This is a genomic window from Carnobacterium divergens DSM 20623, assembly GCF_000744255.1.
Classification (GTDB): domain Bacteria; phylum Bacillota; class Bacilli; order Lactobacillales; family Carnobacteriaceae; genus Carnobacterium; species Carnobacterium divergens.
Window position 1 is genome coordinate 1,499,217 of sequence record NZ_JQLO01000001.1, and the last position, 57,671, is coordinate 1,556,887.

Sequence of the window (57,671 nt, forward strand, 5' to 3'; positions counted from 1 at the left end):
GTAATGGCGGAGAAGCAATGCGAACATGAACTTCCTTTGCTCCAGCTTCCTTTAAAAGTTGCACAATACGGCGACTTGTCGTTCCACGAACGATTGAATCATCTACCATCACCACTTTTTTACCAGCTACAACACCTCGAACAGCCGACAGCTTCATACGAACTCCCTGTTCTCTTAATTCTTGTGTTGGTTGAATAAAAGTTCTAGCAATATATTGATTTTTAATTAAACCCATTTCATATGGAATGCCACTTTTCTCAGCGTATCCGCTAGCAGCAGATAGGGAAGAATTCGGTACACCAATCACAATATCTGCATCAATTGGCGCTTCTTCTGCCAATCTACGTCCCATATTTTTTCGAGCCGTATGCACATTCACACCGGCAATATCAGAATCTGGTCTCGCAAAATAAATATATTCCATTGAACAAATTGCCATTGTGGTGTCATCTGTGTACGTTTCAATGGTGTACCCTTCGTCATTAATAATGACAATCTCACCAGGCATCACCTGTCTGACAAAGTTTGCTCCAACAACGTCTAGTGCGCAGGTTTCACTTGCTAACACATAGGCTCCGTTTTTCATTTGTCCGATTGAAAGAGGTCTAAACCCGTTTGGATCAAGTGCTCCAATCATCGCATCACTTGTCATTAATATATAAGCAAATCCCCCTTTAACGGTTTTAAGGCTTTCTTTTAATTTATCAATAAATTGGGCTTCCTTACTTCGACGAATCAAGTGCATTAAAACTTCTGTATCCGAATTGGAATGAAAAATTGCACCTGCCTGTTCTAGTTCTAACCGTAAACTTTTGGCATTAATTAAATTGCCGTTATGAGCTAAAGCAATCTCTTCGTCATAAAATTTAAACAAAAAAGGCTGGATATTATTGATCCCTCCACTACCAGCTGTCCCATAGCGAACATGGCCGATTGCTGAATCGCCTTTTAAACGCTCTAGCTCTCTCTCATCTTTAAAGACTTCTGAAATCAAGCCGACGTTTCGATGGCCTTTTAATGCGCCTTGATGATTTGCCACGATGCCAGCACCTTCTTGCCCTCGATGCTGTAAACTGTGTAATCCAAAATAGTTTAAGCGTGCAGCCTCTGGATGACCCCAAACACCAAAAACACCACACTCTTCGTTTAAACTTTTTACTTCAGTAAGCACGGAATCGCCTTCTCCCATAGTTGTCTTAGTTCATTTGTTGCTACTTGATAAGTTCCTTGTTGGGTCTTCATTGTCACGATTGGTTCAGCTGTGACTTCTCCGATTAAAACAGCCTCTTCTCCCATCAGTTTTGAAAAAGCTGCTGCATTTTCTTGCTTAACGGAAAGCACAAATCGTGATTGCGTTTCTGAGAATAGCCACATATCTGGCAAGTCAACCGCCACATCGATTCCTACTTCATTTTCAAACGCACACTCGCTTAACGCAACTGCTAGACCACCCTCACTCGTATCATGAGCACTTTCAACTAAACCTGCTTGAATGGCTGCCAGTACTTTAGCTTGGCGATTTTGCTCGACTGCTAAATCGAAGTCCATTAACTTTCCTTCAATTTTTCCTAATTCCATTTTTTGTAATTCAGAACCATTAAAATCCGCTTTGGTATTTCCAATGACATAAATATAGTCGCCTGCTTGTTTAAAGCCTTGTGTTGTTATGTGCGCTAATTTTTCTACTAAACCAACCATTCCAATCACTGGAGTTGGATAAACGGCTTGGCCATTAAATTCATTATACATGGATACATTTCCTGATATTACAGGAGTATCTAAAACTTCACATGCTTTTGAAATTCCGTCAGCTGACGTCCATAATTCCCAGAAAATCTCTGGTTTATCGGGGTTTCCGTAATTCAAGCAATCTGTAATTGCTAGAGGCTTCCCTCCACTACACACTATATTTCGAGCTGCTTCGGCAACCGCAATTTGTCCACCTACTTCAGGATTTAAATACAAGTAACGTGCATTGCAATCCGTTGTCATTGCAATGGCTTTATCCGTTCCCCGAACGCGTAAAATGGCTGCGTCACTTCCTGGTCCCACCACTGTATTGGTACGAACCATTGAATCATATTTTTCAAAAACAGATTTTTTAGAAGCAATTGTGGGTTGTTGTAGCAGCTTTTTTAGTGTATCGATAAACGAATTAGCTTCTGGTTGATAATCTTCCATCTCCTTAAAAGCTTGGATTCTAGCTGGTTCAGTGTAAGGTTTATAATAAGTTGGAGCATCTTCTGCTAAAGCATCTACAGGTAAATCAGCCACTAGGCTTCCTTTATGATACAGTCGATACATGCCATCGTCTGTCACTTCTCCAATTGTTACAGCATCTAATTCATATTTTTTAAATAGCTCAACTACTTGGTTTTCTTCCCCTTTTTTCACACAAATCAGCATACGCTCTTGTGATTCAGAAAGCATCATTTCATAAGGCGTCATCTGTGTCTCTCTTTGTGGTACGTCATCTAAATTAAGAATCAAGCCACTCCCCGCTTTAGAAGCCATTTCTGCACTTGACGAAACGAGCCCAGCTGCCCCCATATCTTGAATCCCAACTAAAATTTCTTGATAATCGTAAATTAACTCTAAACAGGCTTCTAATAACAGTTTTTCCATAAAAGGATCGCCTACTTGAACGGCAGAACGTTTGGTTTCTTCTTCATCATTGAATTCTTCAGAAGCAAAGGTCGCGCCATGAATGCCATCTCGCCCTGTTTTAGCTCCAACATACATGATAGAATTCCCTATTCCTTTAGCTTGTCCTTTTTGAATGTCTTTATGATCAATCAAACCTACACACATAGCATTCACAAGTGGATTTCCTGCATAGCAATCATCAAAAGCAATTTCGCCACCGACTGTTGGAATTCCAATACAATTTCCATAGCCTGCAATGCCCGCTACAACTTCTTCAAACAAATATTTTGTTCGCTCGTTAGTTAGCTCGCCAAAGCGTAGGGAATCTAAAATAGCAATGGGTCTTGCCCCCATACTGAAAATATCACGAATAATTCCACCAACACCTGTTGCTGCTCCTTCATAAGGCTCCACGGCAGAAGGATGATTGTGACTTTCCGCCTTAAACACAACCGCTTGATTGTCTCCGATATCGACAATTCCAGCACCTTCACCAGGTCCTTGTAAAACCTGTTTTCCTGTAGTTGGAAATTTACGTAAAACTGGTTTTGAATTTTTATAAGAGCAATGTTCACTCCACATCACTGAAAAAAGACCTGTTTCTGTGTAATTAGGCAAACGTTTTAAGATTTCCTCGCTAATCATTGTGTATTCTTCATCCGTTAGGCCCCATTGCTGGTAAATTTTTTGCTCTTTAATTTCTTCTGCTGTCGGCTCTGTGTATTGGATTGTTGTCATTAGTTTGTCACCTTTCTAAAGTTCTTTATCATTGATTTAAAGAAATTTAAGCCATCATCGGAACCTAGTAATTGTTCAACCGCTCTTTCTGGATGAGGCATCATGCCTAGCACATTTCCTTCTTTATTGATAATGCCTGCAATATTCGCAATACTTCCATTTGGATTTTCATTTCCGTAAGTAAACACAATTTGATGATCTTCTTGTAATTCTTTTAATGTCGCTTCATCGCAATAATAATTCCCTTCCCCATGGGCAATTGGAATCTGAATGGTTTCATTCGCTTGGTAACAAGATGTAAACGGTGTTTGATTATTAACTACCAATTCGACTGTTTTACACACAAAATGTAAAGATTCATTACGACGTAACGCACCTGGTAACAAGCCTGCTTCCAATAAAATTTGAAACCCATTGCATGTTCCAAAAACAGGTTTGCCTTCATTTGCAAAACGGATGACTTCACTCATAATCGAAGAAAAGCGTGCAATTGCGCCACACCTTAAATAATCACCATAAGAAAAACCTCCTGGTAATAAAACACCGTCAAATCCTGCTAAACTGGTTTCATCGTGGCGAACATACTCTGCTTCCTCTCCTAAACAATCTGTTATCGCCGTCAGCATATCCACATCACAGTTAGAACCTGGAAAAACAATGACTGCAAATTTCATTTAGTTTTCCTCCTGTATTTCGTAACGATAGCTTTCCATCACAACGTTGCTGAGTAATTTATCACAAATTTCTTCGATGGTTTCTTGAACTGGTCGAGTCGTTTTCTTCACTTTAATTTCAAAATATTTTCCGATTCGAATTTCTTCAATCTCTTGATAGCCTAAACGATGAACGGCCCCTTTTACGGCCTCTCCTTGTGGATCTAAAACCGATTGTTTATAAGTGACATAAACTTTTACAAAATACATATCAGCAACTCCCTTTTTATTAGTTTTTTAGATTGATTCAAGTTTTAACAAACGTTCGAATACTTCTTGATAGACGGGAACTAGATTCCCTAAGTCCCGGCGATAAACGTCTTTATCTAAATGTTCGCCTGTTTTCACATCCCATAAGCGGCAAGTATCAGGAGATATTTCATCAGCTAGTAGAATGTTTCCATCTGCTTGTTTGCCAAATTCTAGTTTAAAATCAATCAATTGGATATCGATTTTCTTAAATACTTTTTGTAAGGCTGTATTTACTTCTAATGTCATTTTTTTAATTTTTTTGATTTCTTCTGCTGTTGTTAGCTCTAATAATTGAATATGTTCCTCATTCATCATCGGATCGTCTAGCTTGTCGTCCTTTAAGTAAAATTCAATGATTGGATTAGCTAAAGGAGTTCCTTCCTTCACGCCAAATCTTTTTGAAAAACTTCCAGCAGAAATATTTCTTAGAACGACCTCTAAAGGAAACATTGTAACTGACTCAATTAATTGTTCGGTTTTTGACAGTTTTTTTATAAAGTGATTGTGAACACCTGCTTCTTTTAACAGGCTAAAAAGAAGACTTGTAATTTGGTTATTCAATTCACCCTTGCCTTGAATCAAATCCTTTTTTTTCCCATTTAATGCTGTTGCTTGGTTTAAATATTCAACCCATATCACATCTGATTCACTTGTCTTATATAATTTTTTTGCTTTCCCTTCATATAAAAGCTCCTGCTTTTCCAAAAAAAGACCTCCAATTAACATTTTCTCACAAATGAACAATCTAAGGAACGAAACTATAAATCGTTCGTCTTAAACACATATTCATTTTAACAATCTACCAATTCGATGTCAACTTAAATAACGAACATTAAAAACTTTTAATATTGGAATCGTTCGCATTGAAGCGTTTTTCTCTTTTATAAACTCCTATTACATTAAATTAGCATGGTTAAACCGATAATCGTTTAGTTCGACATACTAAAAAAAGGCTCTACAAAAAGATTGATTTTGACTTCTAGCATCAACATCATTCTTTTTATTCGCCAATATTTCAACTTTTATAATCCGTATAAAACTGAGCGCATCTCTTGTTTTCTCTTCTATTTCCCTGTATCCTAAATACAAAGAATAATTAAATTTTAAAGGAGTTGCCGATATGTCTTCAAAAATGTTACACACTTGTATCCGTGTTAAAGATTTAGATAAATCTCTTGATTTTTACACAAATGTACTGGGTTTAAAAGAAAGTCGTCGTCTTGATTTTCCAGAGCATCAATTTACACTGGTTTATCTCGCTTTTGATAACAGTGACTATGAGTTGGAGCTAACTTATAATTATGACCAAGAAACGGCTTACGACTTAGGGAATGGCTATGGTCATATTGCTATTGGCGTGGATAATATTAAAGAGCTTCATGAAAAACAAGTGGCAGCTGGTTTGAATGTCACAGATTTCAAAGGATTGCCTGGTTTGGAATTTGGCTATTATTTTATTACAGATCCAGATGGTTATAAAATCGAAGTTATTCCTAATTAAACAAAAAAAGACACTTTTGAATTTTCTTCAAAAGTGTCTTTTTTTGTTTAATCTTCAATTTCAGTTACAACTCCTGCACCGACGGTTCTACCACCTTCGCGAATGGAGAATTTCGTTCCCATTTCAACGGCGATAGGTGCAATTAAGCTTACATCAATTGTTACATTATCGCCAGGCATCACCATTTCAGTTCCTGCTGGAAGTTCAATCACTCCAGTTACATCAGTCGTGTGGAAATAGAATTGTGGGCGGTAATTATTAAAGAATGGGGTATGACGTCCTCCTTCTTCTTTAGACAAGACATATACTTCACCTTTAAATTTTGTATGAGGTGTAATACTACCCGGTTTTGCTAATACTTGACCACGTTCAATTTCTTCACGACCGATACCACGCAATAGAATTCCAACATTGTCGCCTGCTTCTCCAAAATCAAGTGTTTTACGGAACATTTCAATTCCTGTCACGGTTGTTTTCTTCGTTTCAGGGAATAATCCAATTAATTCGACTTCATCGCCAACTTTAACGGTACCGCGATCGATTCTACCACTTGCGACAGTTCCTCGACCTGTAATCGTAAAGACATCTTCAATTGGCATTAAGAATGGTTTTGCATTATCACGATCTGGTGTTGGGATATAGCTGTCAACAGTATCCATCAATTCCATAATTTTTGCTTCTGCTGCTGGATCTCCTTCTAATGCTTTTAAAGCAGAACCACGAATCACAGGGATGTCATCACCTGGGTATTTATATTCTGTTAATAATTCACGAATTTCCATTTCAACTAAATCGGTTAATTCTGGATCATCGACTAAATCTTCTTTATTGATGAAAACAATCAAATCTTCTACTCCAACTTGACGTGAAAGCAAAATATGTTCACGTGTTTGTGGCATAGGACCATCTGTTGCAGATACCACTAAAATTGCGCCATCCATTTGTGCAGCTCCAGTAATCATGTTTTTTACGTAATCTGCGTGTCCTGGTGCATCTATATGAGCATAGTGGCGTTTTTCTGTTTCATACTCTACATGAGCTGTATTAATGGTAATTCCTCTTTCGCGTTCTTCTGGGGCAGCATCAATACTAGCGTAATCTTGAGGATTTGCAAGACCTTTTTTCGCTAAAACTGATGTGATTGCCGCTGTTAATGTTGTTTTCCCGTGATCGACGTGTCCAATTGTTCCAATGTTTACATGTTCTTTTGTTCTTTCATAATGTTGTTTTGCCATAACTTACAAACCTCCTTGGTTAATGTTCTTGATTAAGAGTCTGACTATCACTGACCAACTCTTAAGATAGTTATACACCCATTCAAGAAAAATAGCAAGTATTTTCGCTTATTATTTGTAAGCTTATTTTTTCAGTTCATTTTTAGTCATCTTTAGTTGCGCAACAATCATGATACTGATAATAATCAGTAGATACCAACTTGTTATTTTCCCAAGATGTACGAAGCGCCATTGTTTTAATTGATCTGGATAAGCCCACGCACCAAAAAAACTGGCAATATTTTCTGCTACCCAGATAAAGAAGGCAATGCATAGAAAAGAAAAGCTTAGCGGCATTTTCAGGCGACTTTCACCGACTGTAAAATACACCCATGTAGGATAAAATAAATAAAATACTGCTACAATTAAAAACCAACGCAAATCAACCATAAAATGGTGGGTAAAAAAATTCAGATAAATCAGGCTGCATAATAAAATAACTACTTTAGTATTTGGCCACGTACTCATTTTCAAATCAAAAACCTTCCATGCTTTACAAATATAGCTCCCTATACTTGAATACATAAAACCACTGTACAATGGCACACCACCAATCTTCCAAAAACCAGCACCTGGATAACTCCATGATCCAAATTGAACTTTGTAAATTTCTAATACTAATCCAATAATGTGAAATAACATAATAACCTTTAATTCATCCTTGGTTTCTAATTTAAAATAAAGCAGTGTGATTTGTGTAAAGATACAAATTAGCAACAACAGATCGTATCGAGGAATCATTCCAATTGATATGTATTTCGTTAGTCCAAGTGATATAACAATAATTATCGGAAATAAACAACACTGTATTTGCTGATAAGTAAACTGTAAAATCCCTTTAACAACCTTCATATGCCCACTTCCTTCGCTTCTATTTTCGCGTTTTATTCTAAAGAAAGAACTAAGAGAAAACTAAATTTAGGATAAATTCAAAAAAAATTCACACTTTTTTTACATATTCGTACCAATTTAATCATTATTTCGTCATATTTATTGCTTATACTATCTTTATAATCAAACAACAACCAACTTTTTTATTTTTTCATTCTTTACTCCTCCAAAGTAAAGAACCAACTCCTTTTAGTCATCTGATTTAATTCAGGTGGCTTTTTTTTTAATAAAAAAAACTTCCCTAAAGAAGGGAAGTTTTTAGTTTATTTATTTAAACCAACTCGATCAAAAATTGTATCAACATTCTTTAAATGGTAATGATAGTCAAATGCATCATCTAAATCTTCCATTGATAGAATCGACATAATTTCAGCATCTTCTTCTAATAATGGACGGAATGGTACTTGATTGTCCCATGAAATAGCTGTTTTAGGTTGAACTAAATCATAGGCTCCTTCACGGCTCATTCCTTTGTCAATCAATTTCAACAATACTCGTTGACTGTAAATCAAACCAAATGTTGCATCCATATTGCGTTTCATATTTTCAGGGAAAACTGTCAATTTTTTCACAATATTGCCAAAACGGTTTAACATATAATCTAATAAAATCGTTGCATCAGGTAAAATAATCCGTTCTGCAGATGAATGTGAAATGTCACGTTCATGCCACAACGTTACGTTTTCATAAGCAGTTACCATATGTCCTCGAATCACACGAGCTAAGCCGCTCATATTTTCTGAACCAATTGGGTTACGCTTATGAGGCATTGCTGATGAACCTTTTTGACCTTTTGCAAAAAATTCTTCTACTTCGCGAGTTTCAGATTTTTGCAAACCGCGAATTTCAGTGGCAAATTTTTCGATACTTGTTGCAATTAATGCAATCGAAGACAAGTATTCTGCATGTAAATCACGAGGCAATACTTGAGTTGAGATTTCTTGCGCTCTTATCCCTAATTTATCACATACATATTCCTCAACAAAGGGAGAAATATTCGCAAAGGTTCCAACAGCGCCACTAATTTTCCCAGCTTCAACACCTTTTGCAGCATGTTCAAAGCGTTCAATATTGCGTTTCATTTCGGAATACCATAAAGCTAATTTCAAGCCAAAAGTTGTTGGTTCAGCGTGGACTCCGTGAGTTCTTCCCATCATAACAGTCATTTTATGTTCTTTCGCTTTTTCACCAATAATCGTTAAGAAGTTAGTCAAATCTTGACGAAGAACATCATTCACTTGTTTTAATTGATAACCGTAAGCTGTGTCGACAACGTCTGTACTTGTCAAACCATAATGAACCCATTTACGTTCTTCCCCAAGTGACTCTGAAACTGCACGGGTAAAGGCTACCACATCGTGTCTTGTTTCTTGCTCAATTTCTAAAATTCTCGCTACGTCGAAACGAGCATTTTTACGAATTTTTTCTACATCAGCTTTTGGAATGTCTCCTAGTTCCGCCCATGCCTCGTCTGCTAATATTTCGACTTCTAGCCAAGTATCATAACGGTTTTCATCTGTCCATAATTTACCCATTTCCGGTCTTGTATAACGTTCTATCATTGTTTAATTCGCTCCTATTCCCAAATTCCAGTATCTTCGATGGTTTCTAATGTTCGTTCAATGTCTTTTGTTAAAATCGTGATATGTCCCATTTTACGGCCTAGTTTTGCAATTCCTTTTCCGTAATAGTGGAAATGCCAATCTGGTTTTAATAAAATTTGAAATAACGATTCTTCAATTTGTTCTCCTAATACATTCACCATTACTGCTGGTGAAAGCAATTCAACTTGGGGCAATGGCCATCCACAAATTGCGCGAATGTGTGCATCAAATTGTGAAAATGTACAAGCTTCAATTGAATAATGTCCCGAATTGTGTGGACGAGGCGCTAGTTCGTTAACATAGAGTGTTCCCGTTGAAGTTAAAAATAACTCAATGCCTAAGACCCCCACTAGTTCTAACTTTTCTGCAATCACAATCGCGACGCGTTTAACTTCTTCTGCAACGTCTAAAGGAATTCTTGCTGGAGCAATCGTTTCATGTAAAATATTTTTACGATGCAAGTTTTCTACAACTGGAAATACGGTAATTTCTTCTGCTTCGTTTCGCGCCACCATAACGGAACACTCACGTTCAAAAGGAATCCATGCTTCTAGCACACAAATGCCTGTTTGTAGTAAAAATTCACATTTTGGAATGTCTTCTTCGCTATATAAAACGACTTGTCCCTTGCCATCATATCCGCCACGAATGGTTTTTAAAACACAAGGAAATCCAATACTATCAATAGCTAAACGAATATCTTCTAAATCAATAATTGTCGCATAAGGTGCAATATTGATATTATTTTCTTCTAGATACGCTTTTTCTAATAAACGATCTTGTGTAATAGATAATAAATCGCTACCTTGTGGAACTTTCACAATAGATTCAATTTTGCTTAATGCGTCTACGTCAACATTTTCAAATTCATAGGTAATAACATCACACTTTAAAGCTAACTCCATTAATGCTTCTGCATCGTTATATTTTGCTATAATTTGCCAGTCTGCTACTTGAGCGGTTGGACAGTTGGCTTCTGGATCTAAGACTCCTACTCGATAACCCATTTCTTTAGCTGATAAGGTCATCATACGCCCAAGTTGTCCTCCACCAATGATTCCGATTGTTTTTCCTGGAACGATCAGATTAGACAAGTTCATCACTACTTTCCATTGCTTTTTCTTTTATTTCTTTTCTTCTCTTATTTAGTTTATCAGTAATTGCCTCATCTGTCATTGACAACATTTGTAAAGCTAATAATCCAGCGTTTGTGGCTCCTGGTTTTCCAATCGCAACCGTTGCTACTGGAACACCGGCTGGCATTTGTACAATTGAAAGAAGGGAGTCCATTCCTTTTAAACTTTTTGATTCAATTGGGACTCCGATTACAGGTAAAGTTGTTTTTGCCGCCACCATTCCTGGTAGATGAGCCGCACCTCCTGCACCAGCAATAATTACTTTAATCCCCTTAGAACGAGCCGTTTTTGCAAATTCAAACATATAGTCGGGTGTTCGATGAGCGGAAACCACTTTCTTTTCATACGGAACCTTAAATTCATCTAAAATTTTGCACGCGTATTGCATTGTTTCCCAGTCGGAAGTACTTCCCATGATAACAGCGACTTCATTGATCAACTTATTTCCCCCTCATCCAATCTCTTCTCTTTGATTTTAACAAGGCCATGTAAAGGAGTCAATTATTATCGAATATTATATCTAATTTTTAATAAATCGTTCGCTTTTAAGCTTATTTTATGTTTTGATAATATTTTGCTAACTCGTTTATTCTATTTTCAACTATTTTTTTTAATGCTGGAGGCCTAATAGCCAAAATAGTCTCTCCATATCGTAATAAATAATTAGCAATAAAAGGCTCTTCATGCTGTTGGTAGCTTCCCTTAATTATAATTTTATCGGTTTCAATCAGCTTCATAGATGGGTAATTTTCTTTGTAAAATAGATCCTTAGCTTGTTCTTTTATCTCGACTTCAAAATCTGTTCCTAATTTCGTCTGTTGGTGAATAGATAACTGTAATAAGTCTTCTGAAAGAAACGATGGAGGGCTATTTTCTACATCAAAACTAGTTATTTTATCACCTCTAAAAACAATCATGCGCTTTGTTTTCAAATTAATTCCACTGACATACCATTGTCCAAATTTAGCCGATATTTTAAAGAATTGGACAGAATAAACTTGTTCCACTTCTCCTTTTAAATAACTAACAGTACACTCATTTCCAGTTAAAATACTTTCTAAAATTTGATCTAAAAAAGAACTCACATTAGGATGAGGGTATGATTCAAAATTTAGAACCTTCTTCATTTTATGAAGATGTTGCCATTGATCTTTCGATAAACATTTTTCAAAGTTTTCATTCAATTTTTTTACACTTAAATGAAATGGTGAGGATTGATACGCTTCTAATGTAAGCATCGCAAAATAAAGAGCATAAATTTCATCAATCGTAAATAAAATTGGCGATAAGAGTCTATTTTGCAAAATACCATATTTCCCATAGCGCCCATACTCAGTATAAATGGGCATTCCCAACTCTTCCAAAGAACGCACATCACGAAGTGCAGTACTTTTGGAAATAGTATAACGCTCCATTAGTTCTTTCAAGTTGAAGAAAGAGCGATCATTCAAGTATCGAATCATATCATTTAACCGTTCTGATTTTTTCATTCTTCTGCTCCTTTAAAAGGTGTCATGTTTTGACCTCTTTATCTACTATACTGAAATCAAGATAATCAATCAACTGAATGAAGCGATTATCAATAAAATAAAAAGGAGTTTTTTAGAATGAATCAAACGTTAGAAATCGGTATTTTTCTTTCAATGAATGGCAAAGCACAAGAGGCAATCACTTTTTACAAAAAACACTTACATGCCAAGGAACAATTTAAAATTACGTATGAGGAAATGGCGGAGCGTGACTCTTCTCTCCTAGTAACCGAAGAAAATAAACAGTTTATTTCTCACTCTGTTTTAACAATTGGCAAAACCAAAGTCATGATTGCTGAAGAAAGCATGAACTTGGAACGCCCTTTTCAAATTGGAAACAATCTTTCTTTATGTATTCAAAGTGCTGATTTGCAACAAATCCAACAATTTTATACTAATTTAGTAAGTGAACCACAAGTAAAGGTGATTGTTCCTTTGTCTAGCAATGCATTTAGTGAGGCTTATGGCGTTATTCAAGATCCTTTTGGGGTTCTTATCCAGCTAAACCATGATGAGCGTTTATAAGCCCTGCTGAACCATCTTTTTTCAACTAAAAAAGTCAGACATTGTTCCATGTCTGACTTCCTTATATAATCATTAATCTTGCATCGCTTTTCTTCTTTTTCGGACTTTTTTTGTCCAAAATCCACCGCTGATGTATTTAGGCTCATAAGAAATGACAAATGCTTTTGGTTCTAATTTATGAATTTCTTTATAGAGAAGTCTTTCGGTTTTACGAGGACTTAATATTTCTAAAATCATCCGCTCACCTTCACGTCCATAGGCATAATTCATCGTTACCCCGTAACCCAAATCTCTTAATTCTTCTGGAACATTGCTTTCCACATCTGGAATAATTACTGTGACCATAATATAACCCAAAGCTAGGTATTCCTCAATTTTAATGCCCACTGCAATTCCGACACCATAACCGATTGCATATGCTGCCAAATTCCAAGGGTTATCCAGACGACTTAAGACCATACTTAGTCCTACAACATAGATGGTAATCTCAAAAACACTAACGATTGGCGCTATTAAACGATACCCTTTCATCGTTAGCATAAACCGAATTGTATTTAGTGTGATATAACAAAAGTTAATCACAAAAATCATGCCAATCATTTTTAAATCAATTCCCATTTTAAAACCTTCTTTCCTTACAACCTCCATGATAAAGAAAAGAAACAAAAAAAACAATGAAAAGAAATCATTCTCTTCACTGTTTTCATTTTTATTTTCCAGTTTCAGCAAATTCACTGCCAACTACTCGACTGGTTTGCTTCAAACTTTTTGGGTTTAAAATTAAATTCAATACAATTGACGTGATACTTGCGACCACAATACCGTTACCAGTAAATAATTGTACCGTTGCAGGAAATTGCTTAAAGATATCAGGAACAACTGTGACCCCAAGTCCCAATCCAATTGACACAGCAACAATTAACAGATTTGCATCTACCATAAAATCAACTTTCACTAACATACGAATGCCTTGAATTGCAACCATACCAAACATAACCAACATGGCTCCACCAAGAACTGGTTCAGGAATAATAGTTGCAATCGCGCCAATCTTAGGTAATAATCCTAATAAAATCAAAAATCCAGCTGAAAAATAAATTGGTTTACGATTTTTAATACCAGACAATTGAACTAGCCCTACATTTTGAGAAAATCCGGTATAGGGGAATGTATTAAAAATTCCACCTAATAAAACAGCTAAACCTTCAGCTCGATAGCCGCGTTTCAAGTCATCTTCGCTAATATCTTTTTCAGTAATTTCACCAAGTGCAAAATAAACACCTGTTGATTCTACCATGCTCACCAGCGAAATAAGAATCATCGTCACGATAGAAGACCATTCAAATGTTGGGGTGCCAAAGTAAAATGGTGTTGGCATATGAAACCAAGAGGCATGTAAAACAGGAGATAGACTTACTAGCCCCATCATTGCAGCTACAATCGTTCCTACCAGTAAACCAATTAAAACGGCGATTGATCGCATAAATCCAACTCCATAAACTTGTATACCCAAAATAACAGCTACTGTTAAAAAGGATAGAATTAAAAATTGACTGTCTCCAAAATTTGGAGCTGTTTTTAATCCGCCACCCATTTTTTCAATCGCAACAGGAATCAAGGTTAAACCAATTACAGTAATTACCGTTCCGGTTACAACCGGTGGAAAAAATCGTTTTATTTTTGAAAAAATACCAGAAATTAACAAAATAAAAATTCCTGCAACAATGATTGAGCCATACATTGCGCTAATTCCTTGGTTAGAACCAATCAAGATTAGTGGGGATACTGCTTGAATTGCACAACCCAATACAACCGGCAGTCCAATTCCAAAAAATTTATTAACTGTTAATTGTAGAAGCGTCGCGACACCACACATAAAAATATCAATGGAAACTAAATACGTCATTTGCGTTTCATTAAAACCTAACGCTCCACCTATTAAAAGAGGTACAATAACCGCTCCAGCATACATAGCTAAAACATGTTGTAATCCTAAAGCTGCTGCTTTTCCATTAGATAACACGATTACGCTTCCTCCTCTTTCACAAAGGTTACTTTGCCATCCACAAATGCTTCAATTCGAGCAAGTGATGCAATATCAACACCACTTTCTTCAACAATTTGACGACCCTTTTGGAAAGACTTTTCAATGACGATTCCCATACCGCTTACCTTCGCACCTGCTTGTTTACAAATATCAATCAAGCCAATTGCAGCTTGTCCATTTGCTAGAAAATCATCAATCAATAACACATTATCAGAAGCATCTAAAAAGTTTTTTGACACTGCAATTTCGTTTGTAACGTTTTTTGTAAAAGAATAAACACTCGCACTGTATAAATTATCTGTTAATGTTAAACTTTTATGTTTTCTTGCAAAAATAACAGGAACTTCCATTTTAAGTCCTGCAAATACTGCTGGAGCGATACCAGAAGACTCGATAGTAATTATTTTGTTGATTCCTCGGCCTTTAAAAATACGTGCAAATTCATTGCCAATTTCTTGCATCAATACTGGATCAATTTGATGATTTAAAAAATTGTCTACTTTCAATACATCTTCCCCAAGGACAACGCCATCTGTTAAAATACGGTCTTCTAATAATTTCATGTTTGATAAACTCCTTTTTTTGTTAAATCGCCTAAATTTAGTGCTTAAATTAAAAAAAATAAAAACTGTGTCTTTCCTTTGCTTTTTTTTACCAAAGCAAAGAAAAAACACAGTCAAACTGTTCATTCATTTCTTTACTTATAGTCCAGTAATTTACGGTTCTGGGTAGATACTCGCCAACCTTATTTTGGCTATTATATAAGTTTTTATTGAAGGATGTTCCTCAAAAGACCAACAATCCAATTTTATTTTAATGATTTAAACCAGTAAATATAGGATTTCTATTTCTATTAAATTAACACACAAACCCTAAAAGAGCAACACTAATTTGATGAAAACCAGCTGAAAACGTTCTCTTTGGAGAATGATTAAAAACAAGACATTAAAAAAATGTCTTGTTTTAATATTCGCCTTTATCAAAGATACTTCGTCCCTTCTCGAACAGCTAGTGAACTTAAATTAGGAGTTTCTAAAATAAACTTTCTTACCCAAGCTGGGTTGCTTTTACTATAATCTCTAAGTGACCAGCCGATTGCTTTTTGAATAAAAAATTCATTCGTATCTATCTCTTGAACAATTGCTGCTTGCAGATAATTTGTTTGTGTTTTTTCCTTGTATCCTAGCTGCAAATTGATTGCCACTCGTCTATTCCAAAAATTTTCACTTGTTGTAAAATGCTGAAATACTAAATCAAATTTTTCAGGATTTACTAAACACCATCTTGAAATAACTGCTCTTAATGAATCGACAGAATCCCACCATGCCTTTTCCGTCACTAAGTAAAATAATGGAGCAAACTCTTCATAGCTGAGTCGCTTAATGTTTTGTTGCAATAAATCGATTGCAATATACTGGTATTCACGACTTTCTAGCGCATAGTAGCGTTTAACTTCTGATAAAACTTCTTGAATTGGCCAAGTTTTACTTTCTTTTAACATCTCTTTAGATTGGATTTTTCTAAGAGGTGCACTTATCCCTGCAAATGGGAACTGATTTTTCATGTATTTCGCCATCGCTTCTTGCTTGGCTGAATTTTGAGTCAATACAACTTTTATCATGCTTGCTCTCCTTTTGAATAGGGAAAAGCAGCTACCTTAGAAAAGATAACTGCTTTTGTTATTTTTTAATACATACCTTCAAGAACAGGACGCATTCTTGAAATAACATCTCGACTCGTTCCGCCTTCTAACATCGCTACTAATAAATAATTGTTATTGTCAGCGTCAAAGGCTAGTAAGAACGCATTTTCGTCTCCTTTAGTGTCTTGCTTTTCTTTTAATTCAGCGGTTCCGGTTTTAGCGGCAATTTGATGCCCTGGAATAGCTAACGTATGAGCTGTTCCTTGTGGGGAATTTACTGTCTCAATTAACGCATCTTTTACAATTGTTGCTGATTTATCCGTAATCGCTTGTTTTGATTCAGCTGTTTTTTGATCGGATAGTAATTTTGGATACCTAATTTGACCGTTGTCTGCAAAAGGCGTGTAAGATACTGCTTGTTGGATTGGGCTCATTAGCAATTGACCTTGTCCGTATGCTGTATCTGCCAATAAGATATCGCTATTAAGGCCTTTTTTATTGGCTACTTGTGCTGGATCCATCGCAATTGGCAAGTCTAACGTTTCACCAAAAATAAATTTGTTTAACCCTTTTTCAAAGGTTTCTTTTCCCATTGCTAAACCTTCTTGGGCAAAATAAATATTATCAGAATAAACAAGGGCTTGTGTCATGTTAACAGTTGGCACGTCGCTTACTCGTGTGACAAAATAATCTCCCCAAGAGGAATCTTTTTGCCATTTTAGGCCACTAATATCATGGGTTTTATCTGGTGTAGTGATTCCTGCATCTAACCCAATTCCTGCAGTAATTGTTTTGAACGTCGAACCTGGCGCATAATTGCTAGCGTATCTAGCTAAGAATGGTAAATTTTTGTCATTTGCATATTGGTCGTATTCTGCTGACGAAATGCCACTTGTCATTAAATTTGCGTCATAAGATGGACTACTTACTAAAGCCATCAATGAACCATCCGTTGGATTCATCATTACTGCTGAGCCTTTTTGACCTTGAATTTGATCGTAGGCTTGCTTTTGAATCTTGCTATCGATTGTCAAGGTGATTGTTTTCCCTTCGACTTTATCCACTTCTTGAAGAACTGCTTTTAAATTTTGGTCTTTATCGTTGATAACGATGCGTCCACCATTTTTACCACGTAATTCTTTATCTTTAGCTGCTTCCAAGCCAGATTTCCCAATAATATCTCCAGCATTTAAGGATTTATTTTTTTCAATGTCTTCTGCTGAAACTTCTCCGACATAACCAATTAAATGGGCAGCTGCTTCGTTAAGAGGATAATTTCTCATTTCTCTTAATGTATATTGGACACCTGGAATAACCGGCGTATCTCCTGCTTTCATCACTTTAATTGGAACTAATAGCTCAGGTTTTACCCAGCTTGCACCTAATTTTTTTTCAATCGTTTCAACTGGTACACTAAGCTTTTCACTAATAGTCTTAATTGCTTCGGTTTTCGCATCGCCTTCGCCTAAATCATTTGGGACGATACCCGCTTCTGGGATTTTTTTAAGATTGGCTAAAGGCTCTCCATTTTTATCGAGAATTTCTCCACGAGTAGCGGTTGTTGTGGTCACACTGATTTTATCCGTTGCTTCCATTTTAGAAAAAATCAAATGGGCATCCCAGTCTACTAAATAATCATCTCCAGCTTTGGTTAACTTCGCTTCATGTTTTTCTGGTTTCAATTCACCTAAACTGGTAGTAACATTCATTGTGTAGCTCATTTTATATTCTTTATTTTTTGTAACAGGTTCAACTTTTAACTCTTTGATTTCAATATTGCTAGCTCCAATACCATCAAAAATAGTTGTGTATTTATCCATCAAACTTTCTTTTGTATAATCCACTGCTTTTAAAGATTGAGGAGATACTAGTTGGCTGACTTTTTTAAAATTTTGTTTTTTTAAAGCGGTTGTAAATTCTTTAGCGGCATCATTAGCTGCATTTTCATCTTTGTGACTATTGCTCCAAAAATAATAACTTGTTCCTCCAATAATAGCAACTACCAAAACAACTGCACCAATAATCAATCCTAGTTTAGTTGGCTTTTTTTCTTGACTACGAGACTCTCCCAAAACCATCAACTTCCTTTCAATTTAAAGCACTCTCTATTTTATTATATGCCAACAAAATAGGGAATGATAGTAAAAAATTTGTTAAGAAATAAAAAAATCAGAGTAGAATTTGTACTTCTTCCTCTAATTTTTCATATTTTTAATTTAATTTAACTGCTGTACCGCTACAAGTTACCATCAACATTCCATTATCAGCACCTAATACTTCGTAATCCATCTTCACTCCAATAACAGCATCGGCTCCCATTGTTTTAGCTCGTTCTTCCATTTCTTTCAACGCTTCAGTACGAGCATTTAGTAACTCGTTCTCATATCCTTGTGAGCGTCCACCAAAAATATTGCGAAGGCCTGCTCCCATATCTTTTAGCATATTGATACCTGAAATCACCTCACCAAATACGATGCCTTCATAGCTTTTGATTGTTTTATTTTCTACTGAATTAGTTGTTGTAATAATCATCTTCTCTTCCTCCTTTTGATTTATTCTTGAAACTGGGCTTCCTCTTTATCACGATAGTTTTCCATTTTTTTACTAAATAAAACACCATTTGATGGTGGCGTATAGGTGATAGCATTTGCACCGGCTTCAATTGTTTCAATAATAGATTCTTCGGTAGGTCCACCAGTGGCGATTATGGCAATATCGGGGAAATCTTTGCGTATTTTTTTCACCATTTTTGCTGTATGCGCACCACCACTGACATTTAAAATACTGATTCCAGCATTCATTTTTTCTTGAATATCTGTAAATTCTGAAACGATGGTTCCAATAATTGGAATATCGATATTATCACTGATCTCTTTAATCGTACTTGTAGGTGTTGGCGCGTTCACTACGACGCCTAATGAGCCTTGTGCTTCAGCAAATAAACTGATATTCGCTGATCGTTTCCCATGAGTAAGTCCACCACCTACTCCTGAAAAAACAGGAATATTGGCTGCTAAGGTAATGCTTTGAATAATCGCTGGGTGAGGTGTAAAAGGATAAACAGCTATCACTGCATCTGCATCATTGTTGCAAATAATCGCTATATCTGTTGTAAAAATAATAGATCGAATCAGTTTTCCAAAAATACGAATCCCACTTGCCTGACTAATAGACTTCGGAACAGTAATAATATCTTTTCGTAAATCCGTTGTAATTGTCGGAATCGTTTGTTCTTGTTTACCTTTCATTGTATCACTCCTTCGTAGCTCTATTTTACTTGTTTTACAAAAAAGAAGCTATTGAAAAACCATAAAAAAATAAATTTTTATGGTCCTTTTTGGTCATACTGATCAAGTTTGTATTGTTGAATCAATTCAATTAATTTAGCTGGGTAGTCTGGGTCTGTTGCATAACCCGATGCTTGTAAAGCATGTGCAGCCTCTTGATAATTTTTAGCAGCTCTAACAGTCGCATATTGATCTGCATTCCAAGTTGTTCCATTAACAAAGAGTTTTGCGTGATCTTCCATTGACTCTTTCCAGTCTTCATACTTTCTGAAGCGTGCGTTGATTTCAATCCATTGGCCATTTTCAAATTCTTTCGTGGTCATCAAAACGGTATTGCTTGCATCGGTTCCTTTGATACCATAAAAATTATTATTCAAGGTTGACAATTCACTTGTGCCCCAATCTGACTCTAATATTGCCTGGGAAATACTGATACTTGGCAATACTTGATATTGTTGGTAGAGAACTTGTGCATGACTAGCGATTTTTTGAATAAACTGTTCTTCTTGACTAATTTCAACTGTTGCTTCTTCTTTTGGTGAAACTTTAGAAAGAAGAGAAAGGGTGCCGAAAAAAATAAGCGACACAATAAATAAACTGGCTACAATATAACTAGGGAAAATCGTGCGTTTCTTTCCAAAAAATACAAATTTACTTTTCTTTTTTACCAACAAGCTTCTCTCCTTTCTATTTAATCTCATTAGAATGTGTTATTTTCCCGCTTCTTGAAGTTTGGTAATATACTCTTCTAACGATAAATCATGATCTATAATGTAGGCAGCATTTTCTTTTCCAACATATCTAAAATGCCATGACTCATAACTAATTTTAGTAAGATCTTCTTTGTGTTTAGGAAATCTTAAAATAAAGCCATAATCTTTCATTGTTTGAACAAGCCATTTTTGAGAGGCAGTTTGATCATATTCAGGAATTAATCCTTTACCTGTTGCCAACCATTCATCGTCAACAATATCAATCGCTAAAGCTGTTTGATGTTCACTTGATCCAGGAAAAGCGACATATTTTTTTGTTTCAGCAACAGCATCATCATAACTCATCCCTTGGCTTTGGTTGTCTGAAATGGATTGGTTGTATACTTGTTTTTGTAAATCATATGAACGATAGCTAGAAACTAATACCATATTAAAGCCAGCTTCTTTGGCTGCGTTCATCCAAGCATTGTAATCTGTTTCCATTCGTTCATCAATTTGTAGGCCATTTGGCAAAACCTTCAATGGTGTTTCAATGGCTTCCATTGGGTGGTCATTGTTGACTAAAATTAAATTCCAATTATTTGAAGATACGTTAGGTAAAGGATCTTCTTGTTTCTTTGTTTTTGTTGCTGTGTCTTTGGCTATTTCTTTTGAATGGGAAGTGTCCTTATTAGATTCCGCAGTTGTTCCAGAAAATTGACATCCACTTAGAATTGTTAAACTTAATAACACGATTGATACTTTTTTGTACATAACTTAAAACTCCAATTCTTTTATTCAAATTTTATGTGCCAGTCATTTATGTAAGTTGTTCATAAATAATCAGAGCAATAAACAGTCTGAGATATTTTTCGAATAATTATTTTAATAGAAGCGATTCTTAAAGTAGACTCATTTACTAAATGCAACTGTTTTTAAAATTAATAGATAACTTAAAATTTGTCAAAAAAACAAGACTATTTTTAAGATAAATCTATTGTTATCGTTATTTAAAAACTACTATCAAAAATAAAAATGGACAAAAATAAGCTTCTTGCTAATAAAATAATTTTTACTATTAAACATCTAGAGCTATCATACCATTAAAAAGTTAATTTTTTAATAAGCAATTTACTTCCTTTCATTATTTAAATAAAAAAAGGAATTTGCTTTTATTCACAAATTCCTTTTATAATCGTTATTCAATTATTTTAAACTCTTCTTCAATATTTTCATTAAACCATTCTAGTAGATCTTGTTTTTCTGTTTCAATCTGCTGTTGGATTACACCTGGTAAACGCAACTCAATTCGATCTTTATAGCTCCAAAAGTCATAATTCATTTCAATGCTTAGTGTTGTTACGGCTGGTTTTAATTGAGACGATTGATTTGTCTTTTGATCTGACTGTTTGAATTTAAGCGTTGCTACTCCAGTATCTACCCATTTTTTTGCAACATGAAATTTGATTGATTGAAATTCAGTGACTGGATTGGCTTCGACTTCTGGTAAAATTGTCGCATTTCGGCATACTTTTTGAACAAGCATCCATTCGTATTCCGTAAACAATCGAGCGATTTTCTGCATATTTTCACTTTTCAGTCCTTGCTCGCCTTTTTTCCAGCGATCCCAACTTTGAGGGGTGATTCCTAATTGATCTTTATAAAATGCCTTTTCACTTACATATTTTTCCTTAATAGCCATTAAAACAATTCTAACAAGTGCTTGATTCATCATTGGTTCCTCCTTAGAATAAAAAGTTAAATGATTGCTACAACTACCTTTATTTTACACTTAATAAGTGAATTTACAACTATTACGATATCTGAACATCAAAAAAAGTTCCTTATTAATATTTTAATAAGGAACTTTTAAACAGTTAACTTTCTTTTTTAGTCAGTTTACGGCGAATCGTTTTCACATCCAGTAAGTCTAATAAGAAAATAAAAATTGGAATTCCAACTATCAACCCCCAGACTCCAAAGAAACGCTCAGAAAACATTAAAATAATAAAGGTATAAAAAATAGGAAGCTCTGTTTTTGAAGACATTAATTTAGGATTTAAGACATAGGATTCAAGCATGTGCACGATACAAATCATTCCTAAAACATAGAGTACATCTTGGAAACCACCTACTGTATAGGCAATCAAACTTAAAGGAATACAAGAGATAAAGGCTCCAGCTACTGGAATTAGACTTAAAATAAAGACCATAATCGCCAGTGTTAATAATTGAGGAAAGCCTAAAATGTATAACCCTATCATCGTAATCACTGTATTCACAATCGCAATTAAGAATTGCGCTTCAATCACAACTCCAAAAGTATCAATAAATTTCCCACCTAAATAAGCGACATCCTTAGCAAACCAACCAATTTTACTTTTGAAAAATAACTTACTAAAACTCGCAACACGCTCTTCTTCTACTGAAAAGAAAAAGCTTAAAATGAAAGATAAAACGAACGTTAAACTCATTGAGCCAATGCTTGTAATATAACTAAAGATCAAAGCAATTCCCGATTTCACTTGATCTTTAATTTCAGCGCTATCTAAATTTCGACCGATCCAATCTAAAATCACACTATTATTATGTGGTTTTTCATAGAAATGGTAAACCGATTCAATCATTTGTCCCGTTTGAAAAATCAGTTTTGGTACGTAGTGTGTCACTGCAAAATAAAATAAAGAAACAATCAATAAATACGTAACCACCACAATAATTTTAGGGGATATTTTAACTCGTTTTTGAATTGATTTTACTAACCGCATTACTAAATAGGTAAAAATAAAAGTTAATAAAATTAAGCTTAAAACTTCTTTAATTAAGTATAAAACCAAACAAATTACTAAAAAAACGACAAAACGTCTTAGTGACGCATTTTGTCTAAACTTCTCCCATGTTGTCATTCACCTTCAACCCCTTCATTTCTATTCTAACCTATGAAACACTATAAGAAAATCGTTTTTGAAAAAATCAAGACGATTTTAGTGATTTCTTTAATTGATTATTGAAAAAGGAATAATTCAGCCCATTTTTTATACTATGAATTGACTACTTCTTTTGTTACAATGATGCTGAAAGATGATTGATTTATCTTCATTCTTAGGAAGTTTTTATATTGAAAACAGTCAACTGGGCAATACTAGGTTTAGGGGATATCGCAAGTAGCTTTGCCACTAGCTTTAAGGCACCAAACGCTACGCTTTATGCAGCGGGGTCACGTTCTCTTGAAAAAGCAAAAGCATTTACAGAAAAGCATCAAATTGAAAACGCTTATGGCAATTACGATGATCTATTAAAGGATCCAGCCATCGACATCGTTTACATTGCAACACCTCACAGTCATCACTATGACTTGATTATGAAAAGTCTTCAGGCAGGAAAACATGTTCTTTGTGAAAAAGCCATTACAATGAATGGTACACAATTAAAAGCAGCTATGGATTTGGCAGCTGAAAAGCACTTGATTTTATCTGAGGCTATGACGATTTACCATATGCCACTTTACCATAAATTAAAAGAACTTGTAGATGGTGGAACCATTGGAAAATTAAAAATGCTCCAAGTTTCATTTGGAAGCTTAAAGGAAACTGATCCTACTAATCGTTTTTACAATAAAGCCCTCGCTGGTGGCGCTTTATTTGATATTGGCACTTATGCGTTATCTTTTACTCGTTTCTTTTTAAATAGTCAGCCAAATGAAATCTTAACCACTATGAATCTATTTGAAACAGGTGTGGATGAGCAATCAGGGATTATTTTGAAAAATAAAGACAATGAAATGGCTGTTGTTTCACTTACCTTCCGTGCCAAAATGCCAAAACGAGGAATCATCGCTTGCGAAGACGGTTATATCACTGTAGATGATTACCCTCGTGCAACGTCAGCGACATTAACTCGACCTGATGGAAAAACAGAACTTATTGAAGCTGGAAATAGTGGAGAGGCGTTAAATTACGAGGCTACTGCCCTGACAGATTGGATATTAGCAAATAAAAAAGATCCTTTCTTACCACTTTCATACGATGTCTTAACTATAATGGATACCGTTCGTGAACGATGGGGATTACATTACGACTTTGAATAAAACTAAAAAATCATAGTATGTATTGGTATGAGACCAATACATACTATGATTTTTATTTTATTTGCCATTTTTCAAAAGACACGAACTTACATGGTAGTGCTGCTGGGTTAACATCTCTTTAATTTTCGCATCATCGGTACTTGCCACTTGAATCACGACTTGCGTTAACCCTGTCTTACGATATACGGCAATTTGATCGATACTCATCTTTTCTGTGGCAAATAAGTGAGTAATGTTTTCTAAAATACCAGTATGATCTTCTGGAATATCTACTACAACGCGACAGCCTTGATTGTAATAGCCTAGTAAATCAATAAATGCATCAAAAATATCCTTTTCTGTGATGATTCCCACTACTTGATTTTGGTTTTCAACGACTGGTAAGACACTAATCTGATTCTCTCGCATTCTTACCGCAGCCTCTTCTAGTAAAGCATTTGGGGAAATCGTTTTAACATCGGTTAGCATAATTTCCTTAACCGTCGTTTTAGTCAACAGATAGTTTAATTCATGAATGCTTAAGCTCGTTGCAGTGGATGGTGAATTTTGTTGAATTACACCTTCTGTTACTAACCCAATTAACTGCCCCTTTTCAACTACTGGCAAGCGATGGATTTTATGGGCTTTCATCACATCCAATGCTTCTAAAATTTTTGTATCTTGCGAAATGGTAATCACTTCTTTTGACATATACGTATGGACATCCATTGGTTACCCTCCTAGATAAGCTTTTTGAACTTCATCGCTGGCTAATAATTCTTTTCCTGTTCCTGTTAATACAACTTTCCCAGTTTCAAGAACGTATCCTCGATCAGCTATTGAAAGAGCGGCTTTCGCATTTTGTTCAATCAAAAGCACTGTCGTTCCTTGTTGATTAATAGCTTCGATAATATTAAAAATTTCTTTAATGAAGATAGGCGCTAGCCCCATTGACGGTTCGTCGAGAAGCAACAACTTTGGTCGTGACATCATTGCTCGCCCCATTGCTACCATTTGTTGCTCACCACCTGATAATGTGGCGGTATCTTGTTTCTTTCGTTCGGCTAAAACAGGAAAACGATCATAGATGTGTTCGAGGTCTTTTTTGATTTCAGCTTTATCTTTTCTTAAATAAGCACCTAACTCAAGATTTTCTAAAACGGTCATACCGCTGAAAACATGGCGTCCTTCCGGAACAAGAGAAATGCCTGCTTCCACAATTTTTTTAGTCGTCGCTTTTTGAATGGCTTGATTTTTAAAGAGAATCTCTCCTTGACTGCTTCGATGTAAGCCTGTAATTGCTTTTAAAATCGTTGATTTCCCGGCCCCGTTGGCACCAATCAGCGACACGATTTCGCCTTCATGAACATCAAAATTAATCTTGTTAATTGCTTGAATTACTCCATAATGAACTGATAAATCGGATACTTTTAACATACTAGTCACCACCTAAATAGGCCTTAATAACAGCCTCATTATTTTTAATCTCATTTGGCGTTCCATGTGCAATCATGCGACCGTATTCTAAAACATAGATTCGTTCACACACCTTCATTACTAAAGACATATCGTGTTCAATCAACAAAATAGTCATTTGAAATTGTTGTTGAATTTGGCGAATCAAGACTGTTAACTCAGCTGTTTCTTGCGGATTCATCCCAGCTGCCGGTTCATCTAAAAATAAAATTTTAGGCTTTGTTGCTAAAGCACGAACGATTTCTAATCTTCGTTGCTCCCCATAAGGTAAGTTTTTAGCTAATTCCTTTTCTTTTGTTTCTAATTTGAACAATTTAAGCAACGCTATAGCTTCTTGTTTCATTTTTTCTTCCGATTGATAAAACGCTGGGGTTCTTAAAATACTTCGTAAAGTACCTACCTTATCTTTGCCATGCATCGCAATTAAAACATTGTCCAACACAGTTAGTTCTTTAAATAAACGAATGTTTTGAAATGTTCTTGCTAAACCTAAATCAGTAATTTTATAGGGCTTCTTGCCATTAAGTCTCTGCGTTTTATTGTTTACAGTTAAATCAATGGTTCCTTCGGATGGAGCATAAACGCCTGTTAACAAGTTAAATAAGGTCGTTTTACCCGCACCATTTGGCCCAATTAATCCCACCAATTCATTATTTCCTAATTCTAAATTCACCATTGAAACAGCCGCTAAACCGCCAAAGTTCTTCGTTAATTTTTTTACTTCTAATAAACTCATTCTTCTCCCTCCTTTTTAGGAGAATTTTTATGCAACCGATCAAGCAATCCTTTAATCGTAAATTCTTTTGTGCCTAACAAACCAGAAGGTTTAAATACCATAATCGCAATCAATGCTACCGCATAGATAATCATTCTAATTGCACCAAAATCTTGCAAAACAATATTGATAATCCCTAATAGAATAGCTGCAATAAAGGTTCCGGTAATACTCCCTAAACCACCAAAAACCACAATAATTAAAATATCAACAGATTTCATAAAACCAAAATCAGATGGATTAATCACACTGAAGTAAGTCGCGTGTAACGAACCTGCGATACTTGCCGTCGCTGCGCCAATGATAAAGGCAATGGTTTTGTATTTTGTCGTATAAATTCCCATTGATTCTGCTGCAATCTCATCTTCTCGAACAGCAATTGTCGCTCTTCCCGGACTACTACGAATGTAATTTACAATGATAATGGTTGTTAAAACTACAAAGATAAATAAAATTTGCCATGTTGTAAAGTACGGAATGCCACTTAAACCAGCAGCTCCATTTGTCAAATCTCCCATATTTAAAATAGCGATTCGAATGATTTCTGACACACCTAATGTTGCAATGGCCAAATAATCTCCTTTTAAACGTAACGTTGGAATTCCAACTACCAACGCCACCAAACTAGCTACGGCTATCCCAAGTAAAATACCCGCTGCAAACCCTAGCATTGTAGGAATTTTTAAAGTCATAATTCCACAACAATACGCACCAATCGACATAAAACCTGCGTGACCCAATGAAAATTGTCCCGAAAATCCGATAATCAAATTCAACCCTAGCGCTAAAATGATGTTAAGACCAATTGTAATCAGGGTGATTTCATAAAAAGCATCAATTAATCCAAGATAAATTCCTAACCAAATGAGTAAATAAGCGCCCGCAATAAAAATGAGCCAGCCAAGATTGTATTTATTAAATTGTTTCATTTTTATCACCTACACTTTTTCTTTTGTATTTTTTCCAAGAAGTCCAGAAGGCTTCACAACTAAGATTAAAATTAAGATGCCATAAACTACTGCATCCTTAATCATTGAATTGCCATATCCGCTAATTAATGTTTCAATAATTCCGATAGTAAATCCTCCAAACATCGCTCCTGGAATAATGCCAATTCCACCTAAAACAGCTGCGATAAAAGCTTTCAATCCGGGTGCTGTTCCCATCATTGGCGCAATCGAATTATAATAAATCCCTACCAAAACACCCGCGGCACCCGCTAATGCGGAACCAATCGCAAAGGTAAATGAAATAGTATTGTCTACATTAATTCCCATCAATTTAGCCGAATCTGCATCCACGCTTACTGCACGCATGGCTTTCCCCATTTTGGTTTTTTTCACAATAAACTGCAACGCCAACATCAAAACAACGGTCACAACAAAAATAGTAATCTGTTGTTCATTGATGGTAATGCCCCAAAATTCATAACTTTTATTTTTGATTGTCTCAGGGAACGCCCGAACTTCAGGTCCCATAATCAGCAGCACTGTGTACTGCAATAAGAAGGACACACCAATTGCGGTAATCAAAGCCGCTACTCTGGTTGCCTTTCGTAAAGGTTTATAGGCTACACGTTCAATTATAACTCCTAAGATTGCACAAAAAATCATTGAAAAAAGTAAAGCTGGAATAAGTCCAAGATTAAAATTACGAATAACAGTATATCCCACGTAAGAGCCAACCATGTAGATTTCACCATGAGCAAAGTTGATTAATTTGATAATGCCATAAACCATTGTATAGCCTAGCGCGATCAATGCATAAATACTGCCTAAGGACAGTCCGTTTATTAGTTGTTGAATTAAGTTATCCATTTGACACCTCACTATTCATTAGTTTGCAAAGAAATCTTTGCCATTTTTAAATCAAAAAGGCGCTAGGCAAGCGTTACACCTAGTCACCTTTTTACTTGGATTAAGGATTTACTACTGTGTTGCTAACTTCTTTCCCATTTTCAAGCTTGATTACAAGGGTTGATTTTACTGGATTGTGTTCTTTATCCATTGTAATTTTCCCTGTAATGCCTTCAAAATCTTTTATTTTACCAAGAGCATCATTTACTTTTTCTGGTGTTGCTTCTTTTCCATTTTCAATTGCTTTTGCAATCATGTATACAGAATCGTATGAAAGTGCTGAAAACGCATCAGGTGTTTTTTTGTTTTCCTTTTTAAAAGCCGCTACGAAATCTTGGACTTTTTTATCTGTACTTTGATCCGAATAATGTGCCGTATAATAGATATTGTTTAAATTTTCAGGCAATGCTAAATCAACTAATTTTTCATTTCCAAAACCATCTGCTCCAAGAATAGGTTGTTGAATGCCTAATTCACGAGCTTGTTTGATAATTAATCCTGCTTCTTCATAGTATGAAGGCATATATAGGACATCAAAATCTTTGTCCTTGATTTTTGTTAAAATAGCTTTAAAATCTTTATCTCCTGTTGTAAAACTTTCTTTTGCAACAATCTCTCCTTTGAAGCTTTTTTCAAAACTTTTAGTCAATCCTTTTGCATAATCACTTGAGCTATCCCCAATAATGACGGCTTTTTTGGCGCCCAAATCTTTGTTAGCATAATTCGCTAAGGTTACACCTTGGAAAGAATCTTGGAAGCAAACACGGTAAATGTATTCTTGAAGACGTCCTTTTTCAACTGTGACAGAGTCATCTGTCCCTGAAGGGGTAACTAATGGAACTTTTGCTTTTGTGACACTTGGAGTTGCTGCTTTTACATTTCCTGATGTTGCCGGGCCAACGATTGCCACTACTTTTTCTTTCGTAGCTAATTTGGTCGCTACACTTGCTGATTCAGTTGGTTCTGATTTATTATCTAATTTGACTAATTCTAATTTTTTTCCTAAAACGCCACCGGCTTTGTTAATCTCATCAACAGCTAGTTTTGCTCCTTGATATTCTGCTGTTCCATAAGCTGAAACTTCCCCTGATAATTCAAAGTTTGCTCCAATTTTGATGGTGTCTGAATCTTTTGCAGTGCCCCCAGCACCACATCCTGTAGCAAACAATGCCAATACTGCTAAACTTGCAACGAATCTTTTCATATCTTTTCCTCCCAATGTGCTTCTATCCAGGTTTAATTATTTAAATATTCTGACAATTAATCTCCTTGTTAGATAGTATAGAATATTCTGACAATTTAAGCAATAGTTTTCTGTATAAAAAAAGAAAAGATTCTTTTTAACCTTAGGGTACTAATCTTTTAATAATTTGTTTTGTATAGAATTTTCGTATTTATTTATTTTTGAAAAATTTCGATAAATAAACTTCTTAAAAAGTAACAAAACGATTGGCTTTTTAAGAAGTATTTTAAAAGGACGCTCTCTACTACTAAACGACTACATCTTTGTTTACCTTAATTTTTCATGGTTAGCTGGTAATGTCTCCATGAGAGCAAAGAAGTCTTTAGGATTGCCCGTACTAAAATAGTCATACCAAAATTCTAATGTACTGGACTGAAAAACCCCTATATGTTCAATAATTTGTTTTGTCCATAACAAAGCGCCAGTGGAACTTGCCGTTATTAGATTGTTATCCACTACAGAAGGGGTTTCTATATAAAAGCCTTGTCCTTTATAGCCTTGAGAAACCATTTCAAGAAATTCCAATCCATTACTTGTATGAGGACGATTATTCAATAGACCCGCATTTGCAAGGGCAGCAGTAGCACCGCAAATAGCACACACAGTTGCACCTACTTTTAGAAGTTCCTTTGTTTTTTCGATAATGGCGCCATGTTTTGGATCACTCCATGTTTCTGCGCCTGGTAATAATAGCACAGTCGTTTCACTCACTTCAATATCCTCAATTAGATAATTTGGCTCTATTGCAAGTCCCCCCATTGTATGAATGGTTTCCTTAGAATAACTAACCATCCTAAGCGATAGTCGTTGCTCGCCCTCTTTAAAAAAGCGACCTGAATTTAACTCTGAAGTAACATACCCCAATTCCCAATCTGCTAATGTATCCAAAACATAAATATAAACTGTAGCCATAAAAATCCCCTCCAAATTTAATTTGTTGCTAATGCCTGTTCTTAAGATAAAACTAGGCTTAAATAAACAAGATATTTAAGCAATAATCGTTTCTATACTTTATTGAAAAAATCTTTCCTTTTTGCTATTGGAAGATAATCGACTAATAATCATTTTTTATGAACTTCCCCTCCTTCCTTTACTTCCTTAGTATATCAAGCTATTGTTGACATCCTGATGTCAACAATATACACTAATTAAAAAATCAGTTAGGAGATGCTTCTTTAGATGAAAGTTGAAAGACTTATTAGTATTATTATGGTTCTCCTCGATAAGGAACGCATTAGTGCACAAACATTAGCGGATAGGTTTGAAGTTTCTCTTCGCACTATTTATCGTGACATAGATGCTATAAACATGGCTGGCATTCCTGTTCGATCGATATCCGGTGTGGGAGGCGGTATTGAGATTATGCCAAATTATAAGATTGATCGAAAAACATTTTCAACTAATGATCTTTCTGCTATTTTAATGGGGCTTTCCAATATTTCTAATATGATGCAAAGTAAGGAACTGTCAAATGCACTTGCAAAAGTAAAAAGTTTTATTCCTGCTAACAGCGCAAAAGATATTGAACTAAAAGCAAACCAAATTTATATAGACTTAAGTCCATGGATGGGTGGAAGAGATGCACAAAATTATTTAGAAATGATCAAAAAAGCTTTACATGAAAAAAATAATCTATCCTTTGACTATGCAGATCGCTATGGAAATAAAACTACTCGTTCAGTGGAGCCTTATCAATTGGTAATGAAAAATAGCCATTGGTATGTGCATGGGTATTGCCTGAAACGAAATGATTTCCGCTTATTTAGATTGTTTCGGATGTCTAATTTACAACTGGAAGATACTTTTTTTACACCACGCGATTTTGAAAAACCTCAGTTAGATTTTACTAATGAGGTGGCAACAATGGTAGAAACTATCCAGATTCGGATTCATCAATCCGTTATGGACAAAGTGCTTGATTTTTGTGCTTATGAACAATTTGCACCAGACGGGGATGAGCATTATATTGTTGATTTTCCTTTCATCGAAAACGACTATTACTACACTATTCTTTTCAGCTTTGGAAATAAATGTGAATGTTTAGAGCCACAACATATTCGCACAGAAATGAAGCGTAGAGTGAATGAATTAGCTACTATGTATGAAAATTAATCGTTCTTAAAATAGAGCTAGCTATAGAATTTATAAAAAAATTTTAATTCTTTTTAAGAAAAATTGGCTAGGCTAAATCCAGTACAATACCGACTTCAGTCCGCCAATTAATTTTTCTATTCGTTCTAACTTTTGGGGTCACTACACTTCTGATTCAATCTCTTTTTTATTGTTTAAGCTTAAGTTTTTTGACCAAGAAATGATGCCAGATAATAGCAACAAACTTATTAAGGTTCCTTCTCTAATTAAAATTGGAAAATGAAATAAAAATGATAGTGTGAGTGAAGTGAGTACAAAAAAAATATCAAGCCCATAACGATACCAAGCAAATGAATGCACAGTTTTAGTAGCCATTAATTCGCAAAATTTTTCGATTGGAAATTTAAGAACACCAATCGCTAATACTTGTCCCGTTCCAAAACCAGCAATAACTGTACCTAGAATAAAGAGACCAACATTTAAGAAGTAAGTATTAAGGGTAAAGCTAGCAAGAATATCATAGAGGAAAAAATTAATGACGATGCCAAAGCAAATAAGTGCGCTAAACATGAGCAGATAGTCTTTTAAAATATTTTTCTTAGAAAGCAGAAGGCACAATAAAAGGAACCCTAAATTGGTCGCGGTTGTAATCGTACCAACTTTAATAGAAAAGACTTCAGCTAATGCGACATTCATGGAGTTGAAGCTGCTTACCCCAATACTGGCTTTAATGGTTAGACTGATACCAAAAGCACTTAAGATATAAAAAGCAAACGTTTTAATGATGTTATTCATGAGAAACACTCCTTTAATCCTTTTGGCTTACCTATTCAGTATAAACGATAAGTATGCTATGATAATAGGAGATATCTCCTATTATTGAGGTGGAAAAATGAAGGAAACTAGTTTACAAGTTTATCCAGGACTAAACACGACTGATTTTGAAAGCTTGCAGCGCTATTTTTCAAATCAGATGCTAGACATGGCTAAAATCAGAGAATATCAAAATAATGAATATATTACGCAAGCAACGAAACCGTTAGACCAGCTTTTCTTTTTACTGCAAGGCAGAGCAAAAATTTATATTACTCACGAAAATGGGAAAAGAAACTTGCTTCAATTTTTAACAATTGGAGATTTTATTGGAGATTTAACAGTAGTTGGAGCAGAGAAGGTACCTAAGGATGTATTAGCGATAGGTAATACAGTTTGTTTGGCTATACCATTGAAGGAAATTCAAAAATCAGAGGGGCTTTTTTTCAAGAAAATAGCCAAATACATCGGAGAAAAACTCCTTATTCGTGTAGAGCATTTTTCTAGAAATCAATCCTATGAATTAAAATATCGGCTGGCAGAAATTATTTTACAAGCTGAAATGAATGGCATTTACCATGAAAAACACGTTGAAATTGCAGAATACCTTGGCGTTAGTTATAGGCACTATACACATGTCTTAAAAAAACTGACGGAAGAAGGTTATTTGATCAAAGAAGACAAGGGCTATCTAATCAATAAGGTACAATTAAAAAAGCTTATAAACGAAATGAATCATTAATGATCACTATTTACTACATTAGAAACATACCGTGACATAATTAACTCTTCTAGTCACGTCTTCGCCATATGTAATCCAAATATAAGGTTGGAGCAGAAGTGACTCCTTCTGAAATAACTTGAAATTCATAAAAAATTGAAGATCAATCTTTGTGAATTTCCTCTTATTTTATCGGAGTCAAATACTTCTGTCCCAACCTCTTTACTGACTTGCAAAGACGATTTAATTTTTTATAACCTCTTAGAAATTAACTTTATAAGTCCCTTCCCTCTTTATTCTTCTTGTGTAAGCTGTCTTTCCGTTCGAAATTCTTCATAAAATACTTTTTTTATTTCAATAAAATAGTTAAAGTCATTCAGCATTTGAAACAACATCGCACGATTTTCAAATTCAGGTCGCGTCGTTGGCAACGGGCTATTTCTAAAATAATCAAATAGCGCTTTGATTTCTTCTAATAACTCGATGACAGGATTGTCTTCATGAAGACTTTCTGCTGTAGCCACAAAAATTTCTGCTAGTTTCTTATTTTGCTCCGTTGGCAACTGACACAAGGTAATGTCTACTTTGATTTGTTTTAAGACATACAATTGCATTTTTCGCATATCGAAATATTTAATGTAGTAATAGGATTGATCAAACAGTCGATTATTAAATTGTTCCATGGCTAATTTTTCTGCTTTTAATACTGTAACATTCAATTCTTGCAAAGAAGCGTCTAATTGATGAGGTTCCGTAACGTGTTTTAAGGCTTTTGAAAAGTCCAAGAGTACCAATTTCATGTCTTTTTCAATCATCAATTGCAATTCTTTTAATTTTTTTTCACTAGAAGGCATGTATAGGTTCAATACAATTGCTGTTCCTACTCCGACAAACATTAATAAAAAACAATTTAAAACCCAGTGAAAAGAAGCACTTTCTTCTATCAAGAGATGTGTAACGAGAACTGAGCTAACGACAATACCGTCTGTTAATTGAAGTTTTGAAGCTATTGGAATAAAAATTAATAAATAAAGGCCAAATGATACTGGATTAAATCCAATTATTAAAAAGAAGAAAATAGCGATGGCAATGGCTAATGCGGTTGATAAGAAGCGTTGTCCTGCTAAAGTAATGGATTTTTTCTTTGTGTTTTGAACACTTAATATCGTTATCACTCCGGCTGAAACGGCATAGTCTAACTTTAAGTAATCTGCAATAAAAATCGCAATAGCAGCTCCTAAGGCTGTTTTAATTGTACGTAATCCAATTTTCATGGCTTCACTCCTGCATTTTTCTTTTATCATACCATGATTTTCATTTATTCTTATAGTCTTTTTTGTGAACTTGCAATTATCTGATTTTACTATATTATTAGTACTATAAAATTTAACGTGTTAAAGGGGATTTCTTATGAAAAATAAAACACTAACGATCTTGATAACAGGCTGCTTACTTGTCATTCTTGGAGCTTGTGGTCATTCTCAGGAACGGGCGGGTACACAAGAAATCGCTCAACAAAACTTAGCTAGTCTAAAAAAAGTTGACACTTCTTTAGAGAAATTTGAGACTTTAGAAGATGAGATGATGGACGCTTTGGCGAAAGACTTGAAAAGCTCACGTTCTGAAAGTTTGATTTCTAAACAAAAAGGCGCAGTTGGGAAAAATTTCAAAGCGCGTCAAAAAGAGCTGACTATCGTTCAAGACGAAATGTTAAACATTCAAAAAACGATTCAAACCTTAGAAGATTATCAACAAAAAAATGCAGTGGATTTGCCTAAAGAGGATGTAACCCAAGCAATTGCTACCTTAACACAATTAAATAAAACCTATGAAGCATTCGCTCATTATGCAACAGAAGCTAAAGAAAGCGAAGAAACTTTTTATAAAAAATACAAAGCTGACTTGAGTCAAGAAGACATTGCTACTTATTTAAGTAAAATCAATTTAGCACATGGCGCTTTATTCCAACAATTAGAAGTTCTTACTGCTGATTTAAGTTCTGGAAATGCGAGTATGAACGCTTTAGATAAGGCTGTTGAGTAATAAATTTATAGGTGAAAGTGTGATGAATTGATGGAACTTGGAAATTTCAGATTAGGGATGAGAACAATTAAAACAGGAATTGCTGTTGCCGTTTGCATCCTATTATTTCATTATAGTGGTCGCGGAACAGCAATGATTGCTTCGCTTTCTGCTGTGTTTGCATTAAGACAAGATATGGAAACAACTGTAAAATTTGGGAAATCGCGGATTTTAGGGAATACACTTGGCGCTTTATTGGCTGCTTTGTTTATTTTACTTTATCGTTCGTCTGGTAACTTGTTTATTCTTGAAGTCATTGGGGTTCCAGTAGCTGTTATGTTAATTATTGTCATTTGCGATGGTATCAATTATAACTCTGGAATCATTGGGGCTATTGCTACTTTATTAATTATTTATTTTTCGATTCCACCTAATGAAACCATTATTTATGCCTTAGAGCGTGTATTTGATACCTTTATTGGTACATTTGTCGCCGTTGCTGTCAATCACTTAATTAAGGTCCCTGCTCATGAAGAAGTAGCTGATCTTAAAGAAGAACTTTCTGACATTCAAACAGAAGAAAATGAACTGAATGTTTTGTTAACTAAAAAAGAAAACGAAAAAAAAAACCAAGAAACTGATTAGTTTCTTGGTTTTTTTTGGTTTATTTATCTTGATGAATATCCTGATGGATTGTTTGTGGCGCTTTTGAAACAAATTTTTCAATTAATTCTTTAACGTCCAATCCTGTTGTTTCTTTTAAGGTTTCTTGAGTTGTCGCTAAAAGATTGGTAGCATAATTTGACACACGATTGGCTCCTGCACCACTGCCTTCACCTTGTCCGTTGTCAATTACAGTAATTTTTTCGATATTTGCCATTGGTTGTGCAGCTTCTTTCACCATGCTTGGTAGCATTTCAACAACCATTGAAAGAATTGCTGCTTCGCCATATTCCTTGAAGGCTTCAGCAATTTTTTGTTTTGCTTCGGCTTCGGCTTGACCTTTAGCTAAAATAGCTTCGGCTAAGGCTTGTCCTTCTAAGCGGACTTGGTTTGCATTGGCTGTTGCCATTGCTTCTACACGGAATTGATCCGCTTCGGCTTCAGCTACTTCTTTAGCTTTATTTGCAAGTGCATCTTGCTCTTGTGCGTAACGATCTGCATCCGCCTTTTTCTTCACTTCTGAGTCATATTGTTTTTCACGACGAGTGATTTCTTTTTCTTCTAATTCAATTTGTTTTTGACGCTCAATGATTTTTACTTGCATTTCTTGTTCCGTTACTTCTTGTTGTGCTTTTGCACTTTCTAACCCATAGGCTTGATCGGCTTTCGCTTTGGCAATATCTTGCTCTTGTTTGTACGCTGCCAATTTCAATTCTTTTTCTTTTAATGCTTCGGCGACTTCTGTTTCACGTTCTAATTCTGATTTCTTAGAATTTTTTTCAGCTTCCGCACGTTTGATACGTGTTTCTTTGTCTGCTTCGGCAATGGCAATATCCGCATCTCGTTTTACTTGCGCAATTCTTGGTTTTCCAAGTGAATCTAAATAGCCATTTTTATCCCGTACTTCTTTGATGGTAAATGAAACGATAACTAAGCCCATTTTTGCCAAATCAACGCTGGCAACTTCTTGAACACTTTGGCTAAACTTATCACGGTTTTGATAGATTTCTTCGACTGTCATTGAACCTAAGATTGAACGTAGATGACCTTCTAAGACTTCTCTTGCTTCATTTTCTAGCTCTTCACGAGATTTACTTAAAAATTGCTCTGCTGCTGTTGCGATTTCTTCAACAGAGGAACCAATTTTAATGATCGATGTTCCATCTGCCATAACTGGAACGCCTTGTTCTGTATAGACTTCTGGTGTTGAAACATCTAATTTACTTGATAATAAGCTTAAACGATTTGATCGTTGAAAAACGGGCATCACAAACGTACCGCCACCACGAACAATTTTAATTTTATTGCCAGCATCGTCTTTAAAGACATTTTTTGAACCTAAATAACTTCCACTGACAATTAATGCTTCATCTGGATTTGCTGTTTGGTATTTTGAAATAAAAACTAGCAAACACATTAACACAACAAAACCACATATTCCAATTACTATAATTGACATTTTTCCCCATCCTTTTCATCTTTCAATTTTATTCACGCTTAAAAATTTTCTTCGTACGGCATCACGTAGGCAACTCGATTGTTAATCTCAATCACCAATATTTTTTCTCCTGCCTTAATTTCCGCAAGAGGTTGATACAAGCTTGCCGGCTTTGTGATCGAACCAGTGACGCTTTTAATGCTGATTTCGCCCATCCCTTTTAGTGGAATCGGTGTAATCACCGTTCCCACTCGACCTTCTAAGTCCTTTTCAGATGAAGAAAGAGTTGCATCAGATTTTCTTAATGGAACAATTAAATAGAAATTCAGTAAAAAAATAATAATAGAAGCAAGGATCCCACTGGTAAGTATGATGAGTCCACTATGAAATTCAGTATGTGCTTCTCCTAAATAACCAAACAAAGCGATAAATGCAAACCAAGGAACAATTAAAACCGGATCAATAGGGCCATCAAAATTGATAATGTCTCCAATAAAAAAACTAACCACGGCTAATAATGCGGTTACAATTAATACGTAAAAATAAATAGTTTCCAAACTATATCCCCACAACATTTTTTTCACATCCCCTCTATATTAAATATTGTATCAATCTTTTTATGAGAAAGATATCATTTTCGTTAAAATAACAATATAAGGAATAACATTAACGTGAAAAAAAGGGTTATTAAAACAAAGTTGTTCTAATAACCCTTTTAAATTTTTAATCGACTGATTTTAAGGCTTCAATCATATCAATCTGTTTTAATTTCAAATGCATTGCCCACATCACAATTCCAGAGAATAGGAATGTTAAAGCTGCCGAATAGACGTAGCTTAACACTTTTATGGTTGGGCTAAACATCATCATATCAACTTCTGCGGTTTGTAGCACAAATCCATGAAGGAAGATACCTAAAAAGGATCCTGTCACAATTCCCATCATGGTTAAGATAATGTTTTCGCGATAGATATACATCGTAACTTCCCCATCGTAAAACCCGAGAACTTTGATTGTTGAAAGTTCTCTAATTCGTTCTGAGACATTGATATTGGTTAAATTATATAACACAATAAAAGCAAGTGCTGCCGCAGAGATAATCAATACCAGAGTCACAATATTTAAGCTGGACATGGTGTCTTTAAAGGAGCTGCCCACACGGTCAACAAAGGTTACTCGTGCGACACTTCCATTCTCCGTTAATCGAGTGCCAAATTGATCTTCCCATTTTTGATTTGCTTTATAATTTAATAGTTGAGTATTATAGGGAGGTTCTTTTTTAAAGAGTTTCTGATAATAAGTGGGACTAATATAAATCATATGGCCTGCATAATTTTCAGTAATTCCTGTAACCTTCAAGGAATATGTTTTATTGTTTGTATCCTTGATAGAAAGTTTGTCGCCTACTTTTAAATCAAATAATTTTGCAAGTTTTTCAGTAATCACGCCACCCTGCTTAGAAATTTCTTCTTTGGCTTTTGTTTTACGATTATTCAAAAGGACGAACTGATCGAAATTTGTTGTTTTTTCTGGAGTAAACAGCGTCACTTCTTGTGTATTGACTCCTTGTTTTTCCATTTTAAAATTTTCTTGATTAACTGCTAATTGATGTTTAATTTCTTTAGTGTCTGTAATTAACTGATTGTATTTTTCTTTATCTGCTTGTTTAGCATCTGGATTAAAAGCAACAATTGCTTGGTATTTCATAATTTTACCGTACTGTAATCCTGCAATATCCGCAATTGAATCCTTTAAACCAAATCCAGTTAAAATTAAAGCCGTACAACCTGCCACACCTAAAACCGTCATCAGCATTCGTTGTTTGTATCGAAATAAATTTCGAGCGGTTACTTTTTCAATAAAATTAAAACGATCCCAAAGAAAGGTTATGCGCTCTAACAAAATTCTCTTGCCATTTTTAGGTGCTTTAGGACGCATTAAAGCTGCAGGGTTGCTCATTAATTCAACTCTGGTGGCGATTAAAGCAGGCAATACCGTACAAAATAGTGCAACTACTAACGACAGAATTCCGTAGCTTAGATAATAGGTAATTCGAATAGCCGGTAAGTTATAAAGGGCCCCATACGCATTAAAAATAATTGTTGGAAAGAGTTGATAACCAATAAACAATCCAATCAAACTCGCGCTACCACTTGCTAATAAGGCATAAATCAGGAATTTTTTAGAAATATCAAAACTTGTATAGCCTAGTGCCTTTAACGTTCCAATTTGAAGTCGTTGCTCCTCAACCATTCGAGTCATCGTCGTTAAACTCACTAAGGCAGCAATCAAAAAGAAAAAGACTGGAAAGACTTGTGCAATGGCTGAAATTCGATTGGCATTATCACTAAATTCTTCGTAGCCAGGATTTGAAGTCCGATCCATCACAAAATATTCAGGTTTTTTTAACGTAGTTAACTGCTCTTTTGCTTCTGCTAACTCTTGTTCGCCTTTGGCTATTTCAGCTTCTCCTTGTTGTTTTTTTTGATCAAATTCAGCTTTAGCTGACTCGTATTCTTTATTTCCTTCATCTAGTTGATTTCTTACCTCGGCTAATTTTTTTTCACCCGTCGCTTTTTCAGAAGCTAATTTTTGTTGACCTTCTGATAAAGCCCTTCTTCCAGCGTCAAGTTGTGTTTTTCCATTAAGAAGAGCCGTTTCTCCATTCGCTAATTCTGTCGCTTTTTGATTTAACGCAGACTCTGCTTGGTCTAATTCTGTTTGACTAGCGCTTAATTTTACTTCTATTGTATCAAGAGAGAACGTCACCTCTTGAGCTGATACTGCACCTGCAAAGTAGGCAGCAATTAGTTCTCCCAACTGTTTATCTACTTGTGTACTACTAGTGATTAAAGTAGTTTTGGTTGCTTCTGGAACTAAGGCAATGGGTACTTTTAAACTGTCTCGGATAGATGTGACAAGGTTCTGACCTTGATTGATGCTTTCAATCGCCGTTGCTTTTTTCGTTGCTAATTCTTGTTGGGCAGCCGCAAGCTGTTTTTTCCCTTCATTTAATTGAGTTTCATTTGCTTCAAGCTCTGCTTGACTTGAAGTAAGCTTTGCTTGATTTTCAGTTAGCGTTGCTTCGCCTTTTGCTATCTCAGACTGAAACGTTTCTAGTCCTGTTTGATAGTCTGACTCCCCGCTAACTAGCTTTGCTTTTGCTTCATCAAGTTGTTTTTGACCATCTGCTAATTGTTGTTTTGCTTCTGTGATTTTAGTGGTTCCATCAGTTATTTTTTCTGCGCCAGTTTGTTTAAGTTCTGCTAGTCTTTCTTCAGGACGTTGGTTAATTTTCTTTTCAACAGCTTTGATTTCATTGTCAATCTGATCTTCATATTCTTTAGAATAAGCCGCTAATTTTTTGGTAGTATCAAAGGTCAAATAAGCTTCTGTATAAAGATCCGATTTAAAGTCTGATTCTGGAATAACAGCAAAAGCATCTGCTGTTCCTTTCCCAATCGTACTACTACCTCGTTGAAAAGTTTCAATATATTGAGGACTGTTTACAAACCCGACAACTTGATAGTCAACCGTCTTAAAGACACTATTTAAATTGGTTTTATCTCCTTCTGAAGTCAAACTGACCTTGTCGCCAATTTTAAACGTCTGCTGCATTTTTTCAGTATAATCTAATGCTATTTCACCTTTTTTTACTGGTAAACGGCCTTTCATTACTCGGTAATCATTCATTGTCGTTTTTTCTGGTAAGGACATCACCTTCGTCACGATTCCTGTGTTTCCTAAAAAGACATCTTGGCTGTAGCCTCCTGCTACCTCTGCACCTTTTATACTTTTGAGTAAGGTTAAATCCTCATTATTCAACCCATAGGTAGAAACAACTTTGACATCCATTAGATTTTTTTCTTTAAAATAATGGTCCGCAGTATCGATCATATTCGGTCCTGTAGCCTTGATACCTGAAAAGAAACCAACGCCAAGCGTTATGATGGCAAAAATAGATAAAAAACGCGCCTTTGTATGCCATATTTCACGAAAAATATCTTTTAGAAGTGCTGTTTTTTTCATCTTCTCACTGCCCTTCTACCATTCAATGTCTGCAACAGACACTGGATTTTCGTTAATTTTGACACTTCGAACTTTCGCATTATTGATTTCAATCACTCGATCTGCCATTGGAGCAATTGCAGAATTATGCGTAATCACAATGACGGTTGTTCCTGTGTTGATACAGGTATCTTGTAAGAGCTTTAATACCTGTTTCCCCGTTTCATAATCCAAGGCTCCTGTTGGCTCATCACAGAGCAATAATTTAGGTTGCTTAGCTAATGCTCTAGCAATCGCAACACGTTGTTGTTCGCCTCCCGAAAGTTGAGCTGGAAAATTATTTAACCGTTCCCCTAAACCGACTTGTTGCAAAACTTCCGTTGCATCCATTGCACGAGGAGAAATTTGACTTGCCAATTCAACATTCTCTTTGGTCGTTAAATTAGGGACTAAATTATAAAATTGAAATACAAAACCTATTTCATTTCGACGATAAGTCGTTAGCTGCTTTTTAGTAAAGGTGGCAATGTCGACATTATCAACGAATACTTGTCCTTCATCTGCGCTATCCATTCCACCAAGAATATTCAATACAGTTGATTTCCCAGCACCACTTGGTCCTAAAATAACGGCAAACTCGCCTTTTTCAATTTCAAAATTAATGCCATCATTTGCGGTAATGACACTGTCCCCCATTTGATAACGTTTATATTCATCTTTCATTTTCACAAAAGCCATCTTGTCACCCTCTTATTGTTAGTTTCTTCTATTGTAGTTTACCATAAAAAAAATCATTATATAAACACAAAAAACCGCTAAAGAAAAGACTCTTCTTTAACGATTTTATTCATATCCTTATTTTTTATTCATCTTACCAAGTTCACTGTGCTTATAGCCATATAAAACATAAATACAGAAACCGACAACCAACCAAATAATAAAGGCAATCCACGTTTTAACTTCTAATTGAATCATTAAGTAAAAACAAACAGCCATTGAAATAATTGGAAATACTGGGACAAATGGAACTTTAAATTCATTGACTAACGGTTGACCGTAGTCTTTTCTAAGTTTAATAATTCCTGCTGCCATTATTGCAAATGCCATCAACGTCACAATATTCGTCAACTGGGCTAATTGTTCCAAAGGAATCACTCCTGCTAAAACAGCTGAGACAATTCCGATTAAAATCGTCGCATTTTTTGGCGTCTTTGTTTTACTATCAACTTTACTTAATGTTTTTGGCAATAAACCATCACGACCAATTGCATAAATCATTCGGGTTAAACCGTACATCATTGAAATTAATACTGTTAACAACGTCAAAATAGCGCCCACTGAAATAACTCCTGCAATTAAATCATGTCCAATAAAACGAACTGCAAAAGCCACTGGATCTTTAACATCTAATTGTAAATAAGGAACCATTCCGGTTAAAACAAGTGTCACAACAATATAGAGAATCGTCGCAATTGCTAATGAACCGATAATCCCTCTTGGAATGTCCCGTTGCGGATTTTCAACTTCTTCAGCTGCCATACTTACCGCATCAAAGCCTAAAAAAGCAAAGAAAACAATGGCTGCTCCCGTGGCAATTCCTTTAAATTGGAACGGTGCAAAAGGCGTCCAATTTTCTGGCTTCACGTAAAAAATACCAACAACTAAAAATAAAACAATTAAACCAAATTTTACTGCTACCATCACATTGTTTAAACGTAAGGCCTTCTTGGCTCCTTGCATCACTAAATACATGACAACTAACGTAATCAGTACAGCAATAATATCTACATAGGTTCCTTTTTCAGAATTATACGACGCAGTCAATGCTGTTGGAAAAGGAATACCTAAACCTTCTAAAAAACCATGAACGTACCCAGACCAACCAGAAGCAACGGATGCATTTGCTAATAAATATTCACATAGTACAAGCCATCCCGTCATCCAGCCTACCAATTCACCAAAGATGGTGTACGCATAAGAATAAGCTCCACCTGCAATCGGTACTCTTGAAGCAAATTCGGCGTAACACAATGCAGAAAGTGCACATGAAAAAGCCGCAATCACAAACGAAATAATTAAAGATGGTCCTGCATATTTAGCTGCTGCTGTTCCCGTAATAACAAAAATACCTGTCCCAACCATCGCACCTAACCCTAGCAAAATCAGATCAAACGTTTTTAATTCTTTTTTTAGCTTGGACTGTTGGTGAACAGTTGGATCAATTTCTTTCTTTCTAAAATAGCTCATTTAATTTCCTACCTTTTAAGAGAATAATTTCATTTTCATCAAATACTTTTGAAAAGAGCGCTCTGAATTTTTTTCAGAACGCTCTTAGTTTAACATAATTTTTCTATAAATTACACATTCAATTAAAAAGGTTTATGCTTTCAAATATCCTAGTAGCATGCCACCAGCAATCACTAATAAGCAGCCTATAATGACATAGCGAAATTCACGTTTGGTTTTCTTTTCACCTAACAACCAAATTCCACCTAATGTTGAAATAATAATTCCTGTTTGAGAAAGTGAAAAACTAACGGCTAAACCGATTTTTTTCATAGCTATCAGCATAAAAATATTTCCAATTGCCCACAGCAAACCTGTAATCAAATTACGAGCCGTATATTTGTTCAAAACATCTTGTTTAATAGAGAAAATAATTGCACCAATTAGCATACCTACTGATTGAGGTAAGATAACTGCTATAGCATCTACATTTGCAGCTTTAACGGTAATCGTGTACAAGGCATACCCAATCGTTGAGATAGCAATTGCTTGCAATCCTTTTTTCAATTGGTGATTTTCTCCTTCTTCTTTATGATCTGTTACAGCTGTAAATCTGGCACCTAAAATCAAAATAATTAAGGCTATCGTTCCAATACTAAAATCTCTCGTCGTTTGCCATTCTCCAAATAAAATAGCACCAGCCAATGTATTCGCAATCAATTGACCTCCAGTTGAAATAGGTAAGGCCCCTGAGACGCCCATATATTTCATACTTTGAAATTGTTGCTGTTGACCAAGTACCCAAAATAAGCCCGACAATACTCCTGCAATCATAACTTTCATATCTATCGCAGGTTGGTAAACAAAATAAATTCCAATTGAAAAAATAAATGCGCCAATAGTCATTCCAAGTGTTTGATTATAAGCAGTTCCACCGACTTTATTACTTACCAAACCGATACTTCCCCATGCTATTGCGGGTATCATTGCAATTAAAATATCCATACTAAACCTCTTTCCTCTAAAAATAAACTTATCTATTCATCATAACAGAGAAAACGTTCACACAACAAGAAATTACTGTGGAAACTTAATAAAATTTTCAAATTAATGAAGGTTGCTTTTCTTTTTAGTAAAAAATATGCTACATTGATAGAAGAACTTATGAAGAAATGAGGAACGATTCATGACGAACCCCCACGTAATCGTTGTTGGCGGTGGCACCAGTGGCATGATGGCTGCTATAGCCGCTGCAGAAAATAACGCAAAAGTGACTGTAATTGAAAAAAATAAAAAATTAGGACGCAAACTACTTGTAACAGGTGGCGGACGTTGTAATGTAACTAACAATCGTGATGCCGACGAAATCATTCAGCATATCCCTGGCAATGGTCGCTTTTTATATAGCGCTTTTCACCAATTTGATAACTATGATATTATCAATTTTTTTGAATCAAATGGCGTTCGTTTAAAAGAAGAAGATCACGGCAGAATGTTTCCCGTTACAGATAAATCAAAAACGATCCTAGAAGCATTGCAAACAAAAATGGAACAACTAGGGGTTGACATTATTACTGAAAATCCAGTAGAAACGGTTCTTTATAGTGAAGATGCTGTAACTGGTGTACTTCTTCTTGATGGCAGTACTTTAACAGCTGACAAAGTGATTTTATCCACCGGTGGTCGTGCCATGCCTCGTACAGGTTCAACAGGGGATGGCTACAAATGGGCTAAAAAAGCAGGTCATACACTAAAGACGCTTTACCCAACCGAAGCTCCTATTTTATCTGACGAACCCTTTATTCAAGATAAAACTCTTCAAGGATTATCTTTGCGTAATGTAGCATTAAGTGTCTTAAATAAAAAAGAAAAAATCGTTATCACCCACCAAATGGATATGATTTTTACTCATTTCGGAGTTTCTGGTCCAGCAGCCTTGCGCTGTTCAATGTTTGTCCATCAAACAATGAATCGCGATAAATCGGAAGAAGTAACCATGAAACTAGATGTCTTACCAGATTTAAGCATCGGTCAAGTTGAGCAAGAACTTCAAAAACTACTAAAAAACGATGGCGATAAAAGTTTAAAAAATGCGTTAAAAGGACTGGTCTTTGAACGTTATTTACTTTTCAGTTTCCAACGCTTAAACTTAGATGAAAATATGCCTTTAAAACAGATGACATCCGAACAGTTAAAATCATTTTGTAACTTTTTAAAAGACTTCCGTTTTACTGCTAATGGAACACATCCTTTAGAAAAAGCTTTTGTTACGGGTGGTGGAATCAATACAAAAGAAATCAATCCCAAAACAATGGAAAGCAAATTCAAAAGAGGCTTGTATTTTACTGGTGAAATTCTTGATGTCAATGGATATACTGGTGGTTATAATATTACAGCAGCTTTTGTTACCGGACGCATCGCAGGGATGCATGCAGCACTTGACTAACAATTTCAAAAGTGAGAGATTTAAGAAATTATTCTTGAATCTCTCACTTTTTTATATACTTTCAATTCTTGTTTTACCAGAAAAAACATTCTCTATTCACACTTTTTTCACAACTCTTTTATATAATAATTGTAACAATTGGAAATAGAAAGGAGCAACTTTATATGTCATTGATTGAACGAGCCTTTTTAAGTATTCAACATCGTCCTCTTAAAAATAGCCTCCTTTTTTTAGTCTATGCTGGCATCGCTTGCGCTTTTTATGTTCTCTTTTCTATCCAAAATAAACTGAGCAATTCCCTAAATTATTTAAATGATGCTTTAAGTTTCAATCAAAAAAATCAGATTACAACTACGCCATCTTTCAAAGTACTAGTCTCAACTATTACTCAACAAAAGCAAACACTGAATCACTACTTGTTACTAATAGCTATCGTATCTATCATTTTACTACTTTTACTTCACTCTTTCTTTTTATACCAACGAAAGAAAGAATTGCAAAATTTTATATTAATTGGAGAAAAGAAAAAAAAGGTTTTTACACAGATTATATTAGAAAATGGAATTATTTTAAATGTTGCGTTGTTAAGTTTGATGATTCTCTTAAGCTTCTTTGCCCGTCCGATTACAAATCAGATTCAACAACTTGAATTGAATTTGATTCATAGCGATCAGGTAGCTATGACTGCTAAGCAACAGAAATCTCAAATAAGTGATGAGCCTAACCAATCTGATAGCGAAATCAATGTAACTCGATTTAATACGGTTTTACCGATTGTTAATTCCGAAGAAAATTTTACCGTTAATTTTGCGACTACTGTCCAAAATTACTTAGGTTTTGTTTTATTAATTAATGCTTTTATTGCAAGTAGTTTAATTTTACCAGCTTTATATTTTGTTCAAAAAAGCCACTCATTTTAGTTACTTTTCAAAGGAGGTTTTACAATGGCAACTGACTGCTCTCAACTCCCTCATAGTGTTCTTAATCCTTTCAAACAGAACGGTATTTATCAAATAAGTACACCCTCACAATCCATTTCTACACTACCTAAAAACCTTATAACTTATTTAAAAAAACAAAAAATTCCTGTTGGTTATATTTTAACGGATTCGACCTTTATTCCTTATTTATCAACTTTTCAAAATATCAAATTAAGTTTAAAATTAGCAAAACCTAAATTAAGAAATAGTGATTTTTTAATTCTGGATGCTTTAGAAGAAATGAACATTTCCTATAAATTAGCTCATAAACCAATTCAAGAGTTAACCGCAACTCAATTAAAAGAGGTGCAACTTATTTCAGCTATTTTCAGTGGCAAAAAAATAATTATCGTTGATTCTTGGATCGAGTTTTTATCAGAAACTGAGCAATTAAATTGGTTACTTATTTTTAAAAATTTTGTTAAGGACCGAGGCGTCACTTTTATTTTACTAACCAATTCTAATAAAATTGCTGAACAAAGTGATGACACGTTTCATGAGAAAGATTTTCATCTAAATTCTTTCGATAACTAAATAAAGAGTGATAAAAACCAATTTGATTTTTATCACTCTTTATTTTTTTTAAAATTGCACTTTATCTGCAACAGGAATCCACACTGAAAATTCAACTGCTGAATCTTGAATAAAGTCATCAACAACTTCTACATTAAAATTACCATTGATTTGAAACTCTGCTGATTGATAAACTTCTCCGTAAGAGGCACCAATAAATTGATCTGCTTCTATACGATTTTTGACTGTTGTTTTAAAAATGGCATACGATCCAGTAGGTACGGTAAAACTTTCTTGATTTGGACCTTTAGAACTAGCTTTAACTCCAACTAAGTAGTTGGGGTCTCCTGAGCTTGCATTATTAACAGCATAGAAATGAGTATCAAGTGCGTATTCCATTAATTGTGCTTTATCTTTTTTTAACACTTCAAGTTGCTGCAATTTCTTATCGCTCATAGCAGGAAACTCACTTGGATTGCTTGGCACAACAATCGGAGTGGAGAATCCAATAATAAGTTGATCTGGAGATTCAATAATTGTAAATGGCATAAAAATACGCTCCTTTAAATTTTTTATTAATCCTTGTTAAAGTGCCGTAACTATAGCATAAAAATTAGTTAATTGTAAATTATTATACTTTTTTTTAATTTAATACACAGCCTAATTTATACAAGCAAAAAGGATGAGAATTTTATTTCTCATCCTTTTTTAGTCATTTGTTTCAATTGGAAATGCAAGTTTAAAAGTTGTTCCAGAACCTTTTTCACTCGTTACCGTCACTTTAGCTTGATGTAAATTCATCAATTGTTGGACAATTGCCAAACCTAATCCAGATTCACCATATTTGGTATTTTTCCTGGAGACATCTGCTTTGTAATACCGTTCCCAAATATTTTCAACTTCTTCTGCAGTCATTCCAATTCCAGTATCTTGGATTTCAATAATGGTTTCAGTTAAAGTTTTGGAACCATTGATAACAATACTGCCATCAGTTGTAAATTGGATTGCATTTTGAAGAATATTTACAATAATTTGAACGAATCGGTCGTAGTCAGCATATACTGTCAAATCTGCTGGACAATTTAATTCTAATTGATTTCCAGCATCGTTCGCCTTATTCTTTAACTGCTCTACGATTACAGTCAAAGCTTCTTCTGCATTGAAGGTTTGTTTTGTTAAACTAATTTGGTTTGAACGAATTTTTTCATAATCCAGATTTTCATTTACTAGACGGATCAGTCTTCTCGTTTCATTTTGCATCAGCTGAATACTACGTTTTTTCTGATTTTCTGGAATCATATCGTATTCTAATCCTTCTAATAAGCCATTAATCGTTGTTAAAGGTGTTCGCATCTCATGCGCTGCGTCTGCCATAAATTGACGTCTCCGATTCTCCTGACGCTCAATTTCTTCATGAGAAGCTTTTAGAGAACGCGCCATTCCATTAAAATCTTCTGCCAAATCATCAAATTCATCACGATCTTTATTTTCTAAATAAACATCAAAATCTCCTTGGGAAATACGATGAGTTGCCTTTCGCATTCGGTTGATTCGATTGACTTGATATTTTGCCAAAAAGAAACTTAAGAACATCGCTCCAATACTGGAAAGTAATAAAGCAATAAATAAGTTATGCTTTAAGTCCTTGATACTGGATTCGACACCACTTACTGGTGCTTCAACCGCTACTACACCAGCAAATTTTCCTGTATCACGTTTAAAGAATGGTTGAAAAACCCTAATCTGTTCGACTTTATTTCCTAAAAAATCAGTATTGTTAATTGAAGAGGCAATCTGGTTTCCTGCTTGCAATGCCTTCCAATCTTTTTCAGAAATATTTAAAGAATAATTTTGTTCTTGTTTAGGGGCAATCATTTCTTTTTCTTCATTAAAAATAGACATATTGACATTTTGGCTTTTTAAAACGACTTGAATTAAATCCACTTGGTTAATCAAGCCATCATCGATTACGGATTGTGCGTAGCCATATAATTGTTTTTCAGTATTTTTATAGACTGTACTACTAGCAAAATTTGAAAACGAAATGCCAATAATGACTAAAATGGTCAAAATTACTGCAAAAAATGCCAACATTTGTTGATAAAGGTATTTCAATACTACTCAACTCCAGTGTCATCAAATTTGTATCCAACACCCCAAACTGTTTGAATCACTTGTGGACCTGTTTTTTCAATTTTTTGACGCAACTTTTTAATATGGGCATCAACCGTTCGTTCATCTCCATAGTATTGATAATCCCAAACAATCGTTAATAGTTGTTCTCTTGAAAAGACTTGTTTAGGATTTTTAGCAAGCGTATATAACAATTCAAATTCTTTTGGTGTGAGTCCTTCAATTGGTTTATGATACAAAAAGGCTTCTCTAGTTTTAGTATTAATTTTAAGGTGATCCGTTTCAACTTCAAAATCTGCATTTTTTGCTGAGCTTTCCATACCTTCCTCATGTCCTAAATCTGCTCGACGATGAAGTGCTTTGATTCGTGCAATTAAGGTTAGCGGGCTAAATGGTTTTGTTACATAATCATCAGCTCCCATTTCTAAACCAATTACTTGATCGCTTTCTGAATCTTTAGCAGTCAACATAATAATTGGAACTGTTTTTGAAACTTTTCGAATTTCACGGCAAATTTGAATACCATCCATTGTAGGTAAATTTAAATCTAAGGTAATAATATCCCAAGCATTAGGTTGTGTCAAAAATGCATCTAAACCTTCTTTTCCATCTTGTTTAAACAGTGCATCCCAATCTTCTTTTAAGAAAAACATTTCCATCATTTCACAGACAGATTGGTTGTCTTCAATCATTAATATTTTCATCTAATCCCTCTTTTCAGTTTCTCCACTTGTTTTCATTATACTATTTTTACCTCAACAACAAAAGGCGAAACCTAAAGAGTCTAGCTTTCTTCATAATCTTTTCATACTTATAGGACAATTTCAGGACTTATTTGTCATTGGTAGCCATTTTTGCTGTCTCTTCTGATTTTTTCTTAAGAATCAAACTGACTTCTTCCACTCGAAGTTCTACTGCAAAAACGGTCTCGTCTTCCTTATTCAAATACGTTCTAGACTGCATGCGGCCACTTAAGCCAAGCTGAACACCCTTTTCACAATTATCTGCAATAATTTTAGCTACTGGTCCCCAAGCAACAAATGGAATAAAATCAGCTTCTTGTTTTTTATCTTTTTTATATATTCTTTGAATGGCTAATGTATTATTGATGACTTGACTTCCATTCCCTACCTGTTGTATTTCAACTTCTCTTACAATTCTTCCTATCAATGATACTTGATTCATTTTGTTCACTCCTTTTTTCTGTCTAGTCTAACTATCCGCATTTTTATCTCATCTCATTAAAAAAAGCTACTTAACAAATTTGTTAAGTAGCTTTAGCTAAAACAATATTAAATTCCCTTACTAAAATAACTGAAAATGTGCTTCCATGTTGCACCACTAAAAATTGCAAAAGGATTGCCATCCCCTAAAACACCAAAGCCAATCATTGCTCCTATTAAAAAGGTCATTATGATCAAGACAAGCACAATCAATACTTTCAATGCAAAGGGCATTGGAGTAGTTCTTATTTTATTCTCTTTCAATGTAACACCTCTTCAATCAATTACTCTCATAAGAAAGTTTGCTTTAACGACGTTTTTTATTTATGTTTTCAAGTAAAATTCCAGTTCCAAGCGCAACTGCATCTAATGGATGTTCTGCAGCAAATACAGGAACTTTAAGCTCTTCTGCGAATAATTGGTCAATCCCATCTAGTAAAGCTCCTCCGCCCGTTAAAATGACACCACGGTCGATAATATCTGCTGATAATTCAGGAGGAGTTTGTTCTAGAACATCTTTTGCTTGTTGAACAATCAACATCATTGATTCATTCAAAGCTTCTTGCACTTCTGCAGAAGTGATGGTAATCGTTCTTGGTAATCCACTTACCATATCACGACCTCTAACGTCCATTGAGTCATCACGATTGTTAGGGAAAACTGTTCCAATTTCAATTTTGATAGATTCTGCAGTACGTTCACCAATCAACAATTTGTATTTTTTCTTCACATATTGAGTGATTTCACTGTCTAATTTATCGCCAGCTAATTTAAGTGAACGACTTGTCACAATATCTCCCATTGAAAGAACTGCAATATCACTTGTTCCTCCGCCAATATCAATGACCATGTTGCCGCTAGGTTGGAAAATATCCATTCCAGCACCGATTGCTGCTACTTTTGGCTCTTCTTCAAGGTACACATTTTTACCACCGCTTTTTTCAGCAGCTTGAATAATGGCTTTTTGCTCAATTGAAGTAATGTTTGTAGGACAGCAGATTAAAATGTTTGGTTTTGATAAAAACCCTTTTACGTTTAATTTATCAATAAAATATGAAAGCATTGCTTCAGTAATGTCAAAATCAGCAATTACTCCATCTTCAAGAGGACGAATCGCACGAATATTTCCTGGAGTACGTCCAACCATACGATATGCTTCTTCTCCAACAGCTAGTACTTGATTTGTTGCGGTATCAACTGCAACTACAGCAGGTTCATTTAAAACAATCCCCTTGCCTTTCACATGTATTAATACATTTGCTGTCCCTAAATCTATCCCAATATCTTTCGCCATTATCTTTGTTCTCCTCTCAAAGCTCTTGTTCATTTTTAGGCTATCTATTTATGTAGCCATCTAATTTTCTATTATAGCATAACTTATCTTAATGGGAAACCGTGATTTTATGAATATTTTCTAAAAAAAAACACATCTTAACGATGTGTTTTTCTAGTAATTCTCTTATGATGCAAAAATTTGATCAAGTTCTGCTTCTTTTAGTAGATGCTCTTCTTCTTCATTGATACGCTCAACATCAGCACCCAATGCTTGTAATTTTTTATGGAATTCAAAGTAACCACGATCTAGGTACTCTAAATGAGTCACACGAGTGTAACCTTCAGAACATAAACCATTTAAAATCAAAGCTGCTGCTGCTCTTAAATCGGTTGCTGCTACTTCAGCTCCTTGAAGTTTTGTTGGACCATAAATAACAAGAGATTGACCTTCAACTTTAAACTGAGCATTCATGCGACGTAATTCTTCCATATGCATGTAACGATTTTCAAAAACGGTTTCAGTCATCGTACTTGTTCCTTCAGCCATTAATTGAATTGCCGTCATTTGAGCTTGCATGTCTGTTGGAAAACCAGGATGAGGCATTGTTTTTACATCCGTTGCTTTTAATTTTTCAGGACCAATAATACGTAGACCCTTTTCTTCTTCAATAATCGTTACATTCATTTCTTTTAATTTTGAAATTAATGGTTTATTATGTTCTGCAACTGCATCTTCCACCAAAATATTTCCTTGTGTCATTGCTGCAGCAATCATAAAGGTTCCTGCTTCAATCCGGTCAGGAATAATTGAATGTTCAATGCCTGTTAATTCTGCAACGCCTTCAATTCTAATGGTTTCAGTTCCTGCTCCCACAACTTTTGCACCCATTCGGTTTAAGAAGTTCGCAAGATCCACAATTTCTGGCTCTCTTGCAACATTTTCAATTGTTGTGGTTCCTTTTGCTAAGGTTGCTGCCATCATGATGTTTTGAGTTGCGCCAACACTTGGAAAATCAAGGTAAATACGAGCGCCTACTAATTCATCAGCAAATGCCTCTATATAGCCATTTTCGATATGTACTCTCGCACCCATCGCTTCAAAGCCTTTTAAATGTAAATCGATTGGTCTTGTGCCGATCGCACAACCACCAGGTAACGCTACTTTTGCATGTCCCAAACGTGCTAGTAGTGGCCCCATTACAACAATTGATGCTCGCATTTTGCTTACATATTCAAAAGGTGCTTCAAAATTCAAATCATGTGTTGCATTAATTTGAACTTCTTTATCTGTTTCATTAAATGCTACATCTAAGTTTAAATGGTGTAATACTTCATTGATTGTGTATACATCTGATAAAGTTGGAACGTTTGTTAATTTACTTTCTCCAACGCTTGCTAAAATTGTCGCTGCTAAAATTGGTAAAACAGCATTTTTAGCACCCTCTACTTTAACTGTTCCTTCAAGACGTTTGCCGCCACGAACAATTATTTTTTCCATGTTAACCCCTCCGAAAAATCTCAGTTAATTCTTTCATTTAAAATTACGTTATTTTATTATAGATTTATGCCACTTTTGGCATTATATCATGAACATCGTTGTTTAAACAAATTATTAACTAGTAATGTAAAAAAACTTATGGAAATTTAATCTAATTAAGTAAAAATATTAGATTTTTAGATAAATTCAAAAATTCTAAAACAAAATTACTGACTGTATATCCAATGGTAATTGAAAAAAAAACATACAAAATACGTGCTTGTGCGACATGATTTTTCTTAATCCATGATTCAATTCTCAAGCCTTTTAAAGCCCAAAATGAAACCATAATAAAAAAAATATTTGTTGCAATTCCTATGATGGCTTGAACACCTAAAAGGTTCATTTTTCCTACCATCCTTTCGTTATTTAAATATATGCTACCATAAATACATCAAAAAATAAATCATTCCTATTTCATTTGCAACATTCTTAATATTTAAGGGGAGCCTTAATTGTATTGTTATGCATTTTTTTATCTTTTGTATGTATATTTTTATATTTATTTGTTATTTTAAATATAAAATTATGCCAATAAAAAAACAAGTACGCTTCAATTAATATTATTAATTGAAGCAACTTGCAACTTTTAGCGACGATGTTTTGACACACTGATACGATTGATTGCTTTGTTAAGAGCAACGGTTGCTCGCTGTACAGCATCTCGGTCTTCTTTTTCATGCGCTTCTTGAATTCGTTTCTCAGCTCTTGATTTTGCTCGTTCAGCGCGATCAAGATCAATGTCACGTTCGCGCTCAGCACTGTCTGCAATAATCGTACAAACATTGTCACGAACTTCCATTACGCCACCATTCACAGCGATTGCATCTTCATGGTTTTCTGAATCTACTCGTTTGATACGAACTTCATCAATTGATAAAGGAACAATAATAGGCGCATGTTGAGGTAAAATCCCCACTTCTCCATCAAGTGTTTTAGCAACAACCATTTTAGATTGGTGGTTGTAAACAATGCCATCAGGGGTAACGATATTTACTTTTAAAATAGCCATAGTTACTCCTCCTTATTCAAAACCTTGAGCTTTGGCTTTCTCTACAACTTCTTCGATACGGCCAACACTTCTAAATGCATCTTCTGGAAGATCATCGTATTTCCCATTTAAAATTTCTTTAAATCCACGAATTGTTTCTGAAACAGGAACATAAGATCCTGGTTGTCCTGTAAAGGCCTCCGCTACATGGAAGTTTTGCGATAAGAAGAATTGAATACGACGAGCACGTGATACAAGAACTTTTTCATTATCAGATAATTCATCCATCCCTAGAATGGCAATAATATCTTGTAGTTCACGGTAACGTTGTAAAATTTGTTGAACCTCTGTTGCAATTTTGTAGTGTTCTGCGCCAACAATTTCAGGTGCTAAGGCACTTGAGGATGATGCTAGCGGATCCACTGCAGGATAAATCCCTTGTTCAGTCAATTTACGCTCTAAGTTGGTTGTTGCATCCAAATGGGCGAAAGCTGTTGCTGGAGCTGGATCGGTATAGTCATCGGCTGGTACATAGATTGCTTGAATCGATGTAATTGAGCCTTTTCTTGTTGATGTAATACGCTCTTGTAATTGACCCATTTCAGTAGCAAGTGTTGGTTGGTACCCAACGGCAGATGGCATACGGCCTAAAAGAGCCGATACTTCTGAACCAGCTTGTGTGAAACGGAAGATGTTATCGATAAATAATAGAACATCTTGACCTTCATCATCACGGAAATATTCAGCAATTGTTAAACCGGTTAAAGCAACACGCATACGTGCACCAGGTGGTTCATTCATTTGACCAAATACCATGGCTGTTTTTTCAATAACGCCAGACTCTCTCATTTCAAAGTATAAGTCGTTCCCTTCACGAGTACGTTCACCTACACCAGCAAATACAGAGATTCCGCCGTGTTCTTCAGCAATATTGTGGATTAATTCTTGGATTAATACGGTTTTACCAACACCGGCACCACCAAAAAGACCAATTTTACCACCTTTTAAATATGGAGCAAGTAAATCAATTACTTTGATACCCGTTTCCAAAATTTCAGTACTGCTACTTAACTCATCAAAAGTTGGTGCGCTTCTATGAATTACATCGCGTCTGTGATCAGCTGGAAAAGGTTCCTTCAAATCAATTGTTTCACCTAAAACATTAAATACACGACCTAATGTTTCGCTACCTACAGGAACAGAAATTGCTTTTCCTGTATCTACAACGTTCATTCCACGTTGTAAACCATCTGTTGACTCCATTGCAATCGTACGGATTACGCCGTCACCAAGTTCCAAAGCAACTTCTAAAACAACTGTTTCAGTGTTTTCATCTGCTGTTCCTTGTTTATTTTTAATTTTTTGTACAATAAGGGCATTGTTAATATCAGGTAATGATCCATCTAATGGGAATTCCACATCGACAACGGGTCCAATTACTTGAACAATTTGACCTATACTCATTCGTTTTTCCTCCCACTTATTAAACTATTCTAATGCCGAAGCTCCACCGACAATTTCCGTAATTTCTTGCGTGATTGCGGCTTGACGCGCACGGTTATAATGGATGGTTAAATCATCAATAATTGATTTAGCATTATCCGTTGCACTCTTCATGGCACTCATTCTCGCAGCATGCTCCGCGGCCTTAGCATCTAAGATAGCGCCATATATCAAACTTTCGGCATATTGTGGCAATAGAATATCCAAAATTGCTTCTTTAGAAGGTTCGAAGATATATTCCACTTCATATTCAACGGATTCGCTAGCATCCAAATCGCTTAATGGCAACATTTTTTCAGCGCGATATTGGAACGAGAGTGAATTAATATGGTGATTGTAACAAACGTACAATTCATCAAATACTTCATTTTTATACATTTCTGTCGCAGTTCTTGCAATCTCTCTGACTTCTTCAAAGGAAGGTTGATCACTGATATTGCGTAGTTCATAGGCCAAGTTCATTCCTCTTGATTTAAAGAAATTCGCTGCGGCTGAACCCACTGCCATAAAAACATACTCATCAGATGATTTATGATCTTTTGTAATCATATCAACTGTTGATTTAATAACAGAACTATTGTAGTTACCAGCTAAGCCCTTATCCGAACTAATAACGATATAACCAGTTTTTTTCACGGGTCTTTCAATTAGCATATCGTGAAAATCTACATTAGATGCAGAGTTTGAACCGATTAAATTGCTATCTTCAATCAAAGCTAGTTGAGTCGCTGCCATATGGGTAACGACTTCTCTAACTTTTGACGCGTAGATTTGGAAACCTGCTGCAACATCTTCAGCTTTGCCTAATTTTGCACCCGCAACCATTTGCATGGCGCTTGTAATTTGACTCGTCTTTTTAGTTGAAGCAATTCTTTTTTTGATATCAATTAAAGAGGCTGCCATTTATCTCCACCGCCTTTATTTTGTTTCAGATTCATCTTTTTCATCTGTTGAGCTTGAAGTTACACCCATTGGTAAAAAGATTTCTTTAAAAGCAACGATTGCTGCATCTAATTTTTCAGAATCTGGTAAATCTTTTGTTTCAGTAATTTCAGCTAATATTTCAGGTTTCTCTTGATCTAAGAAATCAAAGAATTCTTGTTCAAAGCGCAAAATCTCATCTACTGGAATAGAATCCAAGAAGCCATGTGTCAACGCATATAAGATCATTACTTGTTTTTCAACAGCTAATGGC

59 protein-coding genes and 1 riboswitch (2 of these 60 cut by a window edge) are annotated in these 57,671 nt (G+C 35.2%); of the genes, 10 read left to right on the top strand and 49 right to left on the bottom strand.

Features of this window, described 5'->3' with window-relative positions:
• The 5 genes in view from purF to purC are tightly spaced (at most 27 nt apart) and all read right to left on the bottom strand, a layout consistent with a single transcriptional unit that may run on beyond the window.
• Positions 1-1,171, bottom strand: partial view of an amidophosphoribosyltransferase gene (gene purF / locus BR52_RS07300; RefSeq protein ID WP_115588663.1) — the 5' portion only. 269 nt of this gene lie to the left of the window's left edge; only the first 1,171 of its 1,440 coding nucleotides appear in the window; the start codon lies at positions 1,169-1,171; its stop codon lies beyond the left edge, outside the window.
• Positions 1,156-3,384 carry a phosphoribosylformylglycinamidine synthase subunit PurL gene (gene purL / locus BR52_RS07305; RefSeq protein WP_034570905.1) on the bottom strand — a complete coding sequence of 743 codons (2,229 nt, stop codon included), beginning with the start codon at positions 3,382-3,384 and terminating at the stop codon, positions 1,156-1,158. Before purL ends, purF begins: the two co-directional genes overlap by 16 nt.
• A complete protein-coding gene (purQ, locus tag BR52_RS07310; RefSeq protein ID WP_034570908.1) occupies positions 3,384-4,058 on the bottom strand; it encodes a phosphoribosylformylglycinamidine synthase subunit PurQ in 675 nt (224 codons plus the stop codon). The genes purL and purQ overlap by 1 nt, the downstream gene beginning before the upstream one ends.
• On the bottom strand, positions 4,059-4,307 hold the full coding sequence (gene purS, locus BR52_RS07315; protein ID WP_034570911.1) for a phosphoribosylformylglycinamidine synthase subunit PurS: 249 nt from the start codon (positions 4,305-4,307) through the stop codon (positions 4,059-4,061).
• A 27-nt stretch (positions 4,308-4,334) separates the two neighbouring features.
• The gene (gene purC, locus BR52_RS07320) at positions 4,335-5,054 is read right to left on the bottom strand and encodes a phosphoribosylaminoimidazolesuccinocarboxamide synthase (RefSeq protein ID WP_034570913.1); all 720 of its coding nucleotides are present in this window, start codon (positions 5,052-5,054) and stop codon (positions 4,335-4,337) included.
• A gap of 415 nt (positions 5,055-5,469) precedes the next feature.
• On the opposite strand from purC, the gene gloA reads away from it, so the two are divergent.
• A complete protein-coding gene (gloA, locus tag BR52_RS07325; protein WP_034570916.1) occupies positions 5,470-5,850 on the top strand; it encodes a lactoylglutathione lyase in 381 nt (126 codons plus the stop codon).
• A gap of 47 nt (positions 5,851-5,897) precedes the next feature.
• On the opposite strand, the gene tuf is transcribed toward gloA, so the two are convergent.
• From tuf to BR52_RS07355, 6 genes are all read right to left on the bottom strand, one after another.
• On the bottom strand, positions 5,898-7,085 hold the full coding sequence (gene tuf / locus BR52_RS07330) for an elongation factor Tu (protein ID WP_034570918.1): 1,188 nt from the start codon (positions 7,083-7,085) through the stop codon (positions 5,898-5,900).
• A 123-nt stretch (positions 7,086-7,208) separates the two neighbouring features.
• Positions 7,209-7,976 (bottom strand): DUF817 domain-containing protein, encoded by a 768-nt coding sequence (locus BR52_RS07335; protein WP_034570921.1) that lies wholly within the window; start codon positions 7,974-7,976, stop codon positions 7,209-7,211.
• A 302-nt stretch (positions 7,977-8,278) separates the two neighbouring features.
• Complete coding sequence (gene purB, locus BR52_RS07340) at positions 8,279-9,577, bottom strand: adenylosuccinate lyase (protein ID WP_034570924.1); 1,299 nt, start codon at positions 9,575-9,577, stop codon at positions 8,279-8,281.
• A gap of 14 nt (positions 9,578-9,591) precedes the next feature.
• A complete protein-coding gene (purK, locus tag BR52_RS07345) occupies positions 9,592-10,719 on the bottom strand; it encodes a 5-(carboxyamino)imidazole ribonucleotide synthase (RefSeq protein WP_174222329.1) in 1,128 nt (375 codons plus the stop codon).
• Entirely contained in the window at positions 10,706-11,194 is a 489-nt protein-coding gene (gene purE / locus BR52_RS07350; RefSeq protein WP_201785263.1) for a 5-(carboxyamino)imidazole ribonucleotide mutase, read from the bottom strand. Before purE ends, purK begins: the two co-directional genes overlap by 14 nt.
• Before the next feature lie 112 nt (positions 11,195-11,306).
• Entirely contained in the window at positions 11,307-12,245 is a 939-nt protein-coding gene (locus BR52_RS07355) for a helix-turn-helix transcriptional regulator (RefSeq protein WP_034570930.1), read from the bottom strand.
• Between the two features lie 117 nt (positions 12,246-12,362).
• Between BR52_RS07355 and BR52_RS07360 the strand changes: the two genes are divergently transcribed.
• Positions 12,363-12,809 carry a VOC family protein gene (locus BR52_RS07360; RefSeq protein WP_034570933.1) on the top strand — a complete coding sequence of 149 codons (447 nt, stop codon included), beginning with the start codon at positions 12,363-12,365 and terminating at the stop codon, positions 12,807-12,809.
• Positions 12,810-12,881: 72 nt separating this feature from the next.
• Here the strand turns inward: BR52_RS07360 and BR52_RS07365 are convergent, their stop codons facing one another.
• From BR52_RS07365 to BR52_RS07415, 11 genes are all read right to left on the bottom strand, one after another.
• Complete coding sequence (locus BR52_RS07365; protein WP_034570936.1) at positions 12,882-13,427, bottom strand: DUF2179 domain-containing protein; 546 nt, start codon at positions 13,425-13,427, stop codon at positions 12,882-12,884.
• Between the two features lie 91 nt (positions 13,428-13,518).
• On the bottom strand, positions 13,519-14,781 hold the full coding sequence (locus BR52_RS07370) for a nucleobase:cation symporter-2 family protein (RefSeq protein WP_236707175.1): 1,263 nt from the start codon (positions 14,779-14,781) through the stop codon (positions 13,519-13,521).
• Positions 14,782-14,834: 53 nt separating this feature from the next.
• A complete protein-coding gene (locus tag BR52_RS07375; protein ID WP_034570942.1) occupies positions 14,835-15,419 on the bottom strand; it encodes a xanthine phosphoribosyltransferase in 585 nt (194 codons plus the stop codon).
• 121 nt (positions 15,420-15,540) lie between these two features.
• Positions 15,541-15,641, bottom strand: a riboswitch (purine riboswitch).
• Between the two features lie 194 nt (positions 15,642-15,835).
• The gene (locus BR52_RS07380; RefSeq protein ID WP_034570945.1) at positions 15,836-16,477 is read right to left on the bottom strand and encodes a DNA alkylation repair protein; all 642 of its coding nucleotides are present in this window, start codon (positions 16,475-16,477) and stop codon (positions 15,836-15,838) included.
• Between the two features lie 65 nt (positions 16,478-16,542).
• Positions 16,543-18,570 carry a penicillin-binding protein PBP4(5) gene (gene pbp4, locus BR52_RS07385; RefSeq protein ID WP_236707169.1) on the bottom strand — a complete coding sequence of 676 codons (2,028 nt, stop codon included), beginning with the start codon at positions 18,568-18,570 and terminating at the stop codon, positions 16,543-16,545.
• Between the two features lie 139 nt (positions 18,571-18,709).
• Positions 18,710-19,030: a putative heavy metal-binding protein gene (locus BR52_RS07390; RefSeq protein ID WP_034570949.1), complete on the bottom strand. Its 321-nt coding sequence runs from the start codon at positions 19,028-19,030 to the stop codon at positions 18,710-18,712.
• 20 nt (positions 19,031-19,050) lie between these two features.
• Complete coding sequence (locus BR52_RS07395) at positions 19,051-19,746, bottom strand: beta/alpha barrel domain-containing protein (RefSeq protein ID WP_034570951.1); 696 nt, start codon at positions 19,744-19,746, stop codon at positions 19,051-19,053.
• Between the two features lie 77 nt (positions 19,747-19,823).
• Positions 19,824-20,456 carry a glycoside hydrolase family 73 protein gene (locus BR52_RS07400; protein WP_366945600.1) on the bottom strand — a complete coding sequence of 211 codons (633 nt, stop codon included), beginning with the start codon at positions 20,454-20,456 and terminating at the stop codon, positions 19,824-19,826.
• A gap of 39 nt (positions 20,457-20,495) precedes the next feature.
• On the bottom strand, positions 20,496-21,251 hold the full coding sequence (locus BR52_RS07405; protein ID WP_034570955.1) for a M15 family metallopeptidase: 756 nt from the start codon (positions 21,249-21,251) through the stop codon (positions 20,496-20,498).
• Positions 21,252-21,675: 424 nt separating this feature from the next.
• Positions 21,676-22,209, bottom strand: coding sequence for a hypothetical protein (locus tag BR52_RS07410; protein WP_034570957.1), 534 nt, complete (start codon positions 22,207-22,209; stop codon positions 21,676-21,678).
• Between the two features lie 145 nt (positions 22,210-22,354).
• On the bottom strand, positions 22,355-23,383 hold the full coding sequence (locus BR52_RS07415; RefSeq protein WP_034570960.1) for an AI-2E family transporter: 1,029 nt from the start codon (positions 23,381-23,383) through the stop codon (positions 22,355-22,357).
• 212 nt (positions 23,384-23,595) lie between these two features.
• Between BR52_RS07415 and BR52_RS07420 the strand changes: the two genes are divergently transcribed.
• Complete coding sequence (locus BR52_RS07420; protein ID WP_034570963.1) at positions 23,596-24,564, top strand: Gfo/Idh/MocA family protein; 969 nt, start codon at positions 23,596-23,598, stop codon at positions 24,562-24,564.
• 57 nt (positions 24,565-24,621) lie between these two features.
• Here the strand turns inward: BR52_RS07420 and BR52_RS07425 are convergent, their stop codons facing one another.
• The 7 genes from BR52_RS07425 to BR52_RS07455 form a co-directional block, all read right to left on the bottom strand.
• A complete protein-coding gene (locus BR52_RS07425) occupies positions 24,622-25,272 on the bottom strand; it encodes a CBS domain-containing protein (RefSeq protein ID WP_034570965.1) in 651 nt (216 codons plus the stop codon).
• A 3-nt stretch (positions 25,273-25,275) separates the two neighbouring features.
• On the bottom strand, positions 25,276-25,980 hold the full coding sequence (locus tag BR52_RS07430) for an ABC transporter ATP-binding protein (RefSeq protein WP_034570968.1): 705 nt from the start codon (positions 25,978-25,980) through the stop codon (positions 25,276-25,278).
• A 1-nt stretch (position 25,981) separates the two neighbouring features.
• Positions 25,982-26,755, bottom strand: coding sequence for an ABC transporter ATP-binding protein (locus tag BR52_RS07435; RefSeq protein ID WP_034570971.1), 774 nt, complete (start codon positions 26,753-26,755; stop codon positions 25,982-25,984).
• Positions 26,752-27,723, bottom strand: a complete 972-nt coding sequence (locus BR52_RS07440; RefSeq protein WP_034570974.1) for a branched-chain amino acid ABC transporter permease — start codon at positions 27,721-27,723, stop codon at positions 26,752-26,754. The genes BR52_RS07435 and BR52_RS07440 overlap by 4 nt, the downstream gene beginning before the upstream one ends.
• Before the next feature lie 9 nt (positions 27,724-27,732).
• Positions 27,733-28,611, bottom strand: coding sequence for a branched-chain amino acid ABC transporter permease (locus tag BR52_RS07445; RefSeq protein ID WP_034570977.1), 879 nt, complete (start codon positions 28,609-28,611; stop codon positions 27,733-27,735).
• Between the two features lie 100 nt (positions 28,612-28,711).
• Complete coding sequence (locus tag BR52_RS07450; protein WP_034570980.1) at positions 28,712-29,854, bottom strand: ABC transporter substrate-binding protein; 1,143 nt, start codon at positions 29,852-29,854, stop codon at positions 28,712-28,714.
• 306 nt (positions 29,855-30,160) lie between these two features.
• Positions 30,161-30,805, bottom strand: coding sequence for a type 1 glutamine amidotransferase family protein (locus BR52_RS07455; RefSeq protein ID WP_034570983.1), 645 nt, complete (start codon positions 30,803-30,805; stop codon positions 30,161-30,163).
• A gap of 267 nt (positions 30,806-31,072) precedes the next feature.
• Here BR52_RS07455 and BR52_RS07460 point away from each other — a divergent pair, with 267 nt between their 5' ends.
• Complete coding sequence (locus tag BR52_RS07460; RefSeq protein ID WP_034570986.1) at positions 31,073-32,005, top strand: helix-turn-helix transcriptional regulator; 933 nt, start codon at positions 31,073-31,075, stop codon at positions 32,003-32,005.
• A 141-nt stretch (positions 32,006-32,146) separates the two neighbouring features.
• Here BR52_RS07460 and BR52_RS07465 read toward each other — a convergent pair whose 3' ends face one another.
• On the bottom strand, positions 32,147-32,779 hold the full coding sequence (locus BR52_RS07465) for a DUF6198 family protein (protein WP_034570989.1): 633 nt from the start codon (positions 32,777-32,779) through the stop codon (positions 32,147-32,149).
• Positions 32,780-32,876: 97 nt separating this feature from the next.
• Here BR52_RS07465 and yeiL point away from each other — a divergent pair, with 97 nt between their 5' ends.
• Positions 32,877-33,539 carry a transcriptional regulator YeiL gene (gene yeiL, locus BR52_RS07470; protein WP_034570992.1) on the top strand — a complete coding sequence of 221 codons (663 nt, stop codon included), beginning with the start codon at positions 32,877-32,879 and terminating at the stop codon, positions 33,537-33,539.
• A 272-nt stretch (positions 33,540-33,811) separates the two neighbouring features.
• Here the strand turns inward: yeiL and BR52_RS07475 are convergent, their stop codons facing one another.
• A complete protein-coding gene (locus BR52_RS07475; RefSeq protein ID WP_034570995.1) occupies positions 33,812-34,792 on the bottom strand; it encodes an aromatic acid exporter family protein in 981 nt (326 codons plus the stop codon).
• 136 nt (positions 34,793-34,928) lie between these two features.
• Here BR52_RS07475 and BR52_RS07480 point away from each other — a divergent pair, with 136 nt between their 5' ends.
• Together BR52_RS07480 and BR52_RS07485 are read left to right on the top strand one after the other, a co-directional pair.
• Positions 34,929-35,561, top strand: a complete 633-nt coding sequence (locus BR52_RS07480; RefSeq protein WP_034570998.1) for a hypothetical protein — start codon at positions 34,929-34,931, stop codon at positions 35,559-35,561.
• 30 nt (positions 35,562-35,591) lie between these two features.
• Positions 35,592-36,185 carry an FUSC family protein gene (locus tag BR52_RS07485; RefSeq protein ID WP_034571002.1) on the top strand — a complete coding sequence of 198 codons (594 nt, stop codon included), beginning with the start codon at positions 35,592-35,594 and terminating at the stop codon, positions 36,183-36,185.
• A 19-nt stretch (positions 36,186-36,204) separates the two neighbouring features.
• Here the strand turns inward: BR52_RS07485 and floT are convergent, their stop codons facing one another.
• The 6 genes from floT to BR52_RS07515 all read right to left on the bottom strand — a co-directional run bounded on the left by floT (position 36,205) and on the right by BR52_RS07515 (position 44,880).
• Positions 36,205-37,662: a flotillin lipid rafts scaffold protein FloT gene (floT, locus tag BR52_RS07490; RefSeq protein WP_034571005.1), complete on the bottom strand. Its 1,458-nt coding sequence runs from the start codon at positions 37,660-37,662 to the stop codon at positions 36,205-36,207.
• 38 nt (positions 37,663-37,700) lie between these two features.
• Positions 37,701-38,216: an NfeD family protein gene (locus BR52_RS07495; RefSeq protein ID WP_034571008.1), complete on the bottom strand. Its 516-nt coding sequence runs from the start codon at positions 38,214-38,216 to the stop codon at positions 37,701-37,703.
• 148 nt (positions 38,217-38,364) lie between these two features.
• On the bottom strand, positions 38,365-41,670 hold the full coding sequence (locus tag BR52_RS07500; protein ID WP_034571011.1) for an ABC transporter permease: 3,306 nt from the start codon (positions 41,668-41,670) through the stop codon (positions 38,365-38,367).
• A 15-nt stretch (positions 41,671-41,685) separates the two neighbouring features.
• Positions 41,686-42,387: an ABC transporter ATP-binding protein gene (locus BR52_RS07505; protein ID WP_034571014.1), complete on the bottom strand. Its 702-nt coding sequence runs from the start codon at positions 42,385-42,387 to the stop codon at positions 41,686-41,688.
• 117 nt (positions 42,388-42,504) lie between these two features.
• Complete coding sequence (locus tag BR52_RS07510; RefSeq protein ID WP_034571017.1) at positions 42,505-43,896, bottom strand: amino acid permease; 1,392 nt, start codon at positions 43,894-43,896, stop codon at positions 42,505-42,507.
• 132 nt (positions 43,897-44,028) lie between these two features.
• Positions 44,029-44,880 (bottom strand): GRP family sugar transporter, encoded by an 852-nt coding sequence (locus BR52_RS07515; protein ID WP_034571019.1) that lies wholly within the window; start codon positions 44,878-44,880, stop codon positions 44,029-44,031.
• Between the two features lie 181 nt (positions 44,881-45,061).
• On the opposite strand from BR52_RS07515, the gene BR52_RS07520 reads away from it, so the two are divergent.
• The 3 genes from BR52_RS07520 to BR52_RS07530 all read left to right on the top strand — a co-directional run bounded on the left by BR52_RS07520 (position 45,062) and on the right by BR52_RS07530 (position 47,835).
• Positions 45,062-46,321, top strand: a complete 1,260-nt coding sequence (locus BR52_RS07520) for a BaiN/RdsA family NAD(P)/FAD-dependent oxidoreductase (protein WP_034571022.1) — start codon at positions 45,062-45,064, stop codon at positions 46,319-46,321.
• Positions 46,322-46,485: 164 nt separating this feature from the next.
• On the top strand, positions 46,486-47,241 hold the full coding sequence (locus BR52_RS07525; protein WP_034571025.1) for an FtsX-like permease family protein: 756 nt from the start codon (positions 46,486-46,488) through the stop codon (positions 47,239-47,241).
• Between the two features lie 24 nt (positions 47,242-47,265).
• Complete coding sequence (locus BR52_RS07530; RefSeq protein WP_051915660.1) at positions 47,266-47,835, top strand: P-loop NTPase family protein; 570 nt, start codon at positions 47,266-47,268, stop codon at positions 47,833-47,835.
• A gap of 48 nt (positions 47,836-47,883) precedes the next feature.
• Here BR52_RS07530 and BR52_RS12560 read toward each other — a convergent pair whose 3' ends face one another.
• The 12 genes from BR52_RS12560 to atpA form a co-directional block, all read right to left on the bottom strand.
• The gene (locus tag BR52_RS12560; RefSeq protein ID WP_051915661.1) at positions 47,884-48,363 is read right to left on the bottom strand and encodes an effector binding domain-containing protein; all 480 of its coding nucleotides are present in this window, start codon (positions 48,361-48,363) and stop codon (positions 47,884-47,886) included.
• Between the two features lie 159 nt (positions 48,364-48,522).
• A complete protein-coding gene (locus BR52_RS07540) occupies positions 48,523-49,908 on the bottom strand; it encodes an ATP-binding protein (protein WP_413489700.1) in 1,386 nt (461 codons plus the stop codon).
• A gap of 23 nt (positions 49,909-49,931) precedes the next feature.
• Positions 49,932-50,651: a winged helix-turn-helix domain-containing protein gene (locus BR52_RS07545; RefSeq protein WP_034571031.1), complete on the bottom strand. Its 720-nt coding sequence runs from the start codon at positions 50,649-50,651 to the stop codon at positions 49,932-49,934.
• Positions 50,652-50,778: 127 nt separating this feature from the next.
• Positions 50,779-51,132 carry a single-stranded DNA-binding protein gene (locus BR52_RS07550; protein WP_034571034.1) on the bottom strand — a complete coding sequence of 118 codons (354 nt, stop codon included), beginning with the start codon at positions 51,130-51,132 and terminating at the stop codon, positions 50,779-50,781.
• Between the two features lie 107 nt (positions 51,133-51,239).
• Positions 51,240-51,434, bottom strand: coding sequence for a DNA-directed RNA polymerase subunit beta (locus tag BR52_RS07555; protein ID WP_034571037.1), 195 nt, complete (start codon positions 51,432-51,434; stop codon positions 51,240-51,242).
• Between the two features lie 43 nt (positions 51,435-51,477).
• Positions 51,478-52,464 carry a rod shape-determining protein gene (locus BR52_RS07560; RefSeq protein WP_034571040.1) on the bottom strand — a complete coding sequence of 329 codons (987 nt, stop codon included), beginning with the start codon at positions 52,462-52,464 and terminating at the stop codon, positions 51,478-51,480.
• Between the two features lie 165 nt (positions 52,465-52,629).
• Entirely contained in the window at positions 52,630-53,943 is a 1,314-nt protein-coding gene (gene murA / locus BR52_RS07565) for a UDP-N-acetylglucosamine 1-carboxyvinyltransferase (protein ID WP_034571044.1), read from the bottom strand.
• Positions 53,944-54,094: 151 nt separating this feature from the next.
• Complete coding sequence (locus BR52_RS07570; RefSeq protein WP_034571047.1) at positions 54,095-54,328, bottom strand: DUF1146 family protein; 234 nt, start codon at positions 54,326-54,328, stop codon at positions 54,095-54,097.
• Positions 54,329-54,571: 243 nt separating this feature from the next.
• Positions 54,572-54,994: a F0F1 ATP synthase subunit epsilon gene (locus BR52_RS07575; RefSeq protein ID WP_034571050.1), complete on the bottom strand. Its 423-nt coding sequence runs from the start codon at positions 54,992-54,994 to the stop codon at positions 54,572-54,574.
• A gap of 12 nt (positions 54,995-55,006) precedes the next feature.
• Entirely contained in the window at positions 55,007-56,437 is a 1,431-nt protein-coding gene (gene atpD, locus BR52_RS07580; RefSeq protein ID WP_034571053.1) for a F0F1 ATP synthase subunit beta, read from the bottom strand.
• A 24-nt stretch (positions 56,438-56,461) separates the two neighbouring features.
• Complete coding sequence (locus BR52_RS07585; RefSeq protein ID WP_034571056.1) at positions 56,462-57,379, bottom strand: F0F1 ATP synthase subunit gamma; 918 nt, start codon at positions 57,377-57,379, stop codon at positions 56,462-56,464.
• Positions 57,380-57,394: 15 nt separating this feature from the next.
• Positions 57,395-57,671, bottom strand: the 3' end of a protein-coding gene (gene atpA, locus BR52_RS07590) for a F0F1 ATP synthase subunit alpha (protein ID WP_034571059.1). 1,277 nt of this gene lie beyond the right edge of the window; only the last 277 of its 1,554 coding nucleotides appear in the window; the start codon falls outside the window, past its right edge; its stop codon occupies positions 57,395-57,397.

What these genes read in the sequence shown, in the direction of transcription:
- purL (WP_034570905.1), bottom strand. Translation starts at nt 3,384, where the DNA reads ATGACAACAATCCAATACACAGAGCCGACAGCAGAAGAAATTAAAGAG.
- purQ (WP_034570908.1), bottom strand. Translation starts at nt 4,058, where the DNA reads ATGAAATTTGCAGTCATTGTTTTTCCAGGTTCTAACTGTGATGTGGAT.
- purS (WP_034570911.1), bottom strand. Translation starts at nt 4,307, where the DNA reads ATGTATTTTGTAAAAGTTTATGTCACTTATAAACAATCGGTTTTAGAT.
- gloA (WP_034570916.1), top strand. Translation starts at nt 5,470, where the DNA reads ATGTCTTCAAAAATGTTACACACTTGTATCCGTGTTAAAGATTTAGAT.
- tuf (WP_034570918.1), bottom strand. Translation starts at nt 7,085, where the DNA reads ATGGCAAAACAACATTATGAAAGAACAAAAGAACATGTAAACATTGGA.
- BR52_RS07335 (WP_034570921.1), bottom strand. Translation starts at nt 7,976, where the DNA reads ATGAAGGTTGTTAAAGGGATTTTACAGTTTACTTATCAGCAAATACAG.
- purB (WP_034570924.1), bottom strand. Translation starts at nt 9,577, where the DNA reads ATGATAGAACGTTATACAAGACCGGAAATGGGTAAATTATGGACAGAT.
- purK (WP_174222329.1), bottom strand. Translation starts at nt 10,719, where the DNA reads ATGAACTTGTCTAATCTGATCGTTCCAGGAAAAACAATCGGAATCATT.
- BR52_RS07355 (WP_034570930.1), bottom strand. Translation starts at nt 12,245, where the DNA reads ATGAAAAAATCAGAACGGTTAAATGATATGATTCGATACTTGAATGAT.
- BR52_RS07360 (WP_034570933.1), top strand. Translation starts at nt 12,363, where the DNA reads ATGAATCAAACGTTAGAAATCGGTATTTTTCTTTCAATGAATGGCAAA.
- BR52_RS07365 (WP_034570936.1), bottom strand. Translation starts at nt 13,427, where the DNA reads ATGGGAATTGATTTAAAAATGATTGGCATGATTTTTGTGATTAACTTT.
- BR52_RS07370 (WP_236707175.1), bottom strand. Translation starts at nt 14,781, where the DNA reads ATGTATGCTGGAGCGGTTATTGTACCTCTTTTAATAGGTGGAGCGTTA.
- BR52_RS07375 (WP_034570942.1), bottom strand. Translation starts at nt 15,419, where the DNA reads ATGAAATTATTAGAAGACCGTATTTTAACAGATGGCGTTGTCCTTGGG.
- BR52_RS07380 (WP_034570945.1), bottom strand. Translation starts at nt 16,477, where the DNA reads ATGATAAAAGTTGTATTGACTCAAAATTCAGCCAAGCAAGAAGCGATG.
- BR52_RS07390 (WP_034570949.1), bottom strand. Translation starts at nt 19,030, where the DNA reads ATGATTATTACAACAACTAATTCAGTAGAAAATAAAACAATCAAAAGC.
- BR52_RS07395 (WP_034570951.1), bottom strand. Translation starts at nt 19,746, where the DNA reads ATGAAAGGTAAACAAGAACAAACGATTCCGACAATTACAACGGATTTA.
- BR52_RS07405 (WP_034570955.1), bottom strand. Translation starts at nt 21,251, where the DNA reads ATGTACAAAAAAGTATCAATCGTGTTATTAAGTTTAACAATTCTAAGT.
- BR52_RS07410 (WP_034570957.1), bottom strand. Translation starts at nt 22,209, where the DNA reads ATGAATCAAGCACTTGTTAGAATTGTTTTAATGGCTATTAAGGAAAAA.
- BR52_RS07415 (WP_034570960.1), bottom strand. Translation starts at nt 23,383, where the DNA reads ATGACAACATGGGAGAAGTTTAGACAAAATGCGTCACTAAGACGTTTT.
- BR52_RS07425 (WP_034570965.1), bottom strand. Translation starts at nt 25,272, where the DNA reads ATGGATGTCCATACGTATATGTCAAAAGAAGTGATTACCATTTCGCAA.
- BR52_RS07430 (WP_034570968.1), bottom strand. Translation starts at nt 25,980, where the DNA reads ATGTTAAAAGTATCCGATTTATCAGTTCATTATGGAGTAATTCAAGCA.
- BR52_RS07435 (WP_034570971.1), bottom strand. Translation starts at nt 26,755, where the DNA reads ATGAGTTTATTAGAAGTAAAAAAATTAACGAAGAACTTTGGCGGTTTA.
- BR52_RS07440 (WP_034570974.1), bottom strand. Translation starts at nt 27,723, where the DNA reads ATGAAACAATTTAATAAATACAATCTTGGCTGGCTCATTTTTATTGCG.
- BR52_RS07445 (WP_034570977.1), bottom strand. Translation starts at nt 28,611, where the DNA reads ATGGATAACTTAATTCAACAACTAATAAACGGACTGTCCTTAGGCAGT.
- BR52_RS07450 (WP_034570980.1), bottom strand. Translation starts at nt 29,854, where the DNA reads ATGAAAAGATTCGTTGCAAGTTTAGCAGTATTGGCATTGTTTGCTACA.
- BR52_RS07455 (WP_034570983.1), bottom strand. Translation starts at nt 30,805, where the DNA reads ATGGCTACAGTTTATATTTATGTTTTGGATACATTAGCAGATTGGGAA.
- BR52_RS07460 (WP_034570986.1), top strand. Translation starts at nt 31,073, where the DNA reads ATGAAAGTTGAAAGACTTATTAGTATTATTATGGTTCTCCTCGATAAG.
- BR52_RS07465 (WP_034570989.1), bottom strand. Translation starts at nt 32,779, where the DNA reads ATGAATAACATCATTAAAACGTTTGCTTTTTATATCTTAAGTGCTTTT.
- yeiL (WP_034570992.1), top strand. Translation starts at nt 32,877, where the DNA reads ATGAAGGAAACTAGTTTACAAGTTTATCCAGGACTAAACACGACTGAT.
- BR52_RS07475 (WP_034570995.1), bottom strand. Translation starts at nt 34,792, where the DNA reads ATGAAAATTGGATTACGTACAATTAAAACAGCCTTAGGAGCTGCTATT.
- BR52_RS07480 (WP_034570998.1), top strand. Translation starts at nt 34,929, where the DNA reads ATGAAAAATAAAACACTAACGATCTTGATAACAGGCTGCTTACTTGTC.
- BR52_RS07485 (WP_034571002.1), top strand. Translation starts at nt 35,592, where the DNA reads ATGGAACTTGGAAATTTCAGATTAGGGATGAGAACAATTAAAACAGGA.
- floT (WP_034571005.1), bottom strand. Translation starts at nt 37,662, where the DNA reads ATGTCAATTATAGTAATTGGAATATGTGGTTTTGTTGTGTTAATGTGT.
- BR52_RS07495 (WP_034571008.1), bottom strand. Translation starts at nt 38,216, where the DNA reads ATGTTGTGGGGATATAGTTTGGAAACTATTTATTTTTACGTATTAATT.
- BR52_RS07500 (WP_034571011.1), bottom strand. Translation starts at nt 41,670, where the DNA reads ATGAAAAAAACAGCACTTCTAAAAGATATTTTTCGTGAAATATGGCAT.
- BR52_RS07505 (WP_034571014.1), bottom strand. Translation starts at nt 42,387, where the DNA reads ATGGCTTTTGTGAAAATGAAAGATGAATATAAACGTTATCAAATGGGG.
- BR52_RS07510 (WP_034571017.1), bottom strand. Translation starts at nt 43,896, where the DNA reads ATGAGCTATTTTAGAAAGAAAGAAATTGATCCAACTGTTCACCAACAG.
- BR52_RS07515 (WP_034571019.1), bottom strand. Translation starts at nt 44,880, where the DNA reads ATGGATATTTTAATTGCAATGATACCCGCAATAGCATGGGGAAGTATC.
- BR52_RS07520 (WP_034571022.1), top strand. Translation starts at nt 45,062, where the DNA reads ATGACGAACCCCCACGTAATCGTTGTTGGCGGTGGCACCAGTGGCATG.
- BR52_RS07525 (WP_034571025.1), top strand. Translation starts at nt 46,486, where the DNA reads ATGTCATTGATTGAACGAGCCTTTTTAAGTATTCAACATCGTCCTCTT.
- BR52_RS07530 (WP_051915660.1), top strand. Translation starts at nt 47,266, where the DNA reads ATGGCAACTGACTGCTCTCAACTCCCTCATAGTGTTCTTAATCCTTTC.
- BR52_RS12560 (WP_051915661.1), bottom strand. Translation starts at nt 48,363, where the DNA reads ATGCCATTTACAATTATTGAATCTCCAGATCAACTTATTATTGGATTC.
- BR52_RS07540 (WP_413489700.1), bottom strand. Translation starts at nt 49,908, where the DNA reads ATGTTGGCATTTTTTGCAGTAATTTTGACCATTTTAGTCATTATTGGC.
- BR52_RS07545 (WP_034571031.1), bottom strand. Translation starts at nt 50,651, where the DNA reads ATGAAAATATTAATGATTGAAGACAACCAATCTGTCTGTGAAATGATG.
- BR52_RS07550 (WP_034571034.1), bottom strand. Translation starts at nt 51,132, where the DNA reads ATGAATCAAGTATCATTGATAGGAAGAATTGTAAGAGAAGTTGAAATA.
- BR52_RS07560 (WP_034571040.1), bottom strand. Translation starts at nt 52,464, where the DNA reads ATGGCGAAAGATATTGGGATAGATTTAGGGACAGCAAATGTATTAATA.
- murA (WP_034571044.1), bottom strand. Translation starts at nt 53,943, where the DNA reads ATGGAAAAAATAATTGTTCGTGGCGGCAAACGTCTTGAAGGAACAGTT.
- BR52_RS07570 (WP_034571047.1), bottom strand. Translation starts at nt 54,328, where the DNA reads ATGAACCTTTTAGGTGTTCAAGCCATCATAGGAATTGCAACAAATATT.
- BR52_RS07575 (WP_034571050.1), bottom strand. Translation starts at nt 54,994, where the DNA reads ATGGCTATTTTAAAAGTAAATATCGTTACCCCTGATGGCATTGTTTAC.
- atpD (WP_034571053.1), bottom strand. Translation starts at nt 56,437, where the DNA reads ATGAGTATAGGTCAAATTGTTCAAGTAATTGGACCCGTTGTCGATGTG.
- BR52_RS07585 (WP_034571056.1), bottom strand. Translation starts at nt 57,379, where the DNA reads ATGGCAGCCTCTTTAATTGATATCAAAAAAAGAATTGCTTCAACTAAA.